The sequence below is a fragment of the Streptomyces sp. NPDC020731 genome, from assembly GCF_044334705.1.
Lineage (GTDB): Bacteria > Actinomycetota > Actinomycetes > Streptomycetales > Streptomycetaceae > Streptomyces.
In genome coordinates this window covers 56,694-111,820 of sequence record NZ_JBIRTN010000016.1, presented here as the reverse complement: position 1 = coordinate 111,820, position 55,127 = coordinate 56,694, and the positions used below count along the sequence as shown (strand labels likewise).

58 protein-coding genes and 2 pseudogenes (1 of these 60 only partly in view) are annotated in these 55,127 nt (G+C 69.6%); 41 read left to right on the top strand and 19 right to left on the bottom strand.

All coding sequences use genetic code 11. The features are described 5' to 3' along the window. Together ACH4VX_RS24410 and mqnP are read left to right on the top strand one after the other, a co-directional pair. On the top strand, positions 1–1,320 hold the 3' portion of the coding sequence (locus ACH4VX_RS24410; protein WP_398370044.1) for a menaquinone biosynthesis decarboxylase. 138 nt of this gene lie to the left of the window's left edge; 1,320 of the gene's 1,458 nt are visible here — the last part of the coding sequence; its start codon lies off the left edge, out of view; the stop codon is at positions 1,318–1,320. After that, a complete protein-coding gene (gene mqnP / locus ACH4VX_RS24405; RefSeq protein ID WP_398370043.1) occupies positions 1,317–2,222 on the top strand; it encodes a menaquinone biosynthesis prenyltransferase MqnP in 906 nt (301 codons plus the stop codon). Before ACH4VX_RS24410 ends, mqnP begins: the two co-directional genes overlap by 4 nt. Positions 2,223–2,245: 23 nt before the next feature. Here mqnP and ACH4VX_RS24400 read toward each other — a convergent pair whose 3' ends face one another. Continuing rightward, entirely contained in the window at positions 2,246–2,446 is a 201-nt protein-coding gene (locus ACH4VX_RS24400) for a DUF2191 domain-containing protein (protein ID WP_398370183.1), read from the bottom strand. A 185-nt stretch (positions 2,447–2,631) separates the two neighbouring features. Between ACH4VX_RS24400 and ACH4VX_RS24395 the strand changes: the two genes are divergently transcribed. From ACH4VX_RS24395 to ACH4VX_RS24360, 8 genes are all read left to right on the top strand, one after another. Next, entirely contained in the window at positions 2,632–3,291 is a 660-nt protein-coding gene (locus ACH4VX_RS24395) for a UbiX family flavin prenyltransferase (protein WP_398370181.1), read from the top strand. 72 nt (positions 3,292–3,363) lie between these two features. Continuing rightward, entirely contained in the window at positions 3,364–3,822 is a 459-nt protein-coding gene (locus ACH4VX_RS24390; protein ID WP_398370042.1) for an Lrp/AsnC family transcriptional regulator, read from the top strand. A gap of 57 nt (positions 3,823–3,879) precedes the next feature. Continuing rightward, positions 3,880–5,043 carry an aminofutalosine synthase MqnE gene (mqnE, locus tag ACH4VX_RS24385; RefSeq protein ID WP_398370040.1) on the top strand — a complete coding sequence of 388 codons (1,164 nt, stop codon included), beginning with the start codon at positions 3,880–3,882 and terminating at the stop codon, positions 5,041–5,043. 55 nt (positions 5,044–5,098) lie between these two features. Then, positions 5,099–5,623 carry a GNAT family N-acetyltransferase gene (locus ACH4VX_RS24380; protein WP_398370039.1) on the top strand — a complete coding sequence of 175 codons (525 nt, stop codon included), beginning with the start codon at positions 5,099–5,101 and terminating at the stop codon, positions 5,621–5,623. Between the two features lie 96 nt (positions 5,624–5,719). Beyond that, positions 5,720–6,031, top strand: coding sequence for a DUF4229 domain-containing protein (locus tag ACH4VX_RS24375; RefSeq protein ID WP_398370179.1), 312 nt, complete (start codon positions 5,720–5,722; stop codon positions 6,029–6,031). A gap of 151 nt (positions 6,032–6,182) precedes the next feature. After that, positions 6,183–6,284, top strand: a complete 102-nt coding sequence (locus ACH4VX_RS24370; protein ID WP_325053529.1) for a putative leader peptide — start codon at positions 6,183–6,185, stop codon at positions 6,282–6,284. 68 nt (positions 6,285–6,352) lie between these two features. Continuing rightward, the gene (locus ACH4VX_RS24365; RefSeq protein WP_398370037.1) at positions 6,353–7,654 is read left to right on the top strand and encodes a dicarboxylate/amino acid:cation symporter; all 1,302 of its coding nucleotides are present in this window, start codon (positions 6,353–6,355) and stop codon (positions 7,652–7,654) included. Between the two features lie 96 nt (positions 7,655–7,750). Next, the gene (locus tag ACH4VX_RS24360) at positions 7,751–8,452 is read left to right on the top strand and encodes a TetR/AcrR family transcriptional regulator (protein WP_398370035.1); all 702 of its coding nucleotides are present in this window, start codon (positions 7,751–7,753) and stop codon (positions 8,450–8,452) included. Here the strand turns inward: ACH4VX_RS24360 and ACH4VX_RS24355 are convergent. Beyond that, positions 8,422–9,294 carry a MaoC family dehydratase gene (locus ACH4VX_RS24355; RefSeq protein WP_398370033.1) on the bottom strand — a complete coding sequence of 291 codons (873 nt, stop codon included), beginning with the start codon at positions 9,292–9,294 and terminating at the stop codon, positions 8,422–8,424. The two genes, ACH4VX_RS24360 and ACH4VX_RS24355, sit on opposite strands and share 31 nt — an antisense overlap. A 7-nt stretch (positions 9,295–9,301) precedes the next feature. Further along, positions 9,302–10,606, bottom strand: coding sequence for a 3-oxoacyl-ACP reductase (locus tag ACH4VX_RS24350; RefSeq protein WP_398370031.1), 1,305 nt, complete (start codon positions 10,604–10,606; stop codon positions 9,302–9,304). A 90-nt stretch (positions 10,607–10,696) separates the two neighbouring features. Between ACH4VX_RS24350 and ACH4VX_RS24345 the strand changes: the two genes are divergently transcribed. Beyond that, entirely contained in the window at positions 10,697–12,004 is a 1,308-nt protein-coding gene (locus tag ACH4VX_RS24345) for an acetyl-CoA C-acetyltransferase (RefSeq protein WP_398370029.1), read from the top strand. Positions 12,005–12,211: 207 nt separating this feature from the next. After that, positions 12,212–14,131, top strand: a complete 1,920-nt coding sequence (locus tag ACH4VX_RS24340) for an AMP-dependent synthetase/ligase (protein ID WP_398370028.1) — start codon at positions 12,212–12,214, stop codon at positions 14,129–14,131. A 1-nt stretch (position 14,132) separates the two neighbouring features. Here ACH4VX_RS24340 and ACH4VX_RS24335 read toward each other — a convergent pair whose 3' ends face one another. Then, a complete protein-coding gene (locus tag ACH4VX_RS24335; RefSeq protein WP_398370026.1) occupies positions 14,133–14,786 on the bottom strand; it encodes a class I SAM-dependent methyltransferase in 654 nt (217 codons plus the stop codon). 414 nt (positions 14,787–15,200) lie between these two features. Then, positions 15,201–15,404 carry a cold-shock protein gene (locus tag ACH4VX_RS24330; RefSeq protein ID WP_003992177.1) on the bottom strand — a complete coding sequence of 68 codons (204 nt, stop codon included), beginning with the start codon at positions 15,402–15,404 and terminating at the stop codon, positions 15,201–15,203. 309 nt (positions 15,405–15,713) lie between these two features. On the opposite strand from ACH4VX_RS24330, the gene ACH4VX_RS24325 reads away from it, so the two are divergent. After that, positions 15,714–16,562: a menaquinone biosynthetic enzyme MqnA/MqnD family protein gene (locus tag ACH4VX_RS24325; RefSeq protein ID WP_398370024.1), complete on the top strand. Its 849-nt coding sequence runs from the start codon at positions 15,714–15,716 to the stop codon at positions 16,560–16,562. Positions 16,563–16,636: 74 nt separating this feature from the next. Next, positions 16,637–16,806 (top strand): annotated as a pseudogene (locus ACH4VX_RS24320) (serine/threonine protein kinase); the annotation flags it as partial. A 174-nt stretch (positions 16,807–16,980) separates the two neighbouring features. On the opposite strand, the gene ACH4VX_RS24315 reads toward ACH4VX_RS24320, so the two are convergent. Continuing rightward, positions 16,981–21,618 (bottom strand): FtsK/SpoIIIE domain-containing protein, encoded by a 4,638-nt coding sequence (locus ACH4VX_RS24315; RefSeq protein ID WP_398370023.1) that lies wholly within the window; start codon positions 21,616–21,618, stop codon positions 16,981–16,983. 303 nt (positions 21,619–21,921) lie between these two features. Between ACH4VX_RS24315 and ACH4VX_RS24310 the strand changes: the two genes are divergently transcribed. Continuing rightward, entirely contained in the window at positions 21,922–22,221 is a 300-nt protein-coding gene (locus ACH4VX_RS24310; RefSeq protein WP_006133193.1) for a WXG100 family type VII secretion target, read from the top strand. Positions 22,222–22,398: 177 nt separating this feature from the next. After that, positions 22,399–23,271: a hypothetical protein gene (locus ACH4VX_RS24305; protein WP_398370021.1), complete on the top strand. Its 873-nt coding sequence runs from the start codon at positions 22,399–22,401 to the stop codon at positions 23,269–23,271. Positions 23,272–23,330: 59 nt separating this feature from the next. Here the strand turns inward: ACH4VX_RS24305 and ACH4VX_RS24300 are convergent, their stop codons facing one another. Next, positions 23,331–24,038 (bottom strand): hypothetical protein, encoded by a 708-nt coding sequence (locus ACH4VX_RS24300; protein WP_398370019.1) that lies wholly within the window; start codon positions 24,036–24,038, stop codon positions 23,331–23,333. A gap of 128 nt (positions 24,039–24,166) precedes the next feature. On the opposite strand from ACH4VX_RS24300, the gene ACH4VX_RS24295 reads away from it, so the two are divergent. Genes ACH4VX_RS24295 through ACH4VX_RS24270 form a run of 6 tightly spaced genes read left to right on the top strand, consistent with a single transcriptional unit; the run spans position 24,167 to position 28,192 of the window. After that, on the top strand, positions 24,167–24,478 hold the full coding sequence (locus tag ACH4VX_RS24295; protein ID WP_398370017.1) for a WXG100 family type VII secretion target: 312 nt from the start codon (positions 24,167–24,169) through the stop codon (positions 24,476–24,478). Beyond that, the gene (locus ACH4VX_RS24290; RefSeq protein WP_398370015.1) at positions 24,475–25,725 is read left to right on the top strand and encodes a putative T7SS-secreted protein; all 1,251 of its coding nucleotides are present in this window, start codon (positions 24,475–24,477) and stop codon (positions 25,723–25,725) included. Before ACH4VX_RS24295 ends, ACH4VX_RS24290 begins: the two co-directional genes overlap by 4 nt. Before the next feature lie 33 nt (positions 25,726–25,758). Further along, the gene (locus ACH4VX_RS24285) at positions 25,759–26,355 is read left to right on the top strand and encodes a hypothetical protein (RefSeq protein ID WP_398370013.1); all 597 of its coding nucleotides are present in this window, start codon (positions 25,759–25,761) and stop codon (positions 26,353–26,355) included. Further along, the gene (locus ACH4VX_RS24280) at positions 26,336–27,004 is read left to right on the top strand and encodes a hypothetical protein (RefSeq protein WP_398370178.1); all 669 of its coding nucleotides are present in this window, start codon (positions 26,336–26,338) and stop codon (positions 27,002–27,004) included. The genes ACH4VX_RS24285 and ACH4VX_RS24280 overlap by 20 nt, the downstream gene beginning before the upstream one ends. After that, entirely contained in the window at positions 27,001–27,579 is a 579-nt protein-coding gene (locus ACH4VX_RS24275) for a hypothetical protein (protein ID WP_398370012.1), read from the top strand. Before ACH4VX_RS24280 ends, ACH4VX_RS24275 begins: the two co-directional genes overlap by 4 nt. 40 nt (positions 27,580–27,619) lie before the next feature. Continuing rightward, positions 27,620–28,192, top strand: coding sequence for a hypothetical protein (locus tag ACH4VX_RS24270; RefSeq protein ID WP_398370010.1), 573 nt, complete (start codon positions 27,620–27,622; stop codon positions 28,190–28,192). Between the two features lie 110 nt (positions 28,193–28,302). Here ACH4VX_RS24270 and ACH4VX_RS24265 read toward each other — a convergent pair whose 3' ends face one another. Beyond that, positions 28,303–29,382 (bottom strand): hypothetical protein, encoded by a 1,080-nt coding sequence (locus ACH4VX_RS24265; protein WP_398370009.1) that lies wholly within the window; start codon positions 29,380–29,382, stop codon positions 28,303–28,305. Continuing rightward, positions 29,379–30,050: a hypothetical protein gene (locus ACH4VX_RS24260; protein ID WP_398370008.1), complete on the bottom strand. Its 672-nt coding sequence runs from the start codon at positions 30,048–30,050 to the stop codon at positions 29,379–29,381. Before ACH4VX_RS24260 ends, ACH4VX_RS24265 begins: the two co-directional genes overlap by 4 nt. A 381-nt stretch (positions 30,051–30,431) precedes the next feature. On the opposite strand from ACH4VX_RS24260, the gene ACH4VX_RS24255 reads away from it, so the two are divergent. After that, positions 30,432–30,971, top strand: a complete 540-nt coding sequence (locus ACH4VX_RS24255) for a Uma2 family endonuclease (protein ID WP_384709190.1) — start codon at positions 30,432–30,434, stop codon at positions 30,969–30,971. Between the two features lie 147 nt (positions 30,972–31,118). Continuing rightward, on the top strand, positions 31,119–31,718 hold the full coding sequence (locus tag ACH4VX_RS24250; RefSeq protein ID WP_398370006.1) for a hypothetical protein: 600 nt from the start codon (positions 31,119–31,121) through the stop codon (positions 31,716–31,718). A gap of 65 nt (positions 31,719–31,783) precedes the next feature. On the opposite strand, the gene ACH4VX_RS24245 is transcribed toward ACH4VX_RS24250, so the two are convergent. Continuing rightward, the gene (locus ACH4VX_RS24245; protein ID WP_398370004.1) at positions 31,784–32,455 is read right to left on the bottom strand and encodes a hypothetical protein; all 672 of its coding nucleotides are present in this window, start codon (positions 32,453–32,455) and stop codon (positions 31,784–31,786) included. Between the two features lie 140 nt (positions 32,456–32,595). Here ACH4VX_RS24245 and ACH4VX_RS24240 point away from each other — a divergent pair, with 140 nt between their 5' ends. After that, complete coding sequence (locus tag ACH4VX_RS24240) at positions 32,596–33,111, top strand: hypothetical protein (RefSeq protein WP_398370003.1); 516 nt, start codon at positions 32,596–32,598, stop codon at positions 33,109–33,111. Between the two features lie 38 nt (positions 33,112–33,149). Here the strand turns inward: ACH4VX_RS24240 and ACH4VX_RS24235 are convergent, their stop codons facing one another. Together ACH4VX_RS24235 and ACH4VX_RS24230 are read right to left on the bottom strand one after the other, a co-directional pair. Beyond that, positions 33,150–34,109 carry a hypothetical protein gene (locus tag ACH4VX_RS24235; protein WP_398370001.1) on the bottom strand — a complete coding sequence of 320 codons (960 nt, stop codon included), beginning with the start codon at positions 34,107–34,109 and terminating at the stop codon, positions 33,150–33,152. Between the two features lie 7 nt (positions 34,110–34,116). Then, positions 34,117–34,851, bottom strand: a complete 735-nt coding sequence (locus ACH4VX_RS24230; protein ID WP_398369999.1) for a hypothetical protein — start codon at positions 34,849–34,851, stop codon at positions 34,117–34,119. Between the two features lie 474 nt (positions 34,852–35,325). Here ACH4VX_RS24230 and ACH4VX_RS24225 point away from each other — a divergent pair, with 474 nt between their 5' ends. The 10 genes from ACH4VX_RS24225 (at position 35,326) to ACH4VX_RS24180 (ending at position 42,484) form a co-directional block, all read left to right on the top strand. Then, positions 35,326–36,057: a hypothetical protein gene (locus tag ACH4VX_RS24225; RefSeq protein ID WP_398369997.1), complete on the top strand. Its 732-nt coding sequence runs from the start codon at positions 35,326–35,328 to the stop codon at positions 36,055–36,057. Between the two features lie 17 nt (positions 36,058–36,074). Beyond that, a complete protein-coding gene (locus ACH4VX_RS24220; protein ID WP_398369995.1) occupies positions 36,075–36,938 on the top strand; it encodes a hypothetical protein in 864 nt (287 codons plus the stop codon). Continuing rightward, on the top strand, positions 36,935–38,242 hold the full coding sequence (locus tag ACH4VX_RS24215; RefSeq protein ID WP_398369994.1) for a CpaF family protein: 1,308 nt from the start codon (positions 36,935–36,937) through the stop codon (positions 38,240–38,242). The genes ACH4VX_RS24220 and ACH4VX_RS24215 overlap by 4 nt, the downstream gene beginning before the upstream one ends. Before the next feature lie 53 nt (positions 38,243–38,295). Beyond that, entirely contained in the window at positions 38,296–39,258 is a 963-nt protein-coding gene (locus ACH4VX_RS24210; protein WP_398370176.1) for a type II secretion system F family protein, read from the top strand. Positions 39,259–39,272: 14 nt separating this feature from the next. Continuing rightward, positions 39,273–40,184, top strand: coding sequence for a type II secretion system F family protein (locus tag ACH4VX_RS24205; RefSeq protein ID WP_398370175.1), 912 nt, complete (start codon positions 39,273–39,275; stop codon positions 40,182–40,184). Positions 40,185–40,248: 64 nt separating this feature from the next. Continuing rightward, positions 40,249–40,500 carry a hypothetical protein gene (locus ACH4VX_RS24200; protein ID WP_030221948.1) on the top strand — a complete coding sequence of 84 codons (252 nt, stop codon included), beginning with the start codon at positions 40,249–40,251 and terminating at the stop codon, positions 40,498–40,500. A gap of 32 nt (positions 40,501–40,532) precedes the next feature. After that, positions 40,533–40,976 carry a TadE family protein gene (locus ACH4VX_RS24195; RefSeq protein ID WP_398369993.1) on the top strand — a complete coding sequence of 148 codons (444 nt, stop codon included), beginning with the start codon at positions 40,533–40,535 and terminating at the stop codon, positions 40,974–40,976. Beyond that, positions 40,977–41,411, top strand: a complete 435-nt coding sequence (locus ACH4VX_RS24190) for a TadE/TadG family type IV pilus assembly protein (RefSeq protein ID WP_398369991.1) — start codon at positions 40,977–40,979, stop codon at positions 41,409–41,411. A gap of 11 nt (positions 41,412–41,422) precedes the next feature. Further along, positions 41,423–41,872, top strand: coding sequence for a TadE/TadG family type IV pilus assembly protein (locus ACH4VX_RS24185; protein ID WP_398370173.1), 450 nt, complete (start codon positions 41,423–41,425; stop codon positions 41,870–41,872). Between the two features lie 384 nt (positions 41,873–42,256). Next, the gene (locus ACH4VX_RS24180) at positions 42,257–42,484 is read left to right on the top strand and encodes a hypothetical protein (protein WP_398369990.1); all 228 of its coding nucleotides are present in this window, start codon (positions 42,257–42,259) and stop codon (positions 42,482–42,484) included. A 42-nt stretch (positions 42,485–42,526) separates the two neighbouring features. On the opposite strand, the gene ACH4VX_RS24175 is transcribed toward ACH4VX_RS24180, so the two are convergent. The 6 genes from ACH4VX_RS24175 to ACH4VX_RS24150 all read right to left on the bottom strand — a co-directional run bounded on the left by ACH4VX_RS24175 (position 42,527) and on the right by ACH4VX_RS24150 (position 46,677). Beyond that, positions 42,527–42,853, bottom strand: a complete 327-nt coding sequence (locus tag ACH4VX_RS24175) for a hypothetical protein (protein ID WP_398369988.1) — start codon at positions 42,851–42,853, stop codon at positions 42,527–42,529. Positions 42,854–42,880: 27 nt separating this feature from the next. Further along, entirely contained in the window at positions 42,881–43,486 is a 606-nt protein-coding gene (locus tag ACH4VX_RS24170; protein ID WP_398369986.1) for a hypothetical protein, read from the bottom strand. A gap of 31 nt (positions 43,487–43,517) precedes the next feature. Next, positions 43,518–43,913, bottom strand: a complete 396-nt coding sequence (locus tag ACH4VX_RS24165; protein ID WP_398369984.1) for a hypothetical protein — start codon at positions 43,911–43,913, stop codon at positions 43,518–43,520. Positions 43,914–43,939: 26 nt separating this feature from the next. Then, a complete protein-coding gene (locus ACH4VX_RS24160; protein WP_398369982.1) occupies positions 43,940–45,520 on the bottom strand; it encodes a putative T7SS-secreted protein in 1,581 nt (526 codons plus the stop codon). 94 nt (positions 45,521–45,614) lie between these two features. Continuing rightward, positions 45,615–45,818, bottom strand: coding sequence for a DUF397 domain-containing protein (locus ACH4VX_RS24155; RefSeq protein ID WP_398369980.1), 204 nt, complete (start codon positions 45,816–45,818; stop codon positions 45,615–45,617). Between the two features lie 7 nt (positions 45,819–45,825). Beyond that, on the bottom strand, positions 45,826–46,677 hold the full coding sequence (locus ACH4VX_RS24150) for a helix-turn-helix domain-containing protein (RefSeq protein ID WP_398369978.1): 852 nt from the start codon (positions 46,675–46,677) through the stop codon (positions 45,826–45,828). Between the two features lie 218 nt (positions 46,678–46,895). Here ACH4VX_RS24150 and ACH4VX_RS24145 point away from each other — a divergent pair. The 6 genes and pseudogenes from ACH4VX_RS24145 (at position 46,896) to ACH4VX_RS24120 (ending at position 53,930) form a co-directional block, all read left to right on the top strand. Further along, positions 46,896–47,320 (top strand): annotated as a pseudogene (locus ACH4VX_RS24145) (ATP-binding protein). Positions 47,321–47,353: 33 nt separating this feature from the next. Next, positions 47,354–48,223 (top strand): hypothetical protein, encoded by an 870-nt coding sequence (locus tag ACH4VX_RS24140; RefSeq protein WP_398369977.1) that lies wholly within the window; start codon positions 47,354–47,356, stop codon positions 48,221–48,223. 136 nt (positions 48,224–48,359) lie between these two features. Continuing rightward, entirely contained in the window at positions 48,360–51,311 is a 2,952-nt protein-coding gene (locus ACH4VX_RS24135; protein WP_398369976.1) for a BTAD domain-containing putative transcriptional regulator, read from the top strand. Next, the gene (locus ACH4VX_RS24130; protein WP_398369974.1) at positions 51,308–52,054 is read left to right on the top strand and encodes a prepilin peptidase; all 747 of its coding nucleotides are present in this window, start codon (positions 51,308–51,310) and stop codon (positions 52,052–52,054) included. The genes ACH4VX_RS24135 and ACH4VX_RS24130 overlap by 4 nt, the downstream gene beginning before the upstream one ends. 69 nt (positions 52,055–52,123) lie before the next feature. Beyond that, the gene (gene mqnC, locus ACH4VX_RS24125) at positions 52,124–53,323 is read left to right on the top strand and encodes a cyclic dehypoxanthinyl futalosine synthase (protein WP_398369972.1); all 1,200 of its coding nucleotides are present in this window, start codon (positions 52,124–52,126) and stop codon (positions 53,321–53,323) included. A 7-nt stretch (positions 53,324–53,330) separates the two neighbouring features. Next, positions 53,331–53,930 carry a hypothetical protein gene (locus tag ACH4VX_RS24120; RefSeq protein ID WP_398369971.1) on the top strand — a complete coding sequence of 200 codons (600 nt, stop codon included), beginning with the start codon at positions 53,331–53,333 and terminating at the stop codon, positions 53,928–53,930. 35 nt (positions 53,931–53,965) lie between these two features. Here ACH4VX_RS24120 and ACH4VX_RS24115 read toward each other — a convergent pair whose 3' ends face one another. Beyond that, positions 53,966–54,991, bottom strand: coding sequence for a chitinase (locus tag ACH4VX_RS24115; protein WP_398370172.1), 1,026 nt, complete (start codon positions 54,989–54,991; stop codon positions 53,966–53,968). Positions 54,992–55,127: the final 136 nt, after the last annotated feature.

Sequence of the window (55,127 nt, the reverse complement as noted above, 5' to 3'; positions counted from 1 at the left end):
CTGCTCTTCGAGAACGTGCGCGGCTCGAGCATGCCCCTCGCGATGAACGTGTACGGCACCGACCGCCGCCTGCTGAAGGCGCTGGGTCTGAAGTCGTACGCGGAGATCTCCGAGAAGATCGGCGGGCTGCTGAAGCCCGAGCTGCCGCACGGGTTCGTCGGGGTGCGCGAGGCGTTCGGGAAGCTCGGCGCGATGACGCACGTACCGCCGAGGAAGGTGAAGTCCCAGGACGCGCCCGTGCACGAGGTCGTGCTCACCGGCGACGACGTGGACCTCGAACAGCTCCCGGCACTGTTCACCTGGCCCAAGGACGGCGGCTCCTTCTTCAACCTGGGCCTCACCCACACCAAGGACCCCGGGTCGGGCATCCGCAACCTCGGCCTGTACCGCCTCCAGCGCCACGACAAGCGCACCATCGGCATGCACTGGCAGATCCACAAGGACAGCCGCAACCACTACCAGGTGGCCGCCCGTCGCGGTGAGCGCCTGCCCGTCGCCATCGCCTTCGGCTGCCCGCCCGCCGTGACGTACGCCTCCACCGCCCCCCTCCCCGGCGACATCGACGAGTACCTGTTCGCCGGTTTCGTGCAGGGCAAGCGGATCGAGATGGTCGACTGCAAGACGGTTCCGCTCCAGGTGCCGGCGCAGGCGGAGGTCGTCATCGAGGGCTGGCTGGAGCCCGGCGAGATGCTCCCCGAGGGGCCATTCGGCGACCACACCGGGTTCTACACCCCGCAGGAGCCGTTCCCGGCGCTGACCATCGACTGCGTGACCATGCGCAAGCGCCCGCTGCTCCAGTCGATCGTCGTCGGCCGTCCACCGACCGAGGACGGACCGCTGGGGCGGGCGACGGAACGCTTCTTCCTCCCCCTCCTCAAGATCATCGTCCCGGACATCGTGGACTACCACCTCCCCGAGTCCGGTGGCTTCCACAACTGCGCGATCGTCTCGATCGACAAGAAGTACCCCAAGCACGCGCAGAAGGTCATGCACGCCATCTGGGGCGCCCACATGATGTCGCTGACCAAGCTGATCGTGGTCGTCGACTCCGACTGCGACGTCCACGACCTGCACGAGGTCTCCTGGCGGGCCCTCGGCAACACCGACTACGCCCGTGACCTCACCGTCGTCGAAGGTCCCGTCGACCATCTCGACCACGCCTCGTACCAGCAGTTCTGGGGCGGCAAGGCGGGCATCGACGCGACGAGGAAGTGGCCCGAGGAGGGGTACACGCGCGACGGCGGCTGGCCCGACATGGTCGAGTCCGACCCGGACACGGCCGCGCTCGTCGACCGCCGCTGGAAGGAGTACGGACTGTGACCTCGGCCTCCGCCGCGCTTCCGCACCAGCCGGGACGCACGAAAGCCTTCCTCCGCCTGGTGATGATCGAGCACTCGGTCTTCGCCCTGCCCTTCGCGTACATCGCCGCCCTCACCGCGATGTACGAGTGGGACGGGAACATCCACTGGGGCCGGCTGCTCCTGGTCACCCTCGCCATGGTCGGCCTGCGCACCTTCGCGATGGCCGCCAACCGGATCATCGACCGCGAGATCGACGCCCGTAACCCGCGCACCGCCCACCGCGAGCTGGTCACCGGCGCGATGTCGGTCAGGCACGCCTGGACGGGCGCGCTCGTCGCCCTCGTCGTCTTCCTGGGCGCGGCGGCCCTGCTCAACCCGCTCTGCCTGGCCCTCGCACCCATCGCCGTGATCCCGATGGTGGTGTATCCGTACGGCAAGCGGTTCACGAACTTCCCGCAGGCCATCCTCGGACTCGCGCAGGCCATGGGCCCGGTCGGCGGCTGGCTGGCGATCACCGGGTCGTGGTCCTGGGACGCGGTGGTCCTCGGTCTCGCGGTCGGCATCTGGATCGGCGGCTTCGACCTGATCTACGCCTGCCAGGACGTCGACACCGACCGCGAGATCGGCGTGAAGTCGGTCCCGGCCCGCTTCGGCATCCCCGCCGCCATCTGGGGCGCCCGTGCCTGTCACGCCGTGACGACGGCCCTGTTCGTCTGGTACGCGCTCCTCACCGACGCCGGCGCCTTCTTCTGGCTCGGCCTGCTGATCGTGGCCGGGGCCTTCGTCTACGAGCACACCATCGTCCGCCCGACCGACCTGACCCGCCTGAACCGGGCGTTCTTCAGCGTCAACGGCTTCATCGGCATCGCCCTGTTCGGGTGCGCGCTGCTGGACCTGCTGGTGCGGGGTCTGACGGTGTAGAGCGTCGGCGCGCGGCCGGGAACTCAGCCCTGCGGTTCCTGCGGCTTGGCGTCGACCTCGCGCAGACCCTGGTCCCTGAGCTCGGTGCGGGCCTCCGTGCGGTGGCCGCGCGCGATGTAGTCCCGCACGACCACCTCGATCGCGTCCTGGGGCGAGCCGACCCCCGCCAGGACCATCACTTCCACCACGAGTTCGGCGTCGAGACTGATATCGACCTTGGCCACCGTGTCCCCCTCATCGCGTCGCATCGGCACTCTAACCGCCCGGGGCGCGGCGGTGGGCACCCGAGGCCCGGCCTCGAGGCGGTGACGGACGACGGCGACCACGTGCCGCCGGTGGGGCCTCCGGCCGGTCCTGAGTGTGGACGCCTGCCGCCCGCCGGTAGGCTCAAGATGTGAACGCAGGAGAAATGCGGCGCAGGCCTTGGATCGTGGGGGTGTCGGGGGCGTCCGGGACGCCCTACGCAGCCGCTGTGCTGCGTGCGCTGCTGGCGGCGGGGGAGAGTGTCGACCTCGTCGTCAGCCGGGCCTCCCGGCTCACCCTGCTGGACGAGACCGGCATCGCCTTCCGGGACGCCCACTGGCGGGACGACCTGCGGGAATGGCTGTCCCGAGGTGCGGACGGCAAGCCGGACACGTTCACCGTCGACCTCGACGGCGTACGGCACTGGGCCGCCGGTGACCTCGCGGCCGGGCCGTCCTCGGGGTCGTATCCGAGCAAGGGCATGCTGATCGTGCCCGCCTCCACGGCCTGTGTGGCCGGGGTGGCGCTCGGGCTGTCCAAGGACCTGTTGCAGCGGGCGGCGAGCGTCACCCTGAAGGAGGGACGCACGCTGGTCGTGGCCGTACGGGAGACCCCGCTGAACGGCCAGACCCTGCGGCACCTGGTGACGCTGGACGACGCGGGCGCGACCGTGGTGCCCGCCTCACCGGCCTTCTACGCGGGCGCGACGCACATCCAGGACCTGGTGGACTTCGTCGCCGGACGCGTACTCGACGCGGCGGGTGTCGAGCACCGGCTCTACCGCCGCTGGAAGGGCGAACTCGGCGGCGGATCCCGCACGAGCTGAGCACTCCCCGCAACACCCCGGCACGTGCAGGACTTTCAGACCTCTTCAGTTTCAGCGGAAGGTTTCGATTCGATGGACGCGGTGGACAGGCAGCTCATCCAGGCCCTGAGGGAGAACGGCCGGGCCTCCTACGCGGAGTTGGGGCGCCTCGTCGGTCTGTCGGGACCCAGCGTCACCGACCGCATCAACCGGCTGGAGGCGGCCGGTGTCATCACCGGCTACCGGGCCACCGTGGACGCCGCCTCGCTGGGCCTCGGCGTCATCGCCCTGATCGGCATCTCGCTCTCCGACGCCGCCGACCACGAGGACGTGGCGCAGCGGCTGAAGGACCTGAAGGAGATCGAGGACTGCTGGTTCATCGCCGGCGACGACTCCTTCATGCTCAAGGTCCGGGCGACCGACGTGGACGGCCTGGAGAAGATCATCCGCCGGCTGTCCGGCACCAAGGGCGTCTCCCGGACCCGTACGACCATCGTGCTCTCCACGAAGTGGGAGAACCGCGTCGGTGAGCTGCCCGAAGAGGTGGAGTAGCCGGGGCGTACGGTTGACGGGGTCTGCCTGAAGAGGTCGAAGGAAAGAGGGATCGGCATGGACGTCGGGCTCAAGCGCGAGCTGGAGGAGAAGGTCAGGGCGGGCGAACGCCTGACCCGTGAGGACGGCATCGCGCTGTACGAGTCGGACGACCTGGCCTGGCTGGGCGGGCTGGCGCACGAGGTGCGGACGCGGCTGAACGGCGACGTCGTGCACTTCAACGTCAACCGCCACCTCAACATGACCAACGTGTGCACCGCCTCCTGCGCGTACTGCTCCTTCCAGCGCAAGCCGGGGGAGAAGGACGCGTACACGATGCGCATCGAGGAGGCGGTGAAGCTCGCCAAGGCGATGGAGGGGGAGAACCTCACCGAGCTGCACATCGTCAACGGGCTGCACCCCAACCTGCCGTGGCGCTACTACCCGCGCTCGCTCAGGGAGTTGAAGGCCGCGCTGCCGGACGTCTCGCTGAAGGCCTTCACGGCCACCGAGATCCACCACTTCGAGACCATCTCCGGGATGTCCGCCTCCGAGATCCTCGACGAGCTGATCGACGCGGGTCTGGAGTCCCTCACCGGCGGTGGCGCGGAGATCTTCGACTGGGAGGTGCGGCAGCACATCGTCGACCACCGGACCCACTGGGAGGACTGGTCGAGGATCCACCGGCTGGCGCACGGGAAGGGGCTGAAGACCCCGTGCACCATGCTGTACGGCCACATCGAGGAGCCCCGCCACCGCGTGGACCACGTGCTGCGGCTGCGTGAGCTGCAGGACGAGACCGGCGGCTTCCAGGTCTTCATCCCGCTGCGCTACCAGCACGACTTCGTGGACATGAAGGACGGCAAGGTGCGCAACCGGCTGCAGGCCCGGACGCGGATGGCGACCGGCGCGGAGGCGCTGAAGACGTTCGCGGTGTCGCGGCTGCTGTTCGACAACGTGCCGCACGTCAAGGTGTTCTGGGTGATGCACGGCGTGCAGACGGCGCAGCTGGCGCTGCAGCACGGGGCGGACGACATGGACGGCTCGGTCGTCGAGTACAAGATCACGCACGACGCGGACGACTTCGGCACGCCGAACAAGCTGACCCGTGAGGATCTGCTGGACCTCATCCGCGATGCGGGCTTCCGCCCGGTGGAGCGGAACACCCGGTACGAGATCATCCGGGAGTACGAGGGCGCGGACCCGGCGCGTCGGGAGTCGCCGCAGCCGATGCGCGTCTGAAGGGGGGACGTGAAGGGAGCTGCGCGGGCGCCGGTGTAATGCCTACCATCGGCCCATGCCTCTTACTTTCACGTTCGATCCCGCCGTCACCCCCGAACTCCGCGACGGCGTCCTCGACCTGTGGACCGATGTCACCAACGCCGGCGGAGCGGTCGGCTTCGTACCGCCCGTGACGCGGGAGGACATCCGCCCCGGTCTGGTGCGGCAGCTCGTGTCGATGGCGGAGGAACGCTCCCGCCTCCTCGTCGGGCACGACGAGGAGGGCAGGGTGGCCGCGACGGCGTTCCTCACCCTCAACACCCACCACCTGATGACCCACTGGCTCTGGCTGTACACGGTGATGGTCCACCCCCGTCACCAGGGCAAGGGCTATGGCCGTGACCTGCTGGCCGCCGCCGAGCGGGCCGCCCGCACAGTCGACGGCATCGAGGCGATACGGCTCACCTGCCGCGGCGGCCTCGGCCTGGAGCGCTTCTACGCCTCCTGCGGCTACAAGGAGGTCGGCCGGGTCCCGGACGCCATCCGCGTGGCCCCGGGCGACGACCGCGACGACGTCGTCATGCTGCTGCCGCTGACGTGAGGCCCGCACCCCGCTGAAAGATCCGCGCCCGCTCGTGCTTCACTGGACGTTGTCCCTTTGGGACGTTCTGACCGTACGCAGGGAAGAGTGGATGAGATGCTCCGCTACACACTGATGCGCCTCGGGATCTTCGTGGGCTGCCTCGTGGTCGTCTGGGGCCTCGTCTACTCCGGCCTCGCCCCGCGCGGCCTCGGTGACTCCAACGGCCTGTGGATCGTGCTGCTCGCGCTGCTGGTCTCGGCCCCGATCAGCTTCGTCGTGCTCCGCAAGGAGCGGGACCGGGCCTCCGAGCGGATCGTGCGGCGGGTGGACCGGGCCAAGGCCAACCTGGAGGCCAACCGCAACCAGGAGGACACGGTCGACGAGACCGCCCGCGCGCAGGGGCAGGCGCAGGGCCAGACCTCGTAACGTCCGTCACACCCGCGCACCGCACTCGGGCGCCCCGGTTTCCGAACTGACCCGGAAACCGGGGCGCTTTGCGTTGTACGGACGCCTTTGGCTCCCGGCCTCTCAAAGCAAGGCTTTGAGGATCTCAAAGTTCAGGTGTTACGGTCTCCGGGTGAAGTCAGCAGCCGTGTTCCCCACGCCCCGGAGTGTTCCGCTCGTGGCGCGCCTGCACGTGGACCTCTGCCGGGTCACTTCCGCGAATTGTCGTCACTGACGTTCCGCGCCACCCGAGTCCCACGTCACCCTTCCTCACGCGTCCCCACAGACGGATCACAACGGAGCATGTCCGTGTCCACGAACACGCAGTTCAAGCTGCCCCTACGCGCGCCCTTCTGGGCCCAGATACTCGCCGGCCTCGTCCTTGGCGTCCTGCTCGGCTGGCTCGCCCGCAGCCAGGACGTCTCCTGGCTGGTCACCACCCTGGAGAAGGTCGGCGGCACCTTCATCGGCCTGCTGAAGCTGGCCGTCGCCCCGCTCGTCTTCTTCGCGATCCTGGTCTCCATCACCAACCTGCGGAAGGTCAACAACGCGGCCCGGCTGGCCTCGCGCACCCTCCTCTGGTTCATGATCACCTCACTGATCGCGGTGGCGATCGGCCTGGCCATCGGCCTGGTCACCAACCCCGGCGCGGGCACCGGCCTCACCCCGGCGGACGGCGCCGAGCCGGAGCACACCGGCTCCTGGATCGACTTCCTGACCGGCATCGTGCCGACCGACGTCATCACGCCGTTCACCGAACTGAACGTGCTCCAGATCGTCTTCATGGCCGCCGTCGCCGGTATCGCAGCCCTCCAGCTCGGCGAGAAGGCCCAGCCGATCCTCACCCTGAGCGAGTCCGTCCTCGAACTCCTCCAGAAGGCCCTGTGGTGGGTCATCCGCCTCGCCCCGCTCGGCACCGTCGGCCTCATCGGCAACGCCATCGCCACCTACGGCTGGGACCTGATCGGCAAGTACGCCACCTTCACCGCCGACATCTACGTCGGCTGCGCGCTCGTCCTCTTCGGCGTCTACCCGGCGCTGCTCGCGACCGTCGCCAAGGTCAACCCCGTGCAGTTCTTCAAGGGCGCCTGGCCCGCGATCCAGCTGGCGTTCGTCTCCCGCTCCTCCGTCGGCACCATGCCGCTGACCCAGAAGGTCACGGAGCGGCTCGGCGTACCGAAGGAGTACGCCTCGTTCGCCGTACCGTTCGGCGCGACGACGAAGATGGACGGTTGCGCCGCGATCTACCCGGCCATCGCCGCGATCTTCGTCGCCCAGATCTTCGACGTCCCGCTCGGCGTCGGCGACTACCTGCTGATCGCGTTCGTCTCGGTGGTGGGCTCCGCCGCCACGGCCGGCCTCACCGGCGCGACGGTCATGCTCACCCTCACCCTCTCCACCCTGGGCCTGCCCATGGAGGGCGTGGGCCTGCTGCTCGCCATCGACCCGATCCTGGACATGATCCGCACGGCAACGAACGTCGCAGGTCAAGCCCTGGTACCGGTCATCGTCTCCGCCCGCGAGGGGCTGCTCGACCGGAAGGCGTACGACTCGGTCCACGCCTCCCCGGTCGACGAGCCCCAGCAGGTGGCCGTGGCCGCCTGATCCGGCGACCGAACGCCGCCCGCACCGGCCCGGTGCGGGCGGCGGCATGTCCGCGGGCGGACGGCGAGGGCGTCGCGGCCCCGTACGCTAATCGGCATGGGTGCCGTGAAGACGAAGCGGATGCCGCGTGCGGTCCGCGAACAGCAGATGCTGGACGCCGCCGTACGGACCTTCGGTCAACGGGGGTACATGGCCGCGTCGATGGACGAGATCGCCGAACTGGCGGGTGTGTCGAAGCCGTTGGTGTACCTGTACCTGAACTCCAAGGAGGACCTGTTCACCGCGTGCATCCGGCGTGAGGCGAAGGCCCTCACCGAGGCCGTGCGCGCCGGTGCCCGTCCCGGACTGCCGGCCGACCGCCAGCTCTGGTCGGGCCTGACGGCGTTCTTCACGCACACCGCGCGCCACCCCGACGGCTGGGCCGTGCTGCATTTCCAGGCCCGTACCCACGGCGAGGTCTTCGCCGCCGAGGTCGCCGCGATGCGTGCGGAGATCGTGGCGTTCGTGACGCAGCTCATCCTCGCCGCCGCCCGTGAGGCACACCGCGACCCCGACCTCCCCGAACGCGAGGTCTCCGGGCTCGCGGAGGCCCTGGTCGGCGCCGCCGAGTCCCTCGCGGACCGGGCCAACACCACGCCGGGTGTCACGGCCCGGCAGTCGGCGGCGACCCTGATGAACTTCGCCTGGGCGGGGCTGGGCGACCTGATGGCCGGCCGCCGCTGGACCCCGCCGGACGACTCCGAGCCCGACACCGGTGCCGCCGGGGCTCAGGCCGGGCGGACCTCCCCGGTGACGTGAACCCGGTCGCCGTCGCCGCGCAGTTCGAAGCGCCCGCCTTCCGCCGCGTACGTCACCGTCCCCGGCAGCAGCACCGGCGCCCGGAAGTCCGCGCGGACCTCCGTCGCCTCCGGGGTGCCGTGGGCGGCGAGGCAGCGGGCCACGGTCCACATGCCGTGCGCGATGGTGCGGGGGAAGCCGAAGAGCCGGGCGGCGAGCGGGTGCAGATGGATCGGGTTGCGGTCACCGGACGCGGCACCGTAGCGCCGTCCGACGTCCCCGGCCGGCCGCCACTCCTCGACGGCGGGCAGGGGCTTGCGCTCCTCCTCCTCCTCCTTCTCCCCGACGGGCTGCGCGGAGGTCCGGTGCCGGGCCAGGTAGGTGCTCCGTGACTCCCACACGACGTCCCCGCCGTCCCGCATCTCGGTGACCACGGCGGTCTGGGTGCCGCGCCGGTGCGGGGCCAGTCCGTCGACGTACACCGTCATTCCGTACGCGCCCGTGACCGCCGTCGCCCGGTGCCGGGTGATCCGTATCGACGTGTGGACCAGGCCCAGCAGCGGGAGCGGGAAGTCCGGCCCGCTCATCAGCCGCATGGCGAGCGGAAAGCCCAGCACGTGCGGATACGTCACCGGCAGTGCGTCCTCGTGGCCTGCGGAGCCGGTCGGGAAGCCGCACACCCGCTCGTACGCGGCGAGCCGGGCGGTGTCGACGCGCAGAGCGGGCAGCACCAGCCGGGTGCGGGGGTGGGTGGCGTCGGGACGGGGCCGTTTGAGGGGCGACAGCAGGGCGCCGCGTGCGAGGAGCGGCGCGAGGGCGGGGGTCCCGGAGAGCTCGACCGTGGGCGCGGGTGCGGATGTCATGGAACGCTCACGCCCCCAGCAGGCTCTGGCCGCAGACCCGTACGACCTGACCGTTCACCGCGCCGGAGGCCGGGTGGGCGAGCCAGGCGGTGGTCTCGGCGACGTCGGCCGGCAGGCCGCCCTGGGCGAGGGAGTTCATCCGGCGGCCCGCCTCGCGGATGAACAGCGGAACGGCGGCCGTCATCTTCGTCTCGATGAAGCCGGGCGCGACCGCGTTCACCGTCACCCCGTGCCCGTCGAGCGCGCGCGGCGCGAGGGCGCGGACCAGACCGGTGATGCCCGCCTTGCTCGCCCCGTAGTTGGTCTGGCCGGCGTTCCCGGCGATCCCCGCGATGGACGCCGTGGCGACGATCCGCCCGCCCCGCTTCAGGGCCCCGGCGGCGAGCAGCGCGTCGGTGGTGCGCAGCACGCTCGCCAGGTTCACCTCCAGCACCGGAGCCCAGCGCTCGGCGGGCATGTTGACCAGCCGCCGGTCACGGGTGATGCCCGCGTTGTGGACGAGCACGTCGAGGCCGTCGGGGAGGGCCTCGACGATCCGGGCGCCCGCGTCGGCGGTGGTGATGTCGAGGGGGAGCGCGGTCCCGCCGAGCCGTTCGGCGACGCGCCGGGCGTCCGCCTCGGCCCCCGGTACGTCGAGGACGACCACCTTGGCGCCGTCCCGGGCCAGCGTCTCGGCGACCGCCTCGCCGATGCCGCGCGCGGCGCCGGTGACCAGGGCGGTGCGGCCGGAGAGGGGACGGTCCACGTCGTGGGGGACGGGGGGCTCGTGCGCGCCGGTCCCGATCACCTGGCCGCTGACGTAGGCCGACCTGGGGGAGAGCAGGAAGCGGAGGGTGGACTCGGCGGCGAGGGCGTCGGTGAGGCGGACCAGGTTCACGGTCCTGCCCCGCCCGATCTCCTTGCCGAGGGAGCGGGTGAAGCCCTCCAACGCCTGCTGGGCGGCGGCCTGATGGTGGTCGGCGGGGTCGAGCGGGGCGCCGAGCACCACGATCCGGCCGCTCGCGGCGACCGACCGCACGACGGGATGCAGGGCCGCGTGCACCTGGGTGAGCCCTTCGACGTCCCGTATCCCGCTGGCGTCCAGGACGACGGCGGCGGGCCGGCCGGTGTCGTCCGTACCGGGTCCCGTGCGGGCGAGTACGGGGGCGAGGTCGAGGTCGGTCCTGCCGGCCGTGAGGTGGAGCAGGCCGCCGTCCAGGTCCGGTCGCTCCGGTGACCAGCGCCGCAGCGGCGCCGGCTGGGGGAGCCCCAGGCGGTGCGCGAGGAAGCGGCCGGGCGTGGTGCCGGTGAAGCTCAGATAGCGGTCGGCCATGGGGGAATCCTCCGTGCCTGCTCCGGGCGTGCTTACTCTGGAGTAAGGTTACTGGAGGTAAGCCTATGTCACGGTGAGGAGCAGGTCGAGATGAGCACCCCCAAGCCGGCCGCCGTCCGGCGCGTCGCGGTCATCGGCGGCAGCCGCGTCCCCTTCGCCCGCTCCGACGGCCCCTACGCCACCGCCTCCAACCAGGAGATGCTCACCGCCGCGCTGGACGGACTCGTGGAGCGGTACGGACTGCGGGCGCCGGGCGCGGTGGGGGAGTTCGTCGCCGGGGCGGTCCTCAAGCACAGCCGTGACTTCAACCTCGCCCGCGAGACCGTCCTCGGTTCACGACTCGACGCCCGCACCCCCGCGTACGACATCCAGCAGGCCTGCGGCACCGGACTCCAGGCGGTCGTCGCCGCCGCCAACAAGATCGCCCTCGGCCAGACGGAGGCCGCGATCGCCGGCGGCGCCGACACCGCGAGCGACGCGCCCCTCGGCGTCAACGACGACCTGCGCAAGGTGTTGCTGGAGGCGCGGCGCGCGAAGTCCCTCGGCGGCCGCCTCAAGGCGCTGGCGAAGGTGCGCCCCGGCCATCTCGTCCCCGACGTCCCGCGCAACGCCGAGCCGCGCACGGGTCTGTCCATGGGCGAGCACGCCGCGGTCACCGCCCGCGCCTGGGGCATCACCCGCGAGGCCCAGGACGAACTGGCGGCCACCAGTCACCAGCGGCTGGCGGCGGCATACGAACGCGGCCTGCTGGCCGACCTGGTGGTGCCCTTCCGGGGCCTGGCCCGCGACCAGAACCTGCGGCCGGGCTCGACGGTGGAGAAACTCGCCACGCTGAAGCCGGTGTTCGGCCTGGACGACCCCGATCCCACCATGACGGCGGGCAATTCGACCCCGCTCACCGACGGCGCGGCGCTGGTGCTCCTCGCGAGTGAGGAGTGGGCGGCGGAGCGGGGCCTGGAACCCCTCGCCCACCTGACCGCGTACGAGACCGCCGCCGTGGACTTCGTGCACGGGGACGTCGCCGACGGCGAGGACGGCCTGCTGATGGCACCCGCGTACGCGGTCCCGCGCATGCTGGAACGCGCCGGCCTCGGCATGGCGGACTTCGACCTGGTCGAGGTCCACGAGGCGTTCGCCTCCCAGGTGCTGGCCACGCTGGCCGCCTGGGAGAAGCGCGGCCTCGCACCCGTCGACCGCTCACGGCTGAACGTGGCGGGCTCGTCCCTGGCGACCGGCCACCCCTTCGCCGCCACCGGCGCCCGCATCGTGGCGACCCTGGCGAAACTCCTCGCCGAACGGGACGCCCCCGCGCGCGGGCTGATCTCGATCTGCGCGGCGGGCGGACAGGGCGTGACGGCGATCCTGGAACGACCGGGCGTCCCGGGGGGCAGTACGTGAGTGACCCTCACGTAACCTCCGACATTGCACACGCCCGGCCCGGGACCGTCCCCGTACCCGCACAGACCTTCCACGTCGGCGCCGTACGATCCCGGCACCGACCGGTGGTGACCCCTGTCCCCGCCGGCCACCGGTGAGCGCCTCGGCGTGCGAGGCACGTACGTCGTGGCATCACGCAGTTCCCCTGCACGCCCCAGGAGCCGCCCCGTGTCCACCGCGTATCCCTCCGCTCTCGACGACGACGTCTACGGAGCACCCGTCCTGGTCGAGCCGGAGACCCGGCGGCTGGACGGCGTCGTACGGGAAGCGTCCGTACCGCCGTTCGCCCGGCGGGTGCGGCACGGATCGCTCGCCGACCTGCCGTTCGAGAACGCGAGCACGGCGCCGGACACGGTGGTGCTCAGCCGGAAGACAGCGGACGGCAGCTGGCGGGACGTCACAGCGGAACGATTCGCCGCCGAGGTGCTGGCCGTCGCGAAGGGGCTGATCGCCGAGGGCCTGATGCCGGGCGACCGGATCGCCGTCATGGCCCGCACGATCTACGAGTGGACCGTCCTCGACTTCGCCGCGTGGGCCGCCGGACTGGTCACCGTCCCCGTCTACCCCACCTCCTCCGCCTTCCAGGCCCGCTGGATCCTGCACGACTCCGGCGCCGTCGCCCTGATCACCGAGACCGCGGGGCAGGCCGCCGCCCTCGGCCCCGAACTCCCGCACCTCCCCGACCTGCGGCGGGTGTGGGTCGTGGAGAAGGGCCACGTCGACGCCCTGGCGGAAGCCGGAGCGCACCTGCCGGACGCCGAGGTGGAAGTACGCCGGGGCATGCTGGGCCCCGACACCCTCGCCACCCTCGTCCACACCTCGGGCACCACCGGCCGCCCCAAGGGCTGCGCCCTCACCCACGGCAACTTCTTCGCCGAGGTGGACAACGCCATCGAGCTGCTCTACCCCGTCTTCAAGACCCGGACCAGTGAAGAGGCCTCCGTCCTGCTCTTCCTGCCGATGTCCCACGTCTTCGGCCGGATGGTCGCCGTCGCCTGCGTACGCGCCCGGGTGCGCCTCGGCCACGCGCCGAGTCTGGCGCCCGCGGACCTGCTGCCGGACCTGGCGGGCTTCCGGCCCACCTGTCTGCTGGCCATCCCGTACATGCTGGAGAAGGTCTTCAACACCGCCCGCGCCCAGGCCGAGTCGGGCGGCCGGCTCTCGACCTTCGACCGCGCGGTGTCGGTGGCCCGCCGTTACGGCGAGGCCGTCGAGGCCCGGCAGACGGGGGCGGGGGCCGGCCCGTCCCGCTCCCTGAGGACGGCCCGTGCCTTCTACGACCCGCTGGTCTACCGCAGGATCCGCAACGCCATGGGCGGCAAGGTGCGGTACGCCATCTGCGGCGGCTCCCCGCTCGGCCGCCGCCTCGCCGCGTTCTACGCCGGTGCCGGCATCGAGATCTTCGAGGGCTACGGCCTGACGGAGACCACCGGCGCCGCGACGGTGACACCCCCGCTGAAACCCCGGCTGGGCACGGTGGGCTGGCCGCTGCCGGGGACGCGGATCCGCATAGCGGCGGACGGCGAGATCCTGGTCGGCGGAGAGCAAGTGCTGCGCGGCTACTGGGACCCCCAGGCGGGCGGAGTGGTCTCCGCCGCCCCCGACGGCTGGCTGCCCACCGGCGACCTCGGCGAACTGGACGACGAGGGCTACCTGACCATCACGGGCCGCAAGAAGGAGCTGATCATCACCTCCGGCGGCAAGAGCGTCGCCCCGGCCCCGCTGGAGAACTGGCTCCGCTCACACCCGCTGATCTCCCAGGTCATGGTGGTGGGCGACAACCGCCCCTACGTCTCCGCCCTGATCACCCTCGACCCCGACGGCATCACCCATTGGCGCCGCATGAACGGCAAACACCCGGTCCCGCCGAAACTCGTCGCCGACGACGAGGAGCTGTACGCGGTCCTGCGGCGTGCGATCGACGAGGCCAACAAAATGCTCTCCCGCCCGGAGTCGATCCGCCGCTTCACCGTTCTCCCGGTGGACTTCACGGAGGAGGCGGGCCACCTGACCCCGTCGATGAAGCTGCGGCGCGAGGAGATCCTGCGGGACTTCGCGGGGGAGGTGGAGGGGCTGTACGGCGGGTAGGTCACCCCGTCGCGCGGGCGATCAGGAACGCCTGGGGGGTCGATTCGCCCTGGTCCGTGTCGGCCGCGCGCACCGTGCGCTGGACGAGGGTGAAGCCGGCCGCCTCCAGGAGCACGGCGATGCGTTCCGGGCGCATGCGCCGGAAGTCCAGGGTGACCGGGTGACCCCAGGGCCGCTCGTGGCGGCGGGGTTCGTCGCCGGCCTGGAACGCGAGCAGCAGGTGGCCCCCGGGTGCCAGGACCCGGCGGAACTCGGCGTAGAGAGCGGGCAGTTCCTCCTGCGGGGTGTGGATGGTGGAGTAATAGGAGACGACGCCGGCGAGGGCGCCGTCGGGCAGGTCCAGGCTCTGCATCGAGCCCTGCTCGAAGCGCAGGCCGGGATTCTCGCGGCGGGCGATCGCGAGCATCCCCTCCGACAGGTCGAGGCCGAAGACGGAGAGGCCGAGGGAGGCGAGGTGCCCGGTCACCCGGCCGGGGCCGCACCCCAGGTCGGCCACCCGGCCGCCCCGGCCGACCAGTTCGGCGAAACCGGCCATCAGCGCCCGGTCCAGGGGCATGACGGAGAGGGAGTCACGGAACAGGGCGGCGTAGTCCTCGGCGACGGCGTCGTAGAAGGTGCGGGTGGCGACTACGTGATCAGCGTCGGTGGCGGTCATGGGCGAGGACCCTACCCGTGTCCACCGACAGTCCCGGGACACGTGGCGAAGCCGGCCTCGCACTCCTCGTGACCGGGCGGGCGCACGCCTGCGAGCCGCACATTCCGGGGACCGTGGAGCACATCGCGGTCGGTGCGGGACGGGTAAAGGCGGGACCCGGCGGAGAGAGCGCGGAACTCGGGCCGGGGGACTGCGCGCCGGGGGACTGTATGCCGTACCGCGGGGATGTGCCGCACACGTACGGGGCGCTGGAGGCCGGCACGGAATTCGTACTGATCATGCGGCACGTATGAGAGGAATTCCCCGAATACTCACCGGAGCATTTCGGCGGTGCGAGGGGGAAAGGCAGGAGCCCCGTCGCCTGACGGCGTGGGGCTCCTTGGGTACTGCTGGTCGTTCCCGGATCGGCGAGGATCAGACCGGGGTGACGTTCTCCGCCTGCGGGCCCTTCGGACCCTGCGTGACGTCGAAGGACACCTGCTGGTTCTCCTCAAGGGAGCGGAAGCCGCTCGCGTTGATCGCGGAGTAGTGGACGAAGACGTCGGGGCCTCCGCCTTCCTGGGCGATGAAACCAAAGCCCTTTTCGGCGTTGAACCACTTCACGGTCCCGGTAGCCATAAGCCCTCCTTGGGCCCAAAGGGTTGCCCTGCTCCAGAACCAGCAAGTGTGAAGACCAATTCCGCACAAGTGCATCCGTCTGAGAACGACGAGAGCCCGCGGTCACATGCTCCGCAGGCTCTGTACTGCAAGGGAAACCAAACTGCAACTTGCGGAAGAGCCTAGCACGCAGACTCCCGAATGCAATAGAGGTCAAGATCACGTCACCCGAATGTTTGAACGCCCCGTCCGTCACGGGCGTCCGGTCGAACACTTGGGCGATCGGGGGGTGGGGGCCCGCCCGCCGGGGACGAGGGCTAGCCTCACGATGTGGACAATCCTCGCACCCGGCCGCGCGTCGGCCACATCCAGTTCCTGAACTGCCTGCCCCTGTACTGGGGGCTCGCGAGAACGGGCACGCTTCTCGACTTCGAGCTGACGAAGGACACCCCGGAAAAGCTCAGTGAGAAGCTGGTGCAGGGCGACCTCGACATCGGGCCCGTCACCCTCGTCGAGTTCCTCAAGCACGCGGACCAGCTCGTCGCCTTCCCCGACATCGCCGTCGGCTGCGACGGCGATGTGATGTCGTGCGTGATCGCCTCGCAGGTCCCGCTGGACCGGCTGGACGGAGCGCGGGTCGCCCTCGGGTCGACCTCCCGCACCTCCGTACGCCTCGCCCAGCTCCTCCTCGCCGAGCGGTACGGCGTACGGCCCGACTACTACACCTGCCCGCCCGACCTGAGCCTGATGATGCAGGAGGCCGACGCGGCCGTCCTCATCGGGGACGCGGCCCTGCGCGCGAACATGCTCGACGGTCCCCGCTACGGGCTCGACGTGCACGACCTGGGCGCGCTGTGGAAGCAGTGGACGGGCCTGCCGTTCGTCTTCGCGGTGTGGGCGGTGCGCCGCGACTACCTGGAGCGCGAGCCGGTCATCACCCGCAAGGTGCACGAGGCCTTCCTCGCCTCCCGCAACCTCTCCCTGGAGGAGGTCGGCAAGGTCGCCGAGCAGGCGGCCCGCTGGGAGGCCTTCGACGAGGCGACCCTGGCGCAGTACTTCACCACCCTCGACTTCAGCTTCGGCGCCCCGCAGCTGGAGGCGGTCGCCGAGTTCGCCCGCAGGGTCGGACCGACGACGGGCTTCCCGGCGGACGTGAAGGTCGATCTGCTGCAGCCCTGAGGCCGTGGGCGGCCCGCCCACCACCCTGCTGGAAGGTCCCGGCGTACGGGCACGACGGGGGAGGGGTGGACGCCGTGCGGCCGCTCGAAGTGGACGAGCCCACGGTCGTGGGGCCCTACCGGCTGCTCGGCCGGCTCGGCTCCGGCGGCATGGGCCGGGTCCATCCCGGCCGCAGCACCGGGGGCCGCACGGTCGCGGTGAAGATCGTGCACCCCGCTTCGCGCTGGACGAGGAGTTCCGCGCCCTCCCCCACGCTCGACTGCGCTCGCGCGGGGGGACCCCCGCCTACGCCACCGCCTACGCCGCCCGCCGGGTCGACGACCTGGTCCACGAGCCGGACAGCAAGGAGCCGGGATCGCCGAAGGCCCGGCTGTCGAGGATCAGGCAGCCGCGGACTCCGGTACGCAGGGCGGGCCGCTCACCCCGGCACCACGACCGTCCGCAGCTCCCCGTCCCCGAGGTGGAGCATGCCCTTGCCCGGGGCCACCTGACCGCCGACCATCCCGCGGGACAGGCGGACGCCGATGAGGTCGCCGCTGGACGACTCCTGCGGGGAGAGCAGGATGCCGCGCCGGGCCTTCTTCGCGTCGACCTGCCAGCCGGAGAAGCCGCTGCACACGTCCTCCTCGTCACCGGCGATGACAAGGGCGAGCCCGCGCTCGGCACCGCGGGAGACGAGCTTCTTCAACTGGCTCTCGGCGTCGCAGTCCTCCAGGAGCTCCCCGTCGTCGACGAGCACGGCGATGGGCTCGTCCGTCGACGCCCCGTCGATCAGCTCCTCGAACTCGTCCTCGTCGATGTCGTCACCGGTGAAGACCTTCAGCACGCCCTCCGTACCGTCGAGCCGGCGCAGCGGCGACTGGCGTGGCGCGGCGACGACCAGGCGGGTGCCGTGTGCGAGGAACGACTGCGCGAAGTTCATCAGCACCGTCGAACGGCCCGACTTGGCCGGCCCCGCGATGACGAACGCCGGTACACCGTCGGCCAGATCGGGACCAAAACCGACGATCTCGTCACCGCCGATGCCGGCCAGCCCCCACAGCCTGGACCGGGATCCCTCCGGGTCGCGCATCTCCCACGCCTCCGGGAAGGAGATCCGGCTCGGCAGGCTGTCCACCCGGAACGGCCGCCGCGTACGCGGCACTTCCGCGTCACGGGCGGCCGCCGCCTCACCGATGGCCGTGAGCGCCGCCGCCTGGCCCTGACCGGTGGTGTCCTCGGCGAGCAGCGCGAACTGCGTCTCCGTACCGGCCTCGTTGCGGAAGGCGCGGCCCGGCGGGATCTCCTCCGGCACCTTGCGGGCCGGGATGCCGAGCGAGGAGAAGTCGCTGCGGTCGGCCAGCCGCAGACCGTACTTGTCCTCGGTGAGGGAGGCGATCCGGCCGACGAGCAGCGTGCGGTCACCGGTGAGGACGAGGTGGATGCCGACGCTCGCACCCTCCCGCATCATCGTCTGCAGCTCGTCGGTCAGCGAACCGTGGTCGATCTCGCCGAGCGTGGGCACCCAGCCCTCCCAGCGGTCCAGCAGCACCACGATGTGCGGCAGCCGCTCGTCCTCGGCGACCGCGGCCCGCTGCTCACCGATGTCCGCGAACCCCTTGTCCGCGAGCAGGTCCTGGCGGCGGGAGAGCTCGCCCTTGAGCCGGTTGACGAGCCGGACCACCCGCTCGGTCTGGTTGCGGCCGACGACCGCACCGCAGTGCGGCAGCCGGGTCAGCGCGTTCAGCGCGCCGTTGCCGCAGTCGATGCCGTACAGGTGGACGTCGGCGACGGAGTGGGTGCGGGCGAGGGAGCCCGCGATGGTACGCAGCACCTGGGACCGGCCGCTGCGCGGGGCACCGCCGATCATCAGATGCCCGAAGCCGGCGAAGTCGACGACGACCGGGCGGCGGGCCTGGTCGCCCGGCAGGTCCTCGACGCCGAACGGGGCGGGCGGCAGCCTGCCCGGCGCGAGGGCGACGGCCGGCACCTCGACGTCGTCGAGCAGCAGTGTCTCGTCCAGCGCGGGCAGCCAGGGACTGTGCTGGGCCGGGATGCCGAGCGCGCTGTTGGCCTCGCGCACGGCGTCGACGAGGACCTTCAGGTCGGTGATCTCGTCGTCCTCACGCGCCTGCGACTTCGGCTTGGCCAGTGCGGTCCGTCCGAGGTCCTCCCAGGTCAGCGGACCCACCCAGGGTGCGAGGGCGGCCGGGTCCGCCGCCCCGGGCCGCCGGCCACCGACCCGCCCCGACTGGAACGGCACCAGGGAGGCGTGACCGAGCCGCGCGTACGCCCGGCCGGGCGTGCTCTTCGAGATGTGCCCGGCCTCGGGCGAGTCGATGACGTCCGTCGACTCACCGGCGTCCGTCACCCGCAGGGCGATACGGAGGTTGGTGTTGGCGCGGATCTCGGGAGACACGACACCGCTCGGCCGCTGCGTGGCGAGCAGCAGGTGGATACCGAGGGACCGCCCTCGCTGCGCGATGTTCACGAGGCCCGTCACGAAGTCGGGCAGATCGCGCACCATGGACGCGAACTCGTCGATCACGATGAGCAGCCGCGGCACGGGCGCACGGGACGGATCCCGCCGCACCAGGTCCTGGTAGTCCTCGATGTCCTTGGCGTCCGCGGCGGCCAGGATGTGTTCACGCCGCTTCAGTTCGGCGCCCAGCGACTCCAGCGCCCGCTCCACGAGATGGGCGTCGAGGTCGGTCACCATGCCGACGGTGTGCGGCAGCTTCACACAGTCCTTGAAGGCGGAACCACCCTTGTAGTCGACGAGGACGAACGTCATGTTCTCGGGGGTGTTGGCGACGGCCAGCGCGGCGACGATCGTCTGCAGCAGCTCGGACTTACCGGAACCGGTCGTACCGGCGATGAGCCCGTGCGGTCCGTCCTTGCGCATGTCGATGCCGAACGGCCCGTCGTACGACTCACCGATGACGGCGAGCGTCGACTGCCCGCCCATCCGCCACCGGGCGCCGATCGCGTCGGCCGTCGGCGGCTCCAGCTGGAGCACGTCGAGGAGCCGGCTGGAGCCGGGCAGCGCCGAGTCCTCGGTCTCCCCGCTGATGTCGCGCAACGGCGACAGCGAACGGGCGAGCCGCAGACACCAGGCCGGCGGGACGAAGTCGGGCCGCACGTCCTTGATCCGCTCCGCTCCCGCCTCCTCGACGCGCAGCCGCAGCCGGTCCGCCTGCCGGGCGCGGCCGGTCTCGGGCGCGCTGGTGTGCCAGGCCTGGAAGGAGGGGAACCCGCCGCTCACCTGCTGCGGCTGATCCTGCTGCTGTTCCCGGTCGCGCTCCTCGGCTTTCGGCTCCGCGACGACGAACGCCTGGCACTCACCCGGCAGGAACCGTTCCTCGGCATCGAGGCAGAGCGCGTACATGGACACGGACGGCCCTTCACGCAGCAGCCGCACCACACCAGGAAGCGACCGCAACCGCCGTGAGCCGTCCCATACGACGACGATGTCCGGGTCGCTGAACGACGTGCCCTGCGAACGCGCCTGCTCGGCGGCCTTCTTGCGCGCGTCGAGGATCTGCGTCAGCTCACCGATACGGGCGCCGACGGTCTCGGCGTCGGTACCGATGAGGACGTTGACGTCCTGCCCCCCGGACGGCCGGGCGTGCGGCAGCCACCGCATCCAGTCCCAGGACGGCTGGGCGGAGTTCTCGCTCAGCACGTAGAACTGCACGTCCATCGGACTGTGCAGCGCGGCGGTCTGCGCCACCGCCCACCGTCCGAGGGCCCGCGCGGAGTCACCGGGCCCCGCCACACCGATCACCCCGAGCGAACGCAGGTTCAGCGCGACGGGCGCGTCCTCGATCTTCCAGGTCACCTGGCGCCGGTGGTCGTCCTGCTCGGGGTCGTCGAGCACGACCTCGGACGGCAACTGCCCCGTCCCGAACCGCAGAAGCAGATGATCCCGGTCGGTCCGCCGCCGCTCCCACAACCGGGTCCGCGGCCCGGTACCCATCGACAGCACGGTCGCCGGATCGGGAATGGCGTGCCGCCGGTCGTTCCGCTCCTGGACCAGCGCCTCCTGGGCGTCCTTCTCGATCCGTTCCTTCTGCTCCTCGTACTCCTTGACCTGCTTCGCATGGGACTTGCGCCCGTGCTTCTTGTCGTTGAAGTAGTTGGCGAAGAGCAGGATGGGGCTGAGCCCCGCCATGATCAGGTAGTACCAGCGCTGGAAGATCGTCACCATGACGACCGCGCCGACGAGCGGCGTCAGCGCCATCAGCCACGGCAGCGGCCGGGCCTCGTACTCGCGGGGCGCCGACGGCAGCCGGAAGTTCGTCTGCCGCTCGGCCGGACGCAGCCGGGGCGGCCGGTTGTAGTCGAGCCCCACCCCGTCGTCGGACCACTTGAGAGCGGCGTTCGGGGGCGTGTAACGGGTCAGTTCGAGAAGGGTGTTGCCGAGACCGATCTGGGCGCCGAGGGGCCAGTCGAACCGGTCGGCCTTCTTGCCGGCGGAGTCCTGACTCGCCTTGCGCCGGCCCTTCCTCCCCTTGCCCTCCGTCTCACCCTTCTCTTCCCCGGAACCGGCGATCGGCGCCCCGTCGAGGGTGACGCCCTCCTCGTCACCGTGCACGACGACCTGACAGGTCCCGTCGGTGGCGACCGAGAGGGTGAGCGCCCGGCCGTCGACCTCGGGATCGTCGACCCGGACGTACGAGGCCGTCCCGCTGCCGATGTCGTACCGCCCGACCCCGAGCCGGTGCACGGACCCGGCGGCAGGACCGCCGACGACCCGCAGCTCGACGAGCCCGGACGGCTCACCGGGCAGACACCCGGAGGGATCCTGCAGGGACACGACCGCACCGTCACGCAGCGGTGACCCGACGACGGTGGCACCGGGATCGACGGCGTACCCGTCCACATACACGAGTGGCGCGTTGCCGGCCGGGGTCCCGCCCTGATGCCCGATGGGAATGACCTGCGCCCCGCTGTGCCCGACCTGCGCGGCCAGCTCCTGCGCGATGTCCCCCACGGTGGACTCGGGATCGGCATCGAGTACGACATCGGCGGCGTCCCCGCCGAACGGATCGACGACGGTCAGAGTCAGGCGCACGCTTGTCCTCCCCAGGCCCCGTGACCGCTTCCACCCCGCGCGTCACAGTCCCGCCGACGATATCGGCTCACACCCGGGCCGGGGCAGTCGGGGAGCACGCCCGCGTTCCCGACAGCAACGGCGTGCACGACTTCACACCGGCGCCTTCACAAAGACGGGATGTGCCACCACAGTTCGCCCCCGTAAGCTGCTGCCGCAAGAGCGGACGATCACACCGGTGGCCACAGCGGCCCCGTACCGACAGTTCCGCAAACAGGGAGCCACGGGGGTTGGCCCTGCGGCGTTGCGAGAGGGAGCGGCTTCATGGCCAAGGACCTTGACATCACATATCAGGACATGCGGGAAGCTGCCAAGCATGTCGTGAAGGAGAAGGAGAAGCTCCAGGAGAAGCTGGACGGCCTCCGCAAGTACATCAACAACCTGGTCAACTCCGGCTACGTCACGAAGAGCTCCTCCAAGGCCTTCGACGAGAACTTCGACGAGTTCACCAACGGCGCGAAGACCACCCTCGACGGCCTGGACGGCATGGGCGACTACCTGACCATGGCGGCCGACAAGTTCGAGCAGATCGACGACGAGCTGGCGAAGGCTGCGCGGAAGTAACTCCGGCCCGCCCGGGACGCGACGGCGCGGCAGTGCCTGCCCCGCACTGCCGCGCCGTCGTCCGTCCGGGGCGAGCTCTGGTGAAACGGGGGGTACATGAGTGATTTGTCGCCTGAGGGACACAGAGGGGGACATCTCACCGTTTTCCTCGATCACGTGACGAACGGAGCAGCCGGCATGAGTCGTGTCGTCGGCGATGAGACGAGCCGGGGACGGACAGAGCGCCCCTTCGCGTGGGCGCTCGGCATCGGCTGTTACGTGCTCGCCGTGATCGCGGGGTTGTACTTCCTGGCCGATGACGCCAGCCCTCTTGTCCTCGCACCGCTGTGGATCGCGCATGCCGTGCTTCTCGTCCTGTTGCTCCGGAGGCTGGGGGCCAAGGCGTCCAGCGGATATGCGATGTTGTTCATCGTCGCCATGTCCTTGATGTCCGTCTACGTCGGTGACATGGTGCGGGACAACCTCACGCTGCAGCAGCGGGGCGAGACGGTCACGGCGACGGTCGTCGACGAATGGCGTGACCCTCCCCAAGGGCGCAAGGCCAGGTTCTACAACTACGCGCTGGAACGGCAGGACGGCAGCAAGGTGCCGGGCCCCGCCCTGAGGGACGCCTCCGACCGCTTCGACGTCGGCGAAGTGGCGAGGGTGGTCGAGGATCCCGAGGGAGAACTCCGTCCTCGGACACCGGGAGACGCGGACGCCACGGGAGACGCGCTGGGCGCGGGGGCCTTCGCCCTCGGGGCGCTCGGGGCCGTCGGCTGGATGACCTGGCGGGGCTCGACCGTCGCGAAGCGGCGGGAAGCCCGGAGACATCCGGAGGTCGACGACGCCACGCACGAGACGCAGGAGGCAAAGTTGCGCGAGGCTTTGCGTACATACCCCCGTGACCGTCGCGGCTACATCAAGATCGGCCCTGAGGAGTATCCCGACATCTCGCACCACCGTGCCGCCCGGATCGCCTGGGAGACGGGACTGCGCGCGGAGGCGGTGGGCAATCGGGGCGCGTGGCGCTTCGCCGAGAAGGTGATCGAGGAGGTCCCGCACGACTGAGTCGGGGCGGTGTTGCGCCCACTGCACACAGGGCCCTTGCAATCGTCGACGAAGCGGCTTCACGGCCCGTCGGGAGACGGGTGCCGGAGCGCGTACATGTGCAGCTCGCTGCGGAGTTCTTCCGTGTCGACGCGCAGCCAGGAGCCGTCACGGAAACGGATCAGCAGCATCCGCGTCTCGAACTCACCGGAGAAGGGGTCGACCAGCGTGGCTTCGTCGGCGGACAGGCGGGCGACGACCTGCATGTGCTTCTCCCGTCCCGTGCTGACGCGCTGGGGTGGAGCCGCGAGGACGATCCCGTCCGGGGCCGCGAGCAGTAGTCGCTCGTGGTGGGTGGAGTGGCTGTACCAGCGCAGCAGGAACTGCCCGGCGGCGCCGTGCCAGTTGCCGTCGAAGACGTTGTCGAGGCCTTGCTGGGCGACGATGGCGTCCCGGCGGCGTTCCTCATCCTCTCTCTTGGCCCGCAACCGCTCCTTCTCGTCCTTCGGGTCGAGTGATCGCATGACTGCTTCTTCCATCTTGGCCAGAAGCTCGAAGAACGTGATGATGGCTATGAAAGGTCCACCGAGCACCGTGCCGAGGATGCCCAATGGGGGCATCCTCGCCGGACGGAGCCGAGGGTTGCCCGCGGCCTGGAGCACATCCGCAGAGGGCTGCGGGATCTTGCCGATCGTGCACCAGTCGCCCGCTTCGGCCTGGACGCCGAGGCGGTCCGCTGTCATGCGCTGCTTGGCCCTGCGTGTCACGTCGAAACTCTCCTTGCCCATGCAGAACAGGATCGGTGTGTCGAGAGCGTATCCCGGACCGGGCGTCACGAGGAGTGGGGGAGTCCGCTATCGTGCCGCTCCCGCCGGCTTGTACCGGGAGCAGTAAAGAAAAGAGAGAGGAATCGTTAATGGGGGATCACATAAAGGCGGATCTCGCCGCCATCAAGCAGTGTTCGCGCGATCTGACCAAAATTCATGGTGAGTTCGAACGGAACGGAAATCCTGCGGACGAGTATGGCCAAGCGGTGGGGCACGGCGGCCTCAAGGACGCCTTCTCGGAATTCGGAGACACCTGGAAGAAGACCCGGAAGAAACTGATGAAGGAACTCGAAGAGCTGGCCGAGTTCACCCGGACCGCCGCCAAGGCGTATGACGAGGTCGACAAGGAGCTCGCCAAGGCCATCCGGGATGCCAAGGCGCAGAGCAAGGGAAAGAAATGAGCAGGACGGACGCCGACTGGCCGCCTCTGTGGCATGACGACCCGACGCCGGGTGACCCGGAAGAGGTAGCTGAGCTGGGGCGCAAGTTGCGCAAGATGGCCGACATGATCGACGAGCAGTCCCGTGTCATCAAGGCGCTCGCCTCGGTGGAGGGCTGGGACAGTGAAGCAGGGAAAGGCTTCCACGAGATCGCCGATGGTACGGCGGACAAGCTGAAGAAGTCCTTCGAGCGCTATGACGAAGCGGCCAAGGCCATCGGGGAGGGAGTGCGCGAGGGGAGCTCGGACCAGTTCGCCAGTGAAATGCGCCGCGCCCAGCGGAAAGCGGACAAAGCGCTTGCTGATTATCGCGAAGCCAAATCCGATCATGACCTCGCGGATGACGAGGTGAAGAAATTCACCGACAAGTACCCCCTCGTGCATGACATTCCAGCCGCAGAGAAAGAAGAGTACGAGCGCTGGATCAAGAAGCGCGACGAGGCCTTGCGTCGCATCGGTGGCGCACGCAAGCTGGTGAAGGAAGCCAGGGAGATATATGACGATGCAGGGGACAAAGCAGCCCGTCATATCAAGAACGTCGTGCACCATGATGCGGTGCGAGACCCGGGCGGCTTCATGAACTTCCTGGCGGACTGGGCGGATATGCTGTCCAACATATCCGCCGTTCTGTCCGTCCTCGCTGTGATCTGCGCTTTTGTTCCACCGCTTCAATTCTTGGTGCCCATCTTCGCAACCCTCGCCGTGCTGACCAGTGCGGCAGCACTCGCCGGTCATGCGTACGATATGGCTGCGCGTGGCGGGAAAGTCGATTGGTTGAAGCTGGGAACCGATGCGCTAGGAGTATTGCCCGGTATTGGCGCACTGAAGGGATTCCGGGTCCTCAAGGGGCTCGGTAAGGTAAGCAAAATCAAGGAATTCGGGAAGGCGAGGATTTACTTGACCGCGCTCGACGGTGTCGGGCACAACTTCCTGAACGGAGTCGCTGTCAAACTGGTCAACAAGGTGTTGGGAAAGAACGCGCGCAACGCGATGATCGAAGGAAAGAAGATCACAGCCGTGATCAAGGGAGCGGGTCTCGGAAGCGCCCTTCACCGGATGCTCAGCGGTGAGAACGGCGAGCGGACCGGTTACCAGGAGCCCGCCAAGGCCGGCACACCCACTCCCACGCCGTCGCCCTCGCCCCGCCCCAGCCCTCGCCCCGCCCCGAGCGTCTCGCCGAAGGCGTTCAACGCGGCCCTGGCGGCATAGGACCCGGCGACCTGTTCAAGGAAGGCAGATGCCATGAGCTACGACGAACACGAACTGGGACCCCGGGAATTCATCGGCCGTCGAGGCGGTGAGACCGTCACCTTGGTCGACGGTTCCGTGATCGCCGGTATAGCCGAGGCGAAGCGGGCCGCTGAGGGGGCTCGACGAGAGCTTCGGTTCGACTTCCTCGACGACCGGGCGGTGCTCGAACTGCTGCGTCGGCGTCATGCCGACGAAGAGGACATGTTCAACGCGGGCTTGAAACACGGAGTGCCGCTGGCGCTCGTCGGTTTCGGGGTCGTGCTCTACTGGGGCGGCGCGGCCCAGTACTGGGAGACCGCCGCTTCCCGCAATGCCTACCTGGCAGTCGCAGCGGCCGTTGTGGTGACGCAGATCTTCTTCTTCGTGCGCAGTGCGATGTCGCATTGGGGCGATCCGGTCCGGCAGAACCTGCGGGCTCGAGCGGCGAAGTACCGTGAGATCGCCCATATCGCCCGACGGGGAGGGGCCGAGATCCCGGCTCACTATCCGCATTACGGGCCTTACCCGTTCGCCGCGAAGTTCCGTCCCGAAGTGGATGATCGTGAGAAGTCCGAGAGCAAGGGTGCAGATGATCACGGACGCCGCTGACACGGCGCAGCGCAACCTCACGGGAAGCGACGGCATAGAGGTTCGCTGGATCATGCCCGAGGGGTTCCTTGAACTCCCTTTTGAGGCAGATGACTTGGATGAGCTGGCGGATCAACTGGTTGATCTGGCCAAGCAGGCGCTGCCCGGCGCCGATGAGGAGGTGCAGTTGCAGTACGCCGCGATGTGCGCGGCGCACTACGACGAGTTCATCGAGGCCGGCGTGCAGTACGCCGGGTTCGTCACCACGGAGGTCGACGGTGTCCGTTGCACGGCAACGGTGAACGTCAGCTTCATGGACCTCGACGAGCGGGCCGGCCGCAATCCGGCCGGCTTCATCGCGACCACGATGCGGCACCTGGAGCTCGGCCAGGTCGGCGAAGTGCAACTTCCCTGCGGCCCGGCGGTGACATGCGTCGGAAACCGGTCCGCGAGCGTCGACGGCAGTCTGACGCAGTCGGGGCAGGACGAACCGATATGGACGTCGTTCATACAGGTACAGATTCCGCTGAACAACGGGACCGTGCTGATACTGGAGATGGGTACGCCCACGGTTGAAGGGTGGGACGTCTTTTCCGCCATGTTCGCCGGCATCGTGAAGAGCGTCCGTCTCTTCGACGACTCCGGGGCGCCCTTGGTGATGCCGGGGTGAAGGAGTCGTCCGAGGCCGGCGCCACGTCAGCGGTGGGCGATGTCAGGGACTACCGGCTGCTGGTCCCGCGGGAGTGGTTCCGCATCGACCTGATGCAGGACCGCTGGCGGGGCCAGCTCAAGACCTTCGTGGAGAAGCAGGCGGAAGGCCGGCAAGTCCCCGCCGAGCTGACGCGGAACGTATGGGCCACCCTGCGCAACACCGCGGAAGCCGGTCGAGCGCGTGGCGCCATGGAGTTCTACCTCCTGACGGTCTCGCGGAGCGGAGGGCTTCCGGCCTCCCTCCTCGTGTCCCTTGTGCCGCTGGGCGAGACTCCCGCCGATCCGCAGAAGTTCGCGGCATGGATTGAGGCGCGAGAGCCCGAGGACGGCCCGCGACGGCAGGTGACGGTGGTCGGTCTCCCGGCGGGTCCTGCCGTACGGGTGCTCGGTCCCACTACGCTGAGCGTTCACGCCCTCCTGCCCGGCGCGGTGGGCTACCTGACGCTCTCCTTCTCCGCACCGCTCACCGGGATGTCCGGCCCGATGGAGCGGTTGTGCGACGCCATCGCGGGTTCCTTGCGGTGGGTGGTATGACCCGCCCACGTCGTTCCGAGCAGCGTAAGGAGACCGTCCCATGAGCGATTATCGTGAGCTGGAGTTCGGCAAGTTCGTCGATGATCAGGGAACGGTCCACGACATGGTCCCGTCCGCTGTCATCGCCGCCGTGCCCGACGCCAGGGCGGCGGCTGAGGAGTACGGCCGTGAGGTCCGCTTCGACTTCCTCGACGACAGGGCCGTGCACTGGATGCTGTTCCAGCGCCGCGAGGACACGGAGAAGGCCGGCATTCTGGGTTGTCTGTTCGTTGTGCCGCTGCTTGTTTTCGGGGGTGGCGCCTGGCCGTTCTGGGACCTGGTGGCGTCTGAGAAATCGCGTCAGTTCCAGGTTGCCTTCCTTGCTGCCGACGCGCTGATCCTCTGCGTCGTGGTCGTCGGTGCCTATCTGGCCCGGCGTCCCAGCCTGCTCGACCCGGTGATACGGAACACGCGCTGCAGAGCCCGCCTCTACCGCAAGATCGTCGGCATTGCCCGTAAGGGCGGCGCCGACATCCCGCGCCTGTACCCCTACTACGGCATGTACGCAACGTCTCGGAAGTTCTTCCCCGAGGCACCTGACCGCCCCATTCCCGAGCAGAGGGAGTCCCTGTGAACAGCTTTCACGCGGGCTGCTTCCACCCGGCCCCTCGGTGCCACTGAGAGGCACCGAGAGACCCGCGGGGAACCCGTGGGTGGCACCAGGCCGGCGTGATCAGCGGATCATCAGCGGTTGATGGACTGGATCTCCTGGACGGTGACGGCCTGGTCGTTGCCGAAGGTCCCGTCGGGCAGATCGCCGCCGGCGCCGCCGGTGCCGGTCCATGCGATCTCCCAGGTGATGGTGGCCTGGAGATTGTAGGTTCCGTTGCCGGAGGAGCGGAGGTAGGTGATTCCGCAGGGGGGAGTCTGGTCGGCCTTGCCCTGGGCGTACGGCTCGCCGATGGAGCCGTCGGCGTTGATGGTGCACTCGCCCGAGGCGGGGTAGGTCTCGGCGTCCTTGGTGCCCGGCTCAAGCTTGAGGGACACCGGCTTGGCGGTCGTCGTGGCCTGGAGGGCGAAACCGGGGGCGTTGATGGCCGCGGTGGCCTGGACCTCGTCGAAGACGGCCTTGTCGAGCCAGGCCCAGGTCGGCAGGTTCACCTTGGTGGTTCCCTCGGGCTTGAGGCTGACCTCGGTGTCGGGCAGCTGCATGCGCTGGTAGGCGAGGGCGGCGAGTATCTCCGGGGTGATGGCCTCCTCGTACTGGGGCGGCGGGGCCTCGCCGTTGTCGACCCAGAAGGGGAGGTCGTTGCAGGAACTCCGCTTGAGGATGTCTGGCTCGTCGGGGTTCTCGACGGCGGCCCAGAACATGCCCTCGCCGTCCTTGTCGACGTTGTAGTCCTTGTAGCCGGGGGTGTCGGCCCAGCCGTAGTCGTCCTCGTAGTGGCGCTGCAATTCGCTGAGTGCCGCGCCCGCGTGGCCGCCCATGCCGGGTGCGTTCATCTGGCTCTCGATGTCCTTGGACGTCTTCTTCTTGAAGTCCTTGGCGCCGAGGTAGGGGGCGTACCAGCAGGGTGGGGGAGTCCAGTTGACGTCGGAGGACGTCACGTTGCCCTTGCTGCCGTTCTTGGCGACGGCTCCGGAGTACGTGATCCGGGCGGCGGCGTAGATGCCGGTGCCGTCGCTGCCGCCCGTCTGCTCAGTAGTGGCTCCCTTGTCGGAGCCCACCGGTTTTGCCGCGTACGCGGCTTCTGGGAGGACGATGGTGCTGAGGGCCAGCGTCAGCGTCGCGGTGCCGATGAATGTGCGAAGCGATCCCCTCACTGGCACTTCGCCGCCTTTGTCTCGACGAACACCTTCGATGCCTGCCACAGGCCGGTGCCAGTGGGGTACTTGACCATGATGATCTTGTAGTGGTCGAAGTCCTCGATGCTGGGCTCGGTCTTGAGGACCTTGTCGGTCTTGATCTCCTTGCCGTAGAACTTTCCGGCGTCCGCGCAGAACGCCACCTCTACCGACTTGCCGTTCGCGGCGGACCGAGTGGTGGCGTCGTAGTGACGCAGTGTGCCTGTGGCGGTCCAGCCGCCGTCGATCCAAGCGTTGACCTGCGTCTCCGCGTACTTCAGTCCATCACCGGTGGCGTACGCGGTGACAGACGCGTCCTTGGTCGTGCGCTTGTCGACACCTCGGTAGATGGCCCTGAAGAAGTTGGCGGCGTCGTCCATGGCAGCCGCCTCGTTCCCGTCCTTCGGCTTCTCCCAGTCGAAGACCAGGTTCATGTCTGCGGGCAGGGAGACGTCCACGCCGTCCGGCTTGTCCTCCGCCGGTGCTCCCGAGGGGGCCGCCGACTTGCTCGGCTTCTCCGTCCCCTGGTCGGAGCCGGCGATCTTGTCGCTGTCGCCGGACTTGTCGTCCCCGCCTCCGCAGGCCGTCAGCATCAAGGTTGCGGCGGCGGCGAACGCGGCGGCAACGGGCAAAGTGCGGCGCTTCACAGTGAGCTCCCCGTGAGACAAAGGTTCAGTCAAGAGCACAGACGCTAGCTATGAGGTTGCTGGTTTCGCCAGAGCGAACTACCCGGAGAACGAGGGTTTTCGGTTGTTTGGCGACATTTTCACGATGGGCTGTGTCCTGATCGTGCCCAGGTGCGCGATGAGTCCGGACGCCTCGATGCGCTGCCTCCGGGACCGTCGCTGTCCCTGTGCGCGCTTCCGCCCGTTATGGCGCAGGCACGCGCACGAAGGATGTGCCAGCGAACAGGGGAGCGGTTCCCCTCAGCCGTCGACCAGGAGTAGCCGGGCCGGCCGACCCGAAACCGCGCCCGTCTTGCCTCGGCCAGCCATAATGCCGGTAGGAGGTGAGCTGCCGTGTCAGTGATGAGCGAGCTGATCGAGCGGGGTGCCGTCCCCGAGGGGTACAAGGTCGAGGTGTTCGACGGCAGGGTGATCATGACGCCACAGAGCCCGGAGCAGGACTGGACCGTTTCCGACGTCAAGGACGCGGTCAAAGCCTCCGGCATCGCACGGGAACGTGTCTTCGGTGACGTCCTCATCACGTTCCCAGGGGAGAACGACGCCGCACCGGATCTGACGATCGTCGACTTCGAGGCTGAGCGCCGGAAGAACAGTTATTCGTGCCTTGATGTGCTGGCGGTGGTCGAGGTCCCGTCGGAACCGGCGGACGAGAAGGACTACGTCCGGAACGTTCGGAAGTACGGTCGCTTCGGGATCGACTTCTACATGATCGCCGATCCCTTCAAGACGATGGTCACCTTGATGTCGGAGCCGCACGCCTCGGGTTACGGGCGGGTCGTCGAGATCCCGTACGGCGATCCGGTCAGCTTCACGCTGGCCACCGGGGAGAGGGTCGAGATCGACACGGGGACCTTCCCGACGCGCGATGCGGGCGGAGTGTGACGCTGGACTGATGCCCAGCCTGACGCAGGCGGTTGCGGCGGTGCCGCGCTCGTTAGGGGAGCCCTCGAACACGCCAGGTACGACTGAGAGGGCGGGGGCCACGTGGCAGAGGACACATTCAGGGCCGGTACGGGTGTTCGGTGGCAAGTGGATGTGGTCCGTTGGCTGTTGTTCAGTCTGGTGTGTGCCGGTGGTTCACTCGGGCTGTCCTGGGTCGGGCCGGTCGTGCCGTTGCCGGGCCTGTTGCGGGGAGCGGGGTTGGTCCTCGCGTTCCTGGTGCTTCCGCTGGCCTCGCTGCTGGTGCCGTTGCTCATGCTGCGGCGGATGCCGCGCAAGCAGCGGAAGGTGGCGTGGCAGCTGTTCTTTCCGCTGGTGGCCGGGATTGCCATGGGAATATTCGGCAGCGCTGCCGGTGACGAGGCCGCGCTGGCGGACCGGGGCGTGTGGACCGACGCCGTGGTCGTACGCATGGAAGACACCGGGACCAACCGTTGCGACCTGCGTATGGTCGACGGGCGTGAGATCCCGCTCTCGCTCTCGGAGGGCGATGGCTGTGAGAACTGGGTGTCGAAGGGCGACAGGCTACGCGTGCTGTATGACCCCGAAGGCGTCGCCAGTCCGACCGAGGACCCGGACAGCAGCTCGTACGGAGGTTTCCTCGGGTCCCTCTTCGTGATCGCCGTCGTGATGGGCACCTGGGGTGGCGTGCGGCAGAGCAGATGGGATCGTGAGTACGCCGGGGAGTGACCGGGGCGGACGGGGAGAAGAGGAGCGACGGCGTTCGAATCCGGAGAACTTACGCTGCGGTCCGTTTACCGGCACTTCGCCGCCTTCGTCTCGACGAACACCTTGGATGCCTGCCACAGTCCGTCACCCGTGGGAACCTTCACCATAATGATCTTGAAGTGGTCGTAGTCCGCGATGCTGGGCTTGCTCTTCAGGACCTTCTCGGTCTTGATCTCCTTGCCATAGAACTTGCTGGAGTCCACGCAGAACGCAACCTCCACTGAGGTGCCGTTCGTGGCGGACCGGGTGGTGGCCTGGTAATGACGCCGAGTGCCAGTGGCGGTCCAACCGCCGTCGACCCTGTCGTCGATCTGCGTCTGCGCGTAGCTCAGCCCCCCGCCCGTGGAATAGGCGGTCACAGCCGAGACCTTGGACGTGCGCTTGTCGACGCCGTGGTAAATGGCGCGGACGTAGTTCGCCGCATCATCCATCGCCGCCGCCTCGTTCTTGTTCTTCGGCTTCTCCCAGTCGAAGACCAGGTTCATGTCTGCGGGCAGGGACACGTCCACGCCGTCCGGCTTGTCCTCCGCCGGTGCTCCCGAGGGGGCCGCCGACTTGCTCGGCTTCTCCGTCCCCTGGTCGGTGCCGGCGATCCTGTCACTGTCGCCGGACTTGTCGTCCCCGCCTCCACAGGCCGTCAGCATCAAGGTTGCGGCGGCGGCGAACGCGGCGGCAACGGGCAAAGTGCGGCGCTTCACAGTGAGCTCCCCGTGAGACAAAACGTTTCCAGCGCACTGACGGTATCGGTGGGGTTATTGGTTTCACCACCGCGAACTATCCGACGAATGGACCGAGATGAGGGCGTACGGCGGAGAGCCGCTCCGTCTACGCTGCGGTCGTGGTCTTCATCTCGCACCGTGCTCTCCAGGGCAGCCGTGGGCACCGGCTGGCCGCCGGCGTCATGCTCTTCCTCTTCTGGGTCTTCCTGGCCTTCGGACTCACTGCCGCGGCGGTCACGAGCCGGGTCGGGTGGCCGGCCCGGCTGGGGTTCGTTGCCGGAGCCGTCTCCGCATACCTGCTCGTGTGGTGGAGCGCCCGGTTCTGGTGGTCGGCCTTCTGCCAGGGGCGGCGTGAGGAAGCGGTGGTCGAGCCGGACGCCTGGCCCTGGCTGTTTCCCCCGGTGATCGGCGGTGTCGCCCTCGCTGTCTCCGGGGCGGGGGCGCTGAGTCGCGGGGACGGTAGTGGGTGGTTCGGGTTGGGGTTTGCCCTGGTGCTCGCCGGTCCTTCCCTCGCGATGATGGTCCTGGAGGTGCGGGAGTGGGTCTCCGAGCGATCGAGCCGTGACCAGGTGGTGCCCACCCAGCCCGTCGAGCCGCCGCGACCGCGACGGGACTGGGGGCCGGTCGGGAGGTGAGGCAGGAGGCAGGGAACAGCCTGCGCTGTGGCTGCCGGTCAGTCGAAGCCTCCCTTGGGAAGCTCCAGTGTCCGGAACTCGACCCAGTGGCCGAGCCGTTCGCTTCGTGATGCCAGTGCGAGCAGGGCGACGAGCGCCGGGAGGCCGGCCAATCCCACGACCCAGGCCGGGAAAAGCCAGCCCAGCTGGGCCACGCACAGGCAGCAGAGCAGCAGGGCGGTCGCCGTGCGGGCGAGTGCGGCCGCGATGCGGGTTGTCTCGGCGCGGGCTTCGGGGGCGCGCTGGAGGCGGGCGCCGATCAGCATGCCCAGTGCGGCGCCCGCGTGGAAACCCCACAGGATGCCGCCCGGGAAGAACATCGCGAAGGAGCCGGCACGGGGGAAGCTGAAGTTCCTGCCGATCAGAGCACCGACGAAGACCCCGTTGAACACCCATGAGAGCAGTGCCACCGATGCGAGGTGGCCGCGGATCCGGCCGTCCAGGGTGTCACCGTTCTCGCCGGGCACCGGTCGGAACACCGCGCCCGAGCAGGCCGCGCACACGGGAGTCGCCAGCGCCAGTGCGGTCAGCGCGCCGAAGATCCCTCCGCTCTTGCCGGGGCCGTCGGGCGGTGGGAAGAGGCCCTGTACCTGCCAGACGGCGACCGCCACGAGCAGGACGTACAGCCAGTAGCCGGCCAGCAGGGCCCAGCCCGCCGCGATGCGTGCCCCGCGCAGGCGCGCCACCGGCGTCTGCAGCAGGCCGCCGACGGGTACGGCGAGCAGTGCCCAGGCGACGAGCATGCCTTCGGCGGCGCGGTCCTGGGCCCGGACCTTCTCGTAAAGGGCCGGTGATGAGGGCAGGCCGAGGGATTCGGGAGCCAGCGTCAGCGTCAGGGCGAGCACGAGTGAGACGACCGCGGCAGCCGTACCTGCGGTGATCCGCAGCGCTTTGACGCGCTTGACGCGTGCTTCGGACGACTCGGGGCCGAAGCGCGAGCCCGTTCCTGTTGTGGTCATCGCTGTGTCAGCCCAGCTTCTCGTTCTGCGCCTTCACCACCGCCGGGGCCAGCTTCGCGTCGCTCGGCCTGGCGTTGGCGATGGCCGCGCCGTTGACCGAGAAGTAGACGCCGACGACCTCGCCTTCGCGGACGATCTGGGTGTGCATGGTGTGCGGGGCGCCGCGGAAGGTCAGCGTGGACGTGAAACCGAGGGTCTCGTCGCCCGCCGGGGTGACGTCCTCCGGCGCGACGGAGTCGTATGTGCTGGTGCCGTCGCCGCTTCCCTCGGCCGTGAAGCCGTCGCCGCAGGCCGCCACGGCCTTCTTCACGTCGGCCATGGTGGACTGCGCGCCGCCGGACGCGTAGGTGGTGAGCGTGATGTAGGTGTGTGCGCTGTTCAGGCCCTTCGCCTCGTCCGCCAGTACGCGCGTGAGGTCGGCCTGTGGTTCGCCGAGCGGGAGCTGGTTGATCGCGTACGCCAGGGGCGCGCAGACCGGCTTGTCGAGGGTGACGTCCTTCGGTGACTTGGCGAGGGCGAACTCGTCGCTGTGCTCCTGCACCGAGAAGCCCTTCACGTCTGCGGGTGCGACCATGAGCTCGGCCAGCTTCTCGGCAGGAGTGGGCTGCTTCGCCCGGGAGGCGGAGGGCCGGGGCTCGCCCGTTGCCTTGTCCGACTCCTCGCCCTCCCCGCCGCACGCGGTGAGCGACAGCGCGGTGAGCAGGGACAGGGCTGAAGCGGCGGCCGACGTGGTGCGGTTCAAGTGGGGGGCTCCTCAAGGTACTCGCGCGGCTCGCGCGGTGTTGTCCCGTACGTCCCGTCACCGGTCCGGGCGGAAGAGCATGGCACGGTCGCCCGGCGCCCTCGTGAGTGAATCGTGCAGGGCTCATGTGCGGTGCGTGATGAACCGTACGTCGTCCGTGGTTGGTGGGGTGCTCCTGCGGTTTGCTGCCGCACAGTGGTCGGCCGGTCTCAACTGGGTTGTTCAACAGTGAAATTGCAGATGAGTAACGGTGTGCGGGGTGAGATGCGTGAGGCGGACTCCGCCTTGAGGGGCTTATGTGTGGCTGATACGGTGCGATGGCTTGACACTCACCCCCAGCGTTGGCTATTCGCCCAGGCCGGGCGGGTAAGTCCGACCCGTCGTGCATGTCTGCGCGCGGGCGGACCTGGGCGAAGTGTCAGGAATTTCAGGGAACTTGGCAGACATCGTCTTGGGTGTACGGGGAGCGGTTGCGTGAAGATCCAAGAGCGTACGGGGGCGGGCGCCGGTCGTTCCGCGACACCGGTCGGGCCGGCGGTCGGCGACCGGCTTCCCACTCCTCCTCGCGAGCGCAAACCCGCGCTGGCCGCGCTGGCGGTCCTGTTGATCCTGCTCGGCGCGCTCGGCGCCACGATGCTCGTGCTGCAGGCCGGGGACCGGATCGAGGTCGTGAAGATCACCAAGGAGATTCCGGCCGGCCAGAAGGTCACCGATGCCAACACCACGTCGGTCATGGTCGCCGAGGACCCGGAGATCAACTACGTCGAGTGGACTCAGCTCGACGCCCTGAAGAAGCTCAAGGCCGTCAGCACGATCCCGGGCGGCGTCGTCGCCGTCGGTGAGATGTTCGGCGATGAGGCCAAGGTCCCCGCGGGCAAGGCCCTTGTCGGGCTCTCCCTCAAGGAGGGGCAGTACCCGGCCGATCTGGAGATCGGTGACGCCGTCGCCGCCTACCGCGTCGGTGGTACCTCGAACTCGAACTCCGACTCCGACGCCGACGGCGGCTCCTCCGGCTCCACCGGCGGTGGCAACACCCTGATCGTGGACGAGGCGCGGGTGAACTCCGTGCCGGAGGAGCAGAGCGGCGACATCGTCAGCAGCACCAACAAGCCCGTGACGCTGCTCGTCGACAACGCCGACGCCGCGGCGCTCACCCAGGCCGCCTCCAACGGCGAGGTGGCTCTCGTCCTCGTCCCTGGCAACTAGAAGGCGGCACCCGACCCATGGCCCTCATCGCCCTCGCCGCCGACAAGGGTTCCCCCGGCGTCACCACCGCGGCCGTCGCTCTCGCGGCGGTCTGGCCGCGGCGGGTGCTGCTCGCCGAGACCGACCCGGCGGGCGGTGACCTCGTGTACCGCAGTGCCGCCGCGCACGGCGGGCCGCTGAACCCGAACACCGGGATGCTGTCCATCGCCGCCACCGCACGGCGTGGACTCGTGCCCGACCAACTGTGGGACCACGTACAGCCGTTGAGCGGCGGGCTCGAAGTGCTCGTCGGGCTCGGGATCGCCGAGCAGGCCGCCGGCCTCACCGGGCTGTGGCCGACGCTCGGGCACGCCTTCGCCTCGCTCGCCGACTCCCCGCACGCGCCCGCCGACGTCATCGCCGACTGCGGGCGGATCAGCGGGGACACCCCGGCCGTGGAGCTGTTCCCGCACGCCTCCCTCGTGCTGCTCGTCTCGCGCACCGAGCCCGAGGCGCTGGCGCGCGTACGGGACCGGGCCGCCGCGCTCGCCGGCAAGCTGCACGGCGGGCCGCGCGGCGCCGCGACGCTCGGCAACCCGGTGATCGGCGTCGTCCTCGTCGCCGACACGGGCAACGCGGCCAAGCTCGCGTCCCAGGTCAACGACATGCTCGTACACGCGCAGACCGGTGCCCGGGTGGTCGGCACCCTCGCCGACGACCCGGCCGGTGCCGAGCAGCTGGCCGGGCGCAGGCGCGGGCGGCTCGACAAGTCGCTGCTGATCCGGTCCGCGCGCAAGGTGACGGCCGACGTGTACCAGCAGTACGGCGCCGCGTGGGCGGCTCACGCCCAGGCTCAGGCTCAGGCCCAGCAGCCGCCCCAGGCGCACGGGGCCGGGCGATGACCGCTGTCGACCATCAGCTGGTCAAGCGGTTCCGTCAGGAGGCCGGCGACCGGATCGCCGAACAGCGCCGCCTAGACCAGGTCAACGGCGTCACGCCGATGTCCACCGAGGACGAGCGGCAGTACGCCCGTGCCGTCATCGCCCAGATACTGGAGGAGTACGCCCGCGCGGAGATCAACGCGGGCCGTACGCCGCTGGACGCCGAGACGGAGGAGCAGTACGCGGCCGCCGTGCACGCCGCGCTGTTCGGAGTCGGGCGGCTCCAGCCGCTGCTGGACGACCCCGAGGTCGAGAACATCGACATCAACGGCTGCGACCAGGTGTTCGTCGGCTACTCGGACGGCCGTGAGACGCGTGGTGAGCCCGTCGCCGAGACCGACGAGGAGCTCATCGACCTGATCCAGGTGCTGGGCGCGTACTCCGGTCTGTCGTCCCGGCCCTTCGACTCCGCCAACCCCCAGCTCGACCTGCGGCTGCCGGACGGTTCGCGTCTGTCGGCCGTCATGGACGTGACGCGGCGGCCCGCGCTGTCCATCCGCCGCTCGCGCATGGGCAAGGTGTTCATCTCCGACCTCGTCGGCAACGGGACGCTGACCCCCGAGCTCGGGCACTTCCTCGCCTGCGCCGTCCGCGCCCGCAAGAACATCATGATCGCGGGCGCCACCAACGCCGGTAAGACCACGCTGCTGCGCGCCCTCGCCAACGAGATCCCGCCGCAGGAGCGGCTCATCACCGTCGAGCGGGCGCTGGAGCTCGGGCTCGACACGTTCCCCGACCTCCACCCCAACGTCGTGGCGTTCGAGGAGCGGCTGCCCAACTCCGAGGGCCAGGGCACCATTTCCATGGCGGAGCTGGTGCGCAGGTCACTGCGTATGAACCCCTCCCGCGTCATCGTCGGTGAGGTGCTCGGCGACGAGATCGTGACCATGCTGAACGCGATGTCCCAGGGCAACGACGGTTCGCTGTCCACGATCCACGCCAACAGCTCCAGCGAGGTCTTCAACCGTATTTCCACCTACGCCCTGCAGGCGACGGAACGGCTGCCCATCGAGGCCAGCCAGATGCTGATCGCGGGCGCGGTGAACTTCGTCGTCTTCGTCCAGCGGCGCAACGACTTCCAGAGCGGCGGCCGTCTCCAGCGCACGGTCACCTCCGTGCGCGAGGTCAACGGCGTCGACGGACGCGTGCTGTCCAGCGAGGTGTTCGCGGAGGCCCCCGACGGGCGGGTCACCGCGCACGCCCCCATAGCCTGCCTGGAGGAACTGATGGCCTACGGCTACCGGCCCAGCGGAACGTGGGGGTGAGCCCGGTGACCCGTACGACCACCGACCTCGCCGCGCTCGACTCGCTCGGCGCCATGGGCGGCCTGTTCTCCACCACCGTCCTGTACGCGCTCGCGTCGGGCGTCGCCGTCGGCGGCGGACTCGCCCTGTTCGCCGTCGCCGTACGCGGACTGCCCGCGAAGCCCGAGCACGAGAAGCAGAAGGCGAGCGAGCGCGCGAACGAACTGGTCCGGTTCGCCGGCCGGCGCGGCTCCCTCGCCGCGCTCGTCGGCCTCGCCGTACTGCTGCTGACCCGCTGGACGGTCGCCGGTATCGCCTCCGCCGTCCTCGTCTTCTTCTGGGACCGCCTCTTCGGCGGGGCCGGGGAGGAGAAGGCCGCGATGCGGCGCGTGGAGGCGCTGGCCTCCTGGACCGAGTCGCTGCGCGACACCATCGCCGGCGCGGTGGGCCTGGAGCAGGCCATCCCGGCGTCCGCGCGCGCCGCCGCTCCCGTACTGCGCCCGCACCTCGACGCGCTCGTCGACCGGCTGCGCTCCCGCACCCCGCTGGCCGAGGCGCTCCAGCAGCTCGCCGACGAGATCGACGACGCCTCCGCCGACATCATCGTCGCCGCCCTCATCCTCAACGCCCGGCTGCGCGGACCCGGTCTGCGGCAGGTGCTGGGCGCGCTGGCGAAGTCGGCGCGCGAGGAGGTCGACATGCGGCAGCGCGTGATGGCGCAGCGCGCCTCCACCCGGCGCTCGGTGCAGATCGTCGTCGCCGTGTCGATCGCGTTCGTGCTCGGACTGTCCATCTTCAACCGGGAGTTCGTCGAGCCGTACAACACCGCGGTCGGACAGCTCGTACTCGCTTGCGTCTGCGGTCTGTTCGCGCTCGGCTTCTGGTGGCTGCGCAAGCTGTCCACCATCGAGACGCCCGAACGGTTCCTGGTGCGCGACGAGTCGGCGGTGCGGTTCGTGCGTCCGCGTACGCCCGATGCCGTACCGGCCGCCCAGCAGCAGGCGCCGCTCCAGCCGGAAGAGGGGGTACGCCGGTGAGTGACGAACTGACGATGCCGGTGGTCGTCGGCGCGGTCATCGGACTCGGGATCTACGTCCTGGTCCGCGCGTTGATGCCCACCAAGCGCAGTGCGCTCTCCCAGGTCGCCCGGATCGACGCCATGCGGGCGCGTGGTACGGCGTACGAGTCGGCCCGCACGGCGGCGCGGGACACCGGCCGTTTCGGCTCGCTGCGGGCCGAAGTGGGTGCGCGGGTCGCCGAGTTCTACCTGCAGCAGGGGTGGGAGCAGCGTTCGCTGCGCGCGGACCTCGCCGTCCTGGAACGCAGCTGGGAGAAGTTCCTGGCGACGAAGGTGCTGCTGGCGGTGGCCGGTCTGTTCTTCGGCCCGTTCCTCTTCGCCATCGTCTGGACGCTCGCCCTCGCCGACAGCCCGATCATCCCGGTGTGGATGGCCCTGCTGTGCGCGGCGCTGTTCTTCTTCCTGCCCGACCTGGAGGTACGCCGGGACGCCGCCGAGAAGCGGCGCGATCTGCGCCGGGTGATCGGCGCGTACCTGGACCTGGTGTCGATGAGCCTGGCCGGCGGGCGGGGCCTGCCGGAGGCGCTGATGGCGGCGGCCGAGGTGTCCGACGGCTGGGCGACGCACCGTATCCGCAACGCCCTCGCCGACGCCCGGATCACCGGCATCAGCCAGTGGCAGGCGCTGGGGCAGCTGGGGGAGGAGCTGGGCGTGGAGGAGCTCAAGGACCTCTCCGCGTCCCTGGCGCTGGTCGCGGACGACGGTGCCAAGGTGCGCGAGTCCCTCGCCTCCCGCGCCGAGACCATGCGGCACCGCGAACTCGCCGAGATCGAGGGCAACGCGGGTGAGAAGTCCCAGTCGATGCTCGTGGCACAGCTGCTGCTGTGCGCGGGGTTCCTCGTGTTCCTGATCTTCCCGGCGGCGATGCGGGTGTTCCAGGTGTGAGAACCGCTACCCCTGAGCCGTACGTCAGAACTTCCGTGAACCGAATTCGAGAGGACAACGCGTCATGAACGGACGTACCTTCCACACCGGCATCCCTGCCGTGGACTTCCTGGTCACCTTCATGCGGGCCCGCGTGGAGCGCGCCCGCTCCGGCGAACTGGACCGCGGTGCCTCCGCGGTGGAGTGGGTCATCATCTCGGCGGTCGTCGTGGCGATCGTGGGCGTGGTGGCCGCCATCATCAACGCCGCGCTGAAGGGTGGCGCCGAGAAGGTCGGCGACTGCATCGAGGGCGCCAGCGCGAGCGGTACCTGCTGACCGCGCGTACGACGACAACGGGGTTGGCGGGAATGCGCGTACGTCGCTGGGTACGCCGACGGGTGGAGGCCGCCTCCGCCCGCGGCGATTCCGGCATGACCGCGATCGAGTTCGTGTTCCTCACTCCCGTCCTGTTCTTCATGATCTTCGCGACGGTGCAGTTCGCGCTGTACTTCTTCGCCGATCACGTCGCCCAGGCGGCGGCGCAGGCGGGTGCGCGCAAGGCGCGTGCGACGGCGGACGCCCAGCCGGGCGGCTGGCGGGGCGAGGCGCAGGGCGTGGTGGACAGCTACATCCGGCAGCTCGGCCCGCAGTTGGTGCTGTCGCCCGACGTGAAGATGCTCCAGCCGGAACAGGACACGGTGGGCGTGGAGATCACGGCACGCATTCCGACGGTGTTCCCGGGCCTGGACCTGACGGTGCACGCGCAGTCGGTGGGGCCGGTGGAGCGGTTCGTGCAGGAGGGGGAGAACTAGATGAGGTTCCCCCTGGGGGACGGACGGCCGGGGGCGGGCGACGACCGGGACCGGGGTCTGTCCACGATCGAGGTGGTCATCCTCGCGCCGGTGATGATCCTGTTCATCCTCGTCCTGGTGGCGTTCGGGCAACTGGTCGACGGGCGCGGCGCGTTGGACGGCGCGGCGCGGGACGCGGCCCGCGCGGGCTCGATCCAGAAGGACCACGGCACGGCGATGGCCGAGGCGCGGGCGGCGGCGGAGGCGAACCTCACGGACATCTGCGCCGGTCCGGTGAGCGTCGTCCAGACCAGCCAGGGCTTCGAGCCGGACACCCTCTTCTCGGTCGAGGTGAGCTGCGAGGTGCGGGGCCTCGCCATGCTGGGCCTGGACATCCCGACGACCCTGACCGCGAGCTTCAGCTCGCCGCTGGACCCGTACCGGAGGACGGCGTGAGAACGACGCGCATGCGGACCTGGGTGTCGGACCGCCGTACGCGGCTGGACGACCGCGGCTCCGGCGCCGGCGCGGTCATCATCTTCGCGCTGGTCTTCCTGTCCCTGGCGGCCTTCGTCATCGACGGCGGCATGTCCATCTCCAAACGGGAGCGCGCGGCGGACATCGCGGAACAGGCGGCCCGTTACGCCGCCCAGGACATCGACCGCGAGGCGCTGTACGACGACGTGGGCGGCCCCGCGCCGATCAACTACGAGAACTGCGACGCCCGGGTGAAGGCGTTCGCCCGCGAGATGGACATGTCCGGGGCGGACATCGCGGCGACGCACTGCGTGGCGGCGACCGTGGAGGCGGTGGAGGTCGAGGTGCGGCTGACGTACGCGCCGGTCTTCACGGGCATGTTCTACGGCGGGGACGTGGTGGTGCACGGGCGGGCGGTGGCGGAGAACGAGGTGGGCTGACGCCCGCGGAAGTGTCACAGTCGTCCCGACCCGAAAAATCCCTCGGACCTGCACACCGTTCACCGGACGGTCGTACGAAAAGGGAGAGGAATCGGGAGGAAGTCGTGGCGGGGCGTGAGAAGCCACTCGGAAAAGCGCCTGCCGGTGGCCGACGGCTTCAGGAACCGGTGGGTAGCGTGAAGGCGCAGGCCCATTCCGTGACCGGATTGCCACACTGATGAATTCGGTGACGCTGAGGCAGGGTCCGTCAACTGCGCGCCACTGGTCGGCTGTTGGTGAGCGTGCTTTGATCAGTGCGCACGGCTCGTCGGAGTGGGTCCCGGTTCCGGGCTTCCGGCGAATTCCCCGCCGCTGCGTTCCTTGCTACGAATGGAAAGGCCAGCCATGAACTTCGTCCCCCAGGTCGAAACGGCCGAAATCTCCGACGCGGACCTGGACAGCGTGTCCGGCGGCCAGTCCGTCTCCGCCGGCATCGACGCCGGTGTGGCCGTCGTCCTGGACCACGGTTCCGTCGGTGTGGGTGTGTACGCCGAGGCGGGCCCCCTCTGTGTCTCCGCCGGTCTCGGCGGCTCGGTGGGCCACGCGGGCGCCGCGCGCACCACGATGCTCTGAGCGTGTGCTGGGCCCCGGTCTGTTCGCAGGCCGGGGCCCGGCTCATTTCTTGGGGCGCTTGTCCTCGACCTTCATCTTCTCGTTGACCTGCTTGGTGAGTTCGTCCTCGAGCTTCTTGAACTCACGGACCACGGCGTCGGACATGCTCGCGAGCGCGTCGAGCTGCTGGGTGATGTCCTCGCGGCCGTCCTCCCAGTTGGACTCGAAGTCGGAGAGCGCGTCGTTGACACTGCCGTCGCCGATGTCGTCCTTGTAGGACTCGAAGAGCTTCTTGGTGTGGTTCATCCGCGTCTTGAGGGACCGCAGGCGACGCCCGTAGTCCTCCATCTCGGTCAGCGGAAGCGCGAGATCGCTCTTTCCCTCGCCCATACGGAACTCCCCCTCGGTAGGCCGGGTCTAGACGAACCGGAATGTACTCGTCACCGCGTCGAAGACGTCATGGAACGCCTCCGCGAGGTCGAGTACCGGGCTGGCTCCCGAGACGAGTGCGACCTGGTCGGAGGTTCCCGGCACGGGGATGTACGTCTGGCTCAGCACCATACGCAGGGTACGGCTGTCGCCCTGGGCGACGGGGACGTCCTCGACGCCGTAGGTCCGAGCGGCCACGCCGACCTCGGGAATCTCGACGGTCGTCACCTTGCGCCAGGCGTCGCCCTCGCGGCGGGCTGTGATGGTCCGCAGGCTCTCGGCGATGGCGCGCGGATCGGTGGACAGGGCGACGCCCTGCTGATTCTTCGCGCCGAGCACCGAGACCGTGACGGTGGCGGAGAGAGGGACCCCGTCGAAGTTCTCCGCCATGCAGCCCAGATAGAGCGCACCGGAGTCGTGGGCGTCCTTGGCCATCTTGCGGAGCATGGCGGTCAGATCGGTGCGGTAGGGGGCGAGTTCGGGAACGTCCCGGACGCGCTCGTCGACCAGGGCACGGATGGTCGCTTCCCGCCCTTCGGGGCGGATGGCGAACTCCCACCAGGAATCCGGGACCGCCAGTGAAAAGCTCGGCATCGGTGAACTCTTTCTGATTCGCTCCGGCAGCCTAGTCCAGAATGATGCCGAGGTCCTCGGTCGAAATTTCGATCAGTCGGCTCTCCGGCACCGTCGGTGCCGCGTAATCCAGGGACCGGATGCGTTCGAGGAAATCATCCGGAAGGGATACATGATATGTGGCGATGTAGTAGGGGAGATCTTCCCGCCAGAGCCAGATTCCGTCCGTGATCAGTGACCCGATGCCCGTCATGTTCGGCGCCTCGGGGTCCAGGACGTCCGGTCCGGCGCTCATCTCGCTCCAGATTTCCGTTCCGTTCCTCAGATAGTCCAGGATCCTCCGCTCGTCCGGCTCCCCGGAGGGCCTGACGGCGTCCTTGATGGACCCGTCCTCGGGAAGTCCCCATCCGGGTGACAGTTCAGTGAAGAATCCAACAGGCCGAATCATCGATACTCCTTGCAGCGCCGCTGTCCTCAGACCATGGGAAGGAAAGTGAGCCAGACTCCGCCGTCCTTGATATGTGGTGTGAAGGGACCTTCGCCGTAGCTCGGGACGCCGACAGCGTTGGTCGGAGCCTTGACGGGAACTCCAAGGGAGTTCGCCAGGTTTTGAATCGCCTGCGGCTGGGCGGCTCCTGAATGACAGGTGAGCATTCTGACGGGTTCACCGCTGTAGCCCGGTATTCGATTGATTGTATCAAGAACGTGATTCGGATGAACGATGTGACCCCCTGCCCTCGCTCCTGCGCGGTTCGCCTCACCGGCAATCATGAGTCCGTCTCTCGTGCCGTGGATGATGACATCTTGATATCCCGGGAGCCGCTTCGCCACATCGAAGTTCCGCAGAGTGGCGGGATCGTAGCCAATAGCGGTTGCTCCGTCCTTGTGGTAAACCGGGACGTCTGAGGGAAGAGCGTCGTCGGCGGCCCGTCCAGGAGGGCCCACATGTGCTGAATCCGCCTTCCACCAACGGCTTTTCCCCATCATGCTGAAGGTGAGCAGCCGGACGTTCTTCAGCGCGCGGACGCTGTTGGCGAGGTTCTTGAGGCCACCGCCGATTCCGCCCATGAAGCCGCCGCCGAGTGCCTTGAGGCCGCCGGCTTTCCACAGCTTGCCCAGCTTGGCGAGGCTGGTGAAGCCCTTCGTGGCGGGGATGCAGTCGAGGGCGGCCCACAACAGGTCTCCCCAGCCTGCCTGGCCCTTGACGACTTTTCTTAACGTATCGGCCATCACGACCAGGGCCGCAGCGAAGACCAGCCAGCCCAGCGGTCCGCCCACGATCATCACGATGATGCCGACAACGGCGACGACCCACTTGCAGACGGTGACGATCTCGTCCCAGTTGTCGGTGACCCAGTCACCGATCTCCTCCCACCAACTGCGGTTGGGGATGCCGGCGTCGGATGCCTCTCTCAGCTTGGTCACCGTGCGGCGGGCGGCCTCTTCGCGGAGGCCCTTCGCCTGGGCGGCGAGCTTCTTGGCCGCTTCGAGGGCGCTCTCGGCCGCCTCGACCTTCCGCTCAGCTGTGTCCTGACGGGACTTGGCGTGTTGGGCGTTGCGCGTGGCGCGACGGATCTCGTTCTCGTCGGGCTTGGGGATCTCCTTGCCGCCGTTCTTCGACGGGTCGTAGGAGTCCACTTTCTGGGCCGCGGTGCGCACCCAGTCGTTGGCGTCGGTCAGCGCCTGCTGGGCGGTGGTGAGTTCGGCGCGTGCCTTGCGGCCGTCCCGCAGCGCTTTGTCGGCCTTCTCCTGAGCGTCCTCCAGGTCCGGCCAGAAGTCGGTGAGGGCGTCCCCTGCCAGGTCGTACGACTTCTTCAGTTTCCGCAACCGCTTGGGTGCGTCCGCGAACTCCTCCGCGAAGACGTCGGCCGTCTTGCCGGCCCAGGAGAGGATCTCGTCCTCCTTGGCGATCCCCTTGAGGTCCCGCAGCGCTTCGCCCACGTCGTCGGCGAAGTCGTGCAGGGTACCGGCGAGTTTCCGGATACGCTGCGGATCACCCGGAGTCGGGTCCTTCTCCAGGTCGAGTATGTGCCAGTCCGTCGGCCTGTGTGACACGTGTGTACCCCCGTAACGCCTGCACCGTCCGTGTCGGAACGTGCGGCGAACTTACCAGGTGTGATGCGAACAGGGGTGTGACCAGCCGCCACGGTCACCGACTGGCCGGTGGGCTCCCTGACTTGAGGGCTTCGACGAAGGCGCTGAAAGCGGGGGCCGGGAAGGAGAGGGGGCCGTGGGTGGGGTGTTTGGAGTCGCGTATGGCTGTGTGAGTGGGGGAGGGGGCTATTTCCACGCAGTTGTTGCCGTCGCCACTTCCGGAGTAGGACGACCTCTGCCAGTTTTCGGATGTGGTCACGGCTGCCTTACAGCTCCTTCGCCAGACGGTGGATGAAATCACGTGAGCGCGCGGGTTCGAGAGACGCGGACTCCACCATATGGAAAAGCGTGCGAAGAGCACTGAGTTGGGCTTCTGAGTCGATGAAGGCGGCACCCTGCGGTGCGTCTCGTACGGCCGTGTCCAGCCTGGGTACGACACCGCTCACGTACATCATGGCGTTGGTGGCTCCCGCGAAGCCGTCCAGGTCGAAGGGGATGACGCGCACGGTGATGTGGTCTGCCTCGGATAGCTCCAGAACGCGGAGGAGTTGAGCGCGCGCGGCGGTCCGGTCACCTACGCGGATGCGCAGAGCTGCCTCATGGATGACGGCGGTGTACGGAACGGACCGCAGGTCTTCGATGATCCGCCTGCGCTCCATTCGATGGTTCACGCGCAGTTCGAGGTCGTCGGCGGGCAGCTTGGGCACACGGTAGGAGAAGACCGCACGAGCGTAGTCCTCTGTCTGGAAGAGGCCGGGTACGTGCAGGAACTCGACGTCCTGGCGGCACGTGCAGTGGTGCTCCAACTCGGCGAGGTCCAGGAACGAAGGGGGCAGCAGGCCCTTGTATCGCTCCCACCAACCACGTGTCCGGTCGATGGCCATGGAGACCAATGCCTCGACCAACTTCTCATCCGTGCAGGAGTAGTGAGCGGCGAGTTGTCGTACGCGCGTTTCACTGACGCCTGCCACGCCGGCCTCGATCTGACTCACCTGTGCCGAGTCGGTACCGAGCAGCGCGGCGGCTTCGCGCCCCTTGAGCCCTGCGGCCTCCCGTAGTTTCCGCAGTTCAGTGCCCAGTCGCTCCTGGCGTGCGGTGGCCTGCTGCCTGCGCGGCATGGCGTGCTCCTCGCCTTCAACTGCCGACAGGCAGTGACACGTTCGGGGCGAAGAGTATGGCAATGGCTTGCATGGGCCCAAATTTTGCCCCTACCGTCAGTGATGCGACGCACACTCTGCGGCACCCGGGGTTCCGGAAGCGCACCGCTCCGTCATGCCATGACGGACGCGGCGGAGCCACCGCCCGGCCATCTCCCATCCCTGACAGGAGTCCACGCATGCCCGAAACCGGCATCGAAGAGGCCGCCGCCTCCTGGGAGTACACCTTGTCCATCCCGAACGACCACGAGCCGTGACCGTCTGCCGCCGTACCCTCCGGCTGATCCTCACGATGCACGGCCTGATCGGCCTCGTCGACACCGCCGAACTGCTGGCGACGGAACTGGTAGCCAACTCCGTACGGCACACGAAGGGGCCGGCGGCGCTGCGCGTGCGCTGGTCGGACGGCGTACTGCGGATCGGCGCGTGGGACACGGACCCGGAACCGCCCGAGCCGCCGGGGCGCTGGGAGCGGCTCACCGAGGCGGAGGAGGGGCGGGGTCTGGCCCTGGTGCGGGCCTGCGCGGACCTCTGGGGCTGGCAGCCCCACGCGAGGGACGGCAGCCGGGGCAGGTACGTGTGGTGTGACCTCGTCGCGGCCTGACTCGTTGATCACGCCGACCAGGAAGGAGAGCTGATGGTCAGCTCGTCGCACGAGGCGCTGCACAGGGTCTTCCAGAAGGATCCCGCGCTGCTGACACGGGCGTTGCAGCGTGTCCTGAATGTTGACTTCCCCGAGCCGCGGGACTTCGCGGTGCTGAACGCGGACCTGACGGAGATCGAGCCTGTCGAGCGGCGCGTGGACACGCTGATGCGCGTGGAGACGGATGAGGGCGCCTATCTCCTGGTCATCGAGGCGCAGGGGAAAGTGGACAACGCCAAGAGGGGCAGCTGGGCGTACTACCTGTCGTACTTGTATGCGAAGTACCGCTGCGAGCCAGTCCTCATCGTGATCACTCAGAGCAGAGCCACGGCGCGATGGGCGGCTCGGCCGATCAGGCTCGGGCTGCCTGGTTGGCACTCGCTGACCGTTCGGCCACTGGTGCTGGGGCCGGAGAACGTGCCGGTGATCACGGACGAACAGGAGGCGGAGCGGGATGTACCGCTTGCGGTTCTCTCGGCCATGACGCATGGCCGGGGGAAGCGGGCTGCCACCATACTGGAACCGCTGGCTACCGCCTTGCGGACCCTGGACGCCGAGAGTGCGGCCGTTTTCGTTGCGTTCGTCGACTCATGCCTGATCGATACCCAGGCCAAGGAAATCTGGAGGGACCTGATGGCGGCGATCCACTACTTCTTCCGGCACCCGGTGGCGGAGCAGGTGCGCGAGGAGGGCCGGGTCGAGAAGAGCGCTGAGATGACACTGCGCATCCTGGAGTGGCGGGATATCCAGGTGCCCGACGCTGTACGGGAGCGGGTCCAGGCGTGCACCGACCTCGATCAGCTCGAGCTCTGGGCCCAGCGGGCTGTTCACGCCACCCGGGCCGAGGACCTGTTCAGCGGTTGATCGACGGATCTCCTGGTGCCGTCGGGGAGGTTGCGGCGGGAGGAGTGGCTCCGGCCTTCGACTGCGGCCGTTCGAGTCAATAAGATCCTCGTAGGCTCAGCAGACCCTCCTCCCACACGACCCCAGGACACCCGCCATGCCGCGACGCCGCAGTCCCAGCCCGTCCAGCTCGACGGCTCCGAGGAACAGGACGCCGCAGCCGGTGCGGGTGCGGCGGCGGTCGTTCGGGGACTTCGTCAAGGCGTTCCTCGCCTTCGTGGCGTTGGCCGTGCTGCTCGTCGGGGTGCCGCTCGCGTTGGCGACGCAGGCCGGCTGGCCGTTGCCGGAGACGTTCGAGCCGATGGAGTGGCTCAAGCAGGACATCTCCGTCCAGACCTTCCTCTCCATCCTGACCTTCGTCGTCTGGCTCGCCTGGGCGCAGTTCACCGCGTGCGTGCTCGTCGAGATGAAGGCCGCGCTGTCGGGGGTCGGGGTGCCTGGGCGGGTGCCCGGGGCCGGGCCCAGCCAACTGCTAGCCCGTCAGCTCGTCGCCGCGCTGCTGCTCGTCGGCGCGACCGCCGCCAGCTTCGCTCCGGGGATCGGCCAGCTCGGGCAGAGCCTCGAGGACAGTCAGCGGCCCGCCGTGGCCGCCGCCGCCCAGCAGACCCCCGGGTTCTTCGCCCAGCAGCAGGAGCAGGCGGCCGACACCGCCGCCGCGCTCGCCGAGCAGGCGTCGCACGCCGAAGCGGCGGCGGGCAGCAGCGCCAAGCAGCAGGGCGACACGAAGTTCTACCGGATCCAGCCGCCCGAGGGGCGCCACCACGACTCCCTCTGGGAGATCTCCGAGCGGCACCTCGGTGACGGACGCCGGTACAAGGAGATCTTCGAGCTCAACAAGGACCGCACCCAGCCCGACGGTTCCAAGCTGTCCGAGGCCAGCCTGATCCGGCCCGGCTGGATCATGGAGATGCCCGGCGACGCGCGCGGCGGCGACCTCGTCGAGATGCCGGACGAGGCCCCCGAGGTCTCGCCCGAGGTGCAGCAGCAGATCCGCGACTACGACAGGACCGGGGACCACGCCCAGGGCAGTGGTGGCGGTGGTGCCGCCCACGTCTCCGTTCCCGAGCAGCGGCCGGCCCCCGCACCCGCCCCCGTTCCCGGGACCGACAACGCCGGTCACCAGCAGGAACGGCAGCACGCCACCCCCGCCCAGGAGTCCTCCTCCTTCGGCCTCCCCGAAGCCCTCCTCGCCGCGCCCCTCCTCGCCGCCGGCCTCCTCGGCGCGCTCGGGCACCGGCGCCGGCAGGCGTTGTGGCAGTCGGCGTTCGGCGGTATCGGCGGGCGGCGCGGCATGGAGCCGCCCACCCCGGCCGGGGACGCCCAGGACGTCCAGGACGCGCTGCTGGTCGGCGCCGACCCCGAGGGCGTACGGCTGCTCGACCGGTCGCTGCGCGGGCTCGCCGCGTCCCTCGCCGCCGAGTCCCGTCCGCTGCCCACCGTCTACGCGGCCTGGCTCAGCAACGGCGACCTGCACCTCCAGCTCGCCCAGCCGTCCGGGAAGCCGCCGGCGCCCTGGCAGCTCGGGCAGGACCAGACGTTCTGGATGCTGGCCAAGGACGACGCCGCGCGGTACGAGGAGGTCGACACCGCCGCTCCCTTCCCCGGCCTCGTCAGCCTCGGCACCATGGACGACTCGCGGCTGCTGCTCAACCTGGAGTCCGTCCCCGGCATCGTCTCGCTGAGCGGCAGCGAGGCCGACCGGGCCGCCGTGTTCGCCTCCGTCGCCGCCGAGCTGGCCACCAACGGCTGGTCGGACCGGATGACCATCACCCTCGTCGGATTCGGCGAGGACCTGACCCCGCTCGCCCCCAGCCGCCTCCGCCACCTCGACGGCATCGAGGCGCTGATCGAGACCATGGAGGCCGAGACGCGGCAACGGCGCGGCGCGCTCGGTGCCGCCGGCCACGACTCCGTGCTCACCGGGCGCACCGGGCCCGCCCAGCACACCCGTTGGGCCCCGCACCTCGTGCTGCTCGCCGCCGAGCCGTCCGCCGAGGACGCCGTCACGCTCGCCGAACTCGCCGCCGACGCGAGCCGCCTCGGCATCGGCTACCTCGTCGGCACCGGCAGCGGTGATCTGCCGGGCGCCGCCTGGGAGATGGAGATCACCGGCGAGGGCAAGCTGCTCGCGCCCCTCCTCGGGCTCGAACTCGACGCCCAGCTCCTGCCCGCCGCCCAACAGCGCGCGGTCGTCGAGCTGTTCACCGACGCCGACCCCGAGCGCGGACCCGACGGCCCCGGCAACACCCCGCCGTTCCTCGTCGACATCAGCGAGCAGGGGCGGCCCGCCGTGTACGCGCGCCTGGTCGGACCGTACGAGATCATCGGACTCGACACCCCGGACGGCGAGCGCAGCGCCCTGCTGCACGAGGCGCTCGCGCTGCTGCTCCTGCACCGCGAGGGCGTGCATCCGCGCGTGCTGTCGTCCGCGCTGTGGCCGCGCGGTGTCACCGACGACGTGCGCGAGGCGCTCATCGAGCGGCTGCGCGCCTGGCTCGGCGCCGACCCCGACGGCACCCCCCGCCTCGGCACGGACGACACCGGACGGCTCACCCTCGCCAAGTCCGTCGTCTCCGACCTGGACGTACTGCGGTCGCTGTACCACGAGGCCACCCAGGGCAAGGGCGTCGACAGCCGGGCCGTACGCGGACGGCTGCTCACCGACGCGCTGGTGCTGGTGCGCGGGCCGCTGCTCGCCGACCGGCCCGAGGGCCGCTACCGCTGGCTCACCCACGAGATCGTCGACGCCCAGCTCCCGCTGCTCGTCGCGGACACCGGACTCGCGCTCTCCGAGTTCCACCTGGAGAAGAACCGCGCGGAGAAGGCCATCGAGGCGATCGACGCCGCGCTGCGCACCGCCCCGGCCGACGAGCGGCTGTGGAACGAACTGCTGCGCGCCACCCACGCCCTCGGCGACCCCGCACGGCTCACCGCCCTCGCCGCCGACCTCGTCGGCCGCAGCGGCGCCCGCGGGCTGCCGCCGCGCACCGAGGCGCTGCTCGACGAACTGCTGCCGACGTGGCGCGACGCGGTCGCGGCGGCGGGATGAGCGACTGCCTGAGCGACTGCCTGGACGTCCTGCTGATCGCCGTCGCCGCGCTGTGGGGCGCGGCGGCCGGCGCGGTGCTGCCCCGCGCGGCCTACCGGTTCTCCGTCCCGTCGGGGGAGGAGTGGCGGACGGCGTGCCCGGCGGGGCACCCGGTCGGCGGCTGGCTCGGGCGGGCCCGGTGCGGGCCGTGCGCGGGACCTCCGTACGGACCCGGCGCCGCTCCCGCCGTCGTCACCGCCCTGGTCTGCGCCGCCCTCGCGGCCGCCACCGGGACCCGGCCCGAGCTGTTCGTCTGGCTGCTGCTCGCGCCCGTCGGCGTACTGCTGGCGGTGGTCGACTTCCGGGTGCAGCGGCTGCCCGACCCGCTCACCCTGCCGTTCGCCGGGGCCGCCCTCGTCCTGCTCGGCCCGGCCGCCCTCGCCCCCGGGCACGCGGGGGAGTGGACCACCGCCCTGCTGGGCGCGCTCGCGCTGGGCGCCGGCTACTTCGTGCTGTTCCTCGTCAACCCGGGCGGCATGGGCTTCGGCGACGTCAAGCTCGCCCTCGGCGCGGGCGCCGTCCTCGGCTGGTACGGCTGGCCGACCGTGATGCTCGGCACCCTCGCCGGGTTCGTGTTCGGGGCGCTCTACGGGGGCGCCCTCGTCGTCACCCGGAAGGCCGGGCGCAAGACGGCGATCCCGTTCGGTCCTTTCCTGATCAGCGGCGCCTTCGCCGGGCTGCTGATCGGTGCGTACGCGGCCTGACGTGAACCGCGCGATCCGGCTGACGTACGCTGGCTCGGTCCGTCCACAACCCTTCCGAAAGGGACGCCGGTGACCGAGAAGGCCGACCTTCAGACCGTCCTCGACCGTGCCGCCGCCGGTGGGCGGATCACCCCCGAGGAAGCCCTGGACCTCTACCGCGACGCACCGCTGCACGCGCTGGGTGCCGCCGCCGACGCCGTACGCAAGCGCCGGTACGCCGGTACGGAGCACATCGCGACGTACATCATCGAGCGGAACATCAACTACACGAACGTGTGCGTCACGGCGTGCAAGTTCTGCGCCTTCTACGCGGCCCCCAAGGACACGGCGAAGGGCTGGACCCGCGACCTCGACGACATCCTGCGGCGCTGCGCCGAGACCGTCGAGCTCGGCGGCACGCAGATCATGTTCCAGGGCGGTCACCACCCGGACTACGGCGTCGAGTACTACGAGAAGCACTTCGCCGCCATCAAGAAGGAGTTCCCGCAGCTCGTCATCCACAGCCTGGGGGCGAGCGAGGTCGAGCACATGGCGCGGATCAGCAAGGTGGGCGTCGACGAGGCGATCACCCGCATCCACGCGGCCGGGCTCGACTCCTTCGCCGGCGCGGGCGCCGAACTGCTTCCCGCCCGTCCCCGCAAGGCCATCGCGCCGCTCAAGGAGTCCGGCGAGCGCTGGCTGGAGATCATGGAGATCGCGCACAACCTCGGTGTCGAGTCCACGTCCACCATGCTCATGGGGACCGGCGAGACGAACGCCGAGCGGATCGAGCACCTGCGGATGATCCGGGACGTACAGGACCGCACGGGCGGCTTCCGCGCGTTCATCCCGTACACCTACCAGCCCGAGAACAACCACCTGAAGGGCCGCACGCAGGCCACCCTCTTCGAGTACCTGCGGATGATCGCCATCGCCCGGCTGTTCATGGACAACGTCGCCCACATCCAGGGTTCCTGGCTGACCACCGGCAAGGAGGTCGGCCAGCTCTCGCTGCACTACGGCGCGGACGACCTCGGCTCCATCATGCTGGAGGAGAACGTCGTCTCCTCCGCCGGCGCCAAGCACCGCTCCAACCGGCTGGAGATCATCGACCTGATCCGCAAGGCGGGGCGGGTCCCGGCCCAGCGGTCGACGACGTACGAGCACCTCGTCGTCCACGACGACCCGGCGAACGACCCCGTCGACGACCGCGTGGTCTCCCACATCTCCTCCACGGCCATCGAGGGCGGCACGGCCCACCCGGAGCTGAAGCTCCTGGCCTCCAACTGACGTCCCCGTGCTGACCCTTCACACCGCCGACGCCTCGCCCGAGGCCGCCGTCGTGGTCGACGGCGCGCACATCGCCGCCGTCGGCCCGTACGAACAGCTGGCCGTCGGTCATCCGGGCGCCCGGCTGCGGCGGTGGCCCGGCATTCTGACGCCCGGGCTGCTCAACCCCTACGGTCCGGAACTGCTGGAGCAGGCGTACCACCCCGACCCGCGCGAGGCGGACCGGCTCGGCAGCGAGCCGGTGTTCGGGGAGCGTGCGCGGGCACTCCTGGCCGCCGGACCGTCCGCGCGGGGCGCCAGCGCACGCCGTGGAGTACAGCGCATGCTGGCGCACGGAACGGTCGCGGTCGCCGGTGAGCTGCGCGGCCGCGAGGCCCTGGACGCGGTGCGCAGGGCCGGGCTCGCCCTGGCGGGGCGTCCGGCCGTGCTGCCCGGACCCGCGGCGCTCTCCCCGGTTCCCCTCGTGCTGCTGCCGGGCCTCAGCGCCGGGAAACCCGCGCGGTTCGCGGTGTTCGAGGTGCCCGACCGGGACGCCCTCGTGCGGGACGGCGCGTCCACGTGCGTGGCCACCGTCGTGGGCGGCCGCCTGGTGTACCGGCGGCGCTGACCCGTGGTGGCGCCGGCCCGTGGTGGCGCCGGCTCTCATCCCGCGAACGCCTCCCCGAACGCCCCGTCCTCCTGCTCCACCCCGCTGCAATCGGTCAACGGGTCGTCCGCGGAGGCGTCCTCCCCGCACTCCGTGTCCCGGAACGTCGACCACATCGACACCCACGCGACGCCCTTCTCCTCCGCGAAGGCACGCACCTCCGCCGCGTCCGCGAGCGTGAACGTCTCCCCCTTCACGTCGTTGACGCCGATCATCGAGGTGAGCGCCATGCCCCGCCAGGCGGCGGCGTCGGACAGGCCGAAGACGTCGACGAGTTGGGTGTGCGCGGCCTCGGCGGCGGTGAGGGCGTAGTCGCCCATGTCGCCGTCGTAGGACTCGCCGTAGTTCATCGTCATCAGGTTGACGGTGGCGACCTGGGCGCCGTGGTCGTTGGCCGACTCCAGCAGGGCCAGCCCGTCCTCGTCGAGCCCCGAGGGCATGACCGGGAGCGTGAACGACACCTCCAGGCCGGTGCGTTCCTCCTGCAGCAGGGCGACCGCCTCCGAACGCAGGTCCACGGAGGTGGAGTCGGTGAGTTCGTCGCCCTCGATGTCGAAGTCGGCGCGGGTGGCGCCGGCCGCGTCCAGTGCGGTGCCGTACGCCTCGGCCAGCTCGGCCGCGGTGTCGCAGGTGGCCGCCAGCTCGTCGCCGGAGGCGCCGCCGAAGGAGACGCGGACGTCGGCGCCGGACCCGGTGAGCCCCGCGATCCGGGACGTCACGGTCGCGTCGTCGATGTCCTGGGTGCCGTTCCAGTACGGGGTGCAGCCGCTGCCGGAGGAGATCACGAACGCCAGGTTGTACGTCGTGGGGGAACCCGCCGGGTCGGTGTCGGAGGCCGCGGCGGCACTGACGTACGGCGCGTACGCGGTGACCGGCGCGGACGACGAGGAGGCCGAGGGGGCGGGGTCCGCCGGGGACGCGTCCGTCGTGGTGTCCCCGGCGGAACAGCCCGCGGTGGCCGCGACCAGGGCCAGGGCCGGGAGGAGGGCGAGCCCGGCAACGGACTTCAGTGGACCGCGCATCGTGCTCGTTCCGTTCATGAGACGTCGGGTGGACGGCCAACGTGGCACACGGGTCTGTGCGCTTCCTGAGGATGTACGCCCGGTTCCCGGACGATTCTCAGGGGACGGAGAGGTTCGCGGCCTTCCCACGGGAGAC

Excerpts from the sequence above, each read along its gene's own strand:
- ACH4VX_RS24300 (WP_398370019.1), bottom strand. The coding sequence starts at position 24,038 with ATGGGCAAGGAGAGTTTCGACGTGACACGCAGGGCCAAGCAGCGCATG.
- ACH4VX_RS24290 (WP_398370015.1), top strand. The coding sequence starts at position 24,475 with ATGAGCAGGACGGACGCCGACTGGCCGCCTCTGTGGCATGACGACCCG.
- ACH4VX_RS24360 (WP_398370035.1), top strand. The coding sequence starts at position 7,751 with ATGGGTGCCGTGAAGACGAAGCGGATGCCGCGTGCGGTCCGCGAACAG.
- ACH4VX_RS24210 (WP_398370176.1), top strand. The coding sequence starts at position 38,296 with ATGGGCGGCCTGTTCTCCACCACCGTCCTGTACGCGCTCGCGTCGGGC.
- ACH4VX_RS24175 (WP_398369988.1), bottom strand. The coding sequence starts at position 42,853 with ATGGGCGAGGGAAAGAGCGATCTCGCGCTTCCGCTGACCGAGATGGAG.
- ACH4VX_RS24140 (WP_398369977.1), top strand. The coding sequence starts at position 47,354 with ATGGTCAGCTCGTCGCACGAGGCGCTGCACAGGGTCTTCCAGAAGGAT.
- ACH4VX_RS24220 (WP_398369995.1), top strand. The coding sequence starts at position 36,075 with ATGGCCCTCATCGCCCTCGCCGCCGACAAGGGTTCCCCCGGCGTCACC.
- ACH4VX_RS24390 (WP_398370042.1), top strand. The coding sequence starts at position 3,364 with ATGGACGCGGTGGACAGGCAGCTCATCCAGGCCCTGAGGGAGAACGGC.
- ACH4VX_RS24285 (WP_398370013.1), top strand. The coding sequence starts at position 25,759 with ATGAGCTACGACGAACACGAACTGGGACCCCGGGAATTCATCGGCCGT.
- ACH4VX_RS24130 (WP_398369974.1), top strand. The coding sequence starts at position 51,308 with ATGAGCGACTGCCTGAGCGACTGCCTGGACGTCCTGCTGATCGCCGTC.
- ACH4VX_RS24180 (WP_398369990.1), top strand. The coding sequence starts at position 42,257 with ATGAACTTCGTCCCCCAGGTCGAAACGGCCGAAATCTCCGACGCGGAC.
- ACH4VX_RS24310 (WP_006133193.1), top strand. The coding sequence starts at position 21,922 with ATGGCCAAGGACCTTGACATCACATATCAGGACATGCGGGAAGCTGCC.
- ACH4VX_RS24305 (WP_398370021.1), top strand. The coding sequence starts at position 22,399 with ATGAGTCGTGTCGTCGGCGATGAGACGAGCCGGGGACGGACAGAGCGC.
- ACH4VX_RS24195 (WP_398369993.1), top strand. The coding sequence starts at position 40,533 with ATGCGCGTACGTCGCTGGGTACGCCGACGGGTGGAGGCCGCCTCCGCC.
- mqnE (WP_398370040.1), top strand. The coding sequence starts at position 3,880 with ATGGACGTCGGGCTCAAGCGCGAGCTGGAGGAGAAGGTCAGGGCGGGC.
- ACH4VX_RS24185 (WP_398370173.1), top strand. The coding sequence starts at position 41,423 with ATGCGGACCTGGGTGTCGGACCGCCGTACGCGGCTGGACGACCGCGGC.
- ACH4VX_RS24205 (WP_398370175.1), top strand. The coding sequence starts at position 39,273 with ATGCCGGTGGTCGTCGGCGCGGTCATCGGACTCGGGATCTACGTCCTG.
- ACH4VX_RS24345 (WP_398370029.1), top strand. The coding sequence starts at position 10,697 with ATGAGCACCCCCAAGCCGGCCGCCGTCCGGCGCGTCGCGGTCATCGGC.
- ACH4VX_RS24365 (WP_398370037.1), top strand. The coding sequence starts at position 6,353 with ATGTCCGTGTCCACGAACACGCAGTTCAAGCTGCCCCTACGCGCGCCC.
- ACH4VX_RS24135 (WP_398369976.1), top strand. The coding sequence starts at position 48,360 with ATGCCGCGACGCCGCAGTCCCAGCCCGTCCAGCTCGACGGCTCCGAGG.
- ACH4VX_RS24255 (WP_384709190.1), top strand. The coding sequence starts at position 30,432 with ATGAGCGAGCTGATCGAGCGGGGTGCCGTCCCCGAGGGGTACAAGGTC.
- ACH4VX_RS24330 (WP_003992177.1), bottom strand. The coding sequence starts at position 15,404 with ATGGCTACCGGGACCGTGAAGTGGTTCAACGCCGAAAAGGGCTTTGGT.
- ACH4VX_RS24280 (WP_398370178.1), top strand. The coding sequence starts at position 26,336 with ATGATCACGGACGCCGCTGACACGGCGCAGCGCAACCTCACGGGAAGC.
- ACH4VX_RS24170 (WP_398369986.1), bottom strand. The coding sequence starts at position 43,486 with ATGCCGAGCTTTTCACTGGCGGTCCCGGATTCCTGGTGGGAGTTCGCC.
- ACH4VX_RS24235 (WP_398370001.1), bottom strand. The coding sequence starts at position 34,109 with ATGACCACAACAGGAACGGGCTCGCGCTTCGGCCCCGAGTCGTCCGAA.
- ACH4VX_RS24165 (WP_398369984.1), bottom strand. The coding sequence starts at position 43,913 with ATGATTCGGCCTGTTGGATTCTTCACTGAACTGTCACCCGGATGGGGA.
- ACH4VX_RS24150 (WP_398369978.1), bottom strand. The coding sequence starts at position 46,677 with ATGCCGCGCAGGCAGCAGGCCACCGCACGCCAGGAGCGACTGGGCACT.
- ACH4VX_RS24115 (WP_398370172.1), bottom strand. The coding sequence starts at position 54,991 with ATGCGCGGTCCACTGAAGTCCGTTGCCGGGCTCGCCCTCCTCCCGGCC.
- ACH4VX_RS24355 (WP_398370033.1), bottom strand. The coding sequence starts at position 9,294 with ATGACATCCGCACCCGCGCCCACGGTCGAGCTCTCCGGGACCCCCGCC.
- ACH4VX_RS24375 (WP_398370179.1), top strand. The coding sequence starts at position 5,720 with ATGCTCCGCTACACACTGATGCGCCTCGGGATCTTCGTGGGCTGCCTC.
- ACH4VX_RS24270 (WP_398370010.1), top strand. The coding sequence starts at position 27,620 with ATGAGCGATTATCGTGAGCTGGAGTTCGGCAAGTTCGTCGATGATCAG.
- ACH4VX_RS24215 (WP_398369994.1), top strand. The coding sequence starts at position 36,935 with ATGACCGCTGTCGACCATCAGCTGGTCAAGCGGTTCCGTCAGGAGGCC.
- ACH4VX_RS24350 (WP_398370031.1), bottom strand. The coding sequence starts at position 10,606 with ATGGCCGACCGCTATCTGAGCTTCACCGGCACCACGCCCGGCCGCTTC.
- ACH4VX_RS24395 (WP_398370181.1), top strand. The coding sequence starts at position 2,632 with ATGCGGCGCAGGCCTTGGATCGTGGGGGTGTCGGGGGCGTCCGGGACG.
- ACH4VX_RS24335 (WP_398370026.1), bottom strand. The coding sequence starts at position 14,786 with ATGACCGCCACCGACGCTGATCACGTAGTCGCCACCCGCACCTTCTAC.
- ACH4VX_RS24200 (WP_030221948.1), top strand. The coding sequence starts at position 40,249 with ATGAACGGACGTACCTTCCACACCGGCATCCCTGCCGTGGACTTCCTG.
- ACH4VX_RS24190 (WP_398369991.1), top strand. The coding sequence starts at position 40,977 with ATGAGGTTCCCCCTGGGGGACGGACGGCCGGGGGCGGGCGACGACCGG.
- ACH4VX_RS24295 (WP_398370017.1), top strand. The coding sequence starts at position 24,167 with ATGGGGGATCACATAAAGGCGGATCTCGCCGCCATCAAGCAGTGTTCG.
- ACH4VX_RS24380 (WP_398370039.1), top strand. The coding sequence starts at position 5,099 with ATGCCTCTTACTTTCACGTTCGATCCCGCCGTCACCCCCGAACTCCGC.